Source organism: Kitasatospora nipponensis (assembly GCF_039528135.1).
In the GTDB taxonomy this organism is placed as follows: Bacteria; Actinomycetota; Actinomycetes; order Streptomycetales; family Streptomycetaceae; genus Kitasatospora; species Kitasatospora nipponensis.
Genome location: NZ_BAAALF010000012.1, coordinates 1 through 55668 on the forward strand (window position 1 = coordinate 1; position 55668 = coordinate 55668).

Consider the following 55668-nt stretch of genomic DNA (forward strand, 5'->3'; position numbering starts at 1 on the left):
CGATGCCGCTGCCCCCGACCCCGCCACGCCCGACCCCGCCGTGCCCAATCCGGCCCCGCCCCCCCCCCCGCCCCCGCCCCCCCCCCGGCCGCCCGCCGGGGACCCGGCGGGCGCGATCGCCGCGCTGCGCGGTGACATGGCGCAGGAGCAACTGCCGAAGGACCGGCAGGGCCCGCTGCTCAAGACGATGGACGTGGCCCTGTCGACGCTCGCCGCGGGCCGTCCCCAGGACAGCGTCCAGGCGCTGAAGGCGGCGCAGCGGCAGGTGCGCGACCTGTCCAAGAAGCACGCCGTGGACGCTCCGACCGCCGCCGCCTGGCAGCGTCAACTCGCTTCCATCATCGGCTCGTTGGCCGCTGGTGGTGCGACCGCCGACGGCAGCGGGGACAACGGCGACAACGGGAACTGAGGCCCGCACGCCGCTGCGGTGGTCCCGCGGTGGCGCGCCGGATCCGCCGGCGTTGTCCCCAGGCTGTGGAAACATGGCGCGCGGGAGGCCCGGTGCAGAGCCGCGGCCGGACGGCAGATCGGGACGGTCGGGGTGGCCACAGTCGCGCAGGTCCGGGAGGCGGCGCTCGCGTTGCCGCGCAGTGAGGAACACCTGATCCGTGACCGGGTCAAGTTCCGGGTCGGCCGGATCGTCTACCTCGCCCTGTCGCGGGACGAGACCGTGCTGGGCTTCGCCTTCCCGCGCGAGGAGCGGGCGGCCCTGCTGGCCGCCGAGCCCGCGACCTACCTGCCGCCCCAGGCCGCCGACGAGCGGTTCAACTGGCTTCAGTTGCGGCTCGACGCGGTGGACGAGGCCGAGTTGCGCGAGATCGTGGTCGACGCCTGGCGGATGGTGGTGCCCAAGCGGCTGGCCGCCGAGCAGGCCGCCGCCGAGGCTGCCGAGCGCGCCGCCGGTACGGATGCCGGTGCGGCGGATGCAGCGGCCGACGAGCTGCCGGCCGGGCCGACCTTCGCCCAACTGCGTGCGGCGGCCGAGGTGTTCAACAGCTACGGCACCGTCGACGCCGGGTGGCAGCGCTGGCTCGCCGGTACCGCCTCGGCACCGGACCTGTCCCGCCCCGAGCACCGCCAGGAGCTGCATCGCTGGCTCAACTCCTGGGGCTGCCGGCTGCGTTATCCGCGCGAGGGCGAGCCGGACGTGCTCGGCACCGGCCTCGCCGCCTGGTGGCAGCGGCACGCCGCAGCGTTGCCCTCCTGCTCGCTGTCCGAACTGACGGACGCCCAGATCGCCCTGCTGGCGGCGGCGTACGCGGAGTTGGCCGCACTGCCCTCCTCCGGGGCCCGGACCCTGGGACCGACGGCCGCCGCCAAGGCGCTCTACGCGCTGCGTCCGGCGGCCGTGATGCCCTGGGACGCGGCCATCGCGGCCGCGCTGCACGGCGGTCGGGACGGCGCCGCCTTCGACCGTCACCTGCGCTGCGGGCGGGCCTGGGCGCGCGCGGTGGTCACCGAGTCGGGACTGGACGAGCGGCGGCTGCCCGCCGAGGTGGGACGCCCGACGGTCGCACTGGCCAAGGTGCTGGACGACTACCTCTACGTCACGATCACCGCGGCCGTCCCGCTCTCCTGACGCCCGGCCGGTCCAGGCGCTCCCGGACGTGCCACGGCCCGCCCGGAGTCGCTCTCCGGGCGGGCCGCGGGACGTGGCCCGGCGCGTGACGCGGCTCCCCCCGGCGCGCCGCGGTGTGACCGCGCCGCGCCGCCGCCCCGCTCGCCGGCTGCCGGGTCCGGTCGCTACTGCCGGGTCCCGCACCCCGGGCAGAACGCCGCGCCGGCGGGGACCGCCGTCTGGCAGGAGCGGCAACCGGGCGGGTCGGCCAGCCGGAAGCCGCAGCCGGGGCAGAACGCCGAGCCGTGCGTCTCGGTGCTGCACTGCGGGCAGACCAGCTGGCGCGGCGCGCTGACGTCGTACGCCGCACCGGCCTGCTGCCCGGCGGTGTAGGCCCGGTCGGTGACCTGGTCGTTCAGGCCGCGCTGGCGGGCCGCCTCGGCCTCGGCGGCGGTGTCGGGCGCGCAGCCCAGGCAGAGGCCCTTGCTGCCGTTCCAGCACTTCGCGCAGACGTGCTGGGTGCACCGCGCGCAGCGGTTGAAGTGGCCCTCGGCGTTGCCGATCGCGCGCTGGAAGGCGGTGTCCCGCGCGTTGCCCCAGCTCGCCCCGGCCAGGCCGTCGGCCGCGTTGCTGATGGTGCTGCCGTTGCCGCCCAGCAGGCTCCAGGCCGCGCCGACGCCCTTGCTGACCCAGCCGGCCGCCCGGCCGGTGGTGAAGGCCTCGAACGGGGAGCGCCAGGTGTCGTGGCAGCGCGAGCAGTGGAACTCGAACTGGAAGCCGGCGCCGGTCCCGTACTGCTCACACATGTCTCTGTAGTTGTTGGTGAAGTAGATCTCGCTGCTCAACGGGTAACCCCCACACGTGCTGTTGTCTGCTGCCCAGCCGTACGACGTCGGTGGCGCCCGCGCGGTTCTGGGCAGCTGTCTTCGGGCGAGGGAAGGGTGACACGTGGAGCCGTCCTCTGGGAAGCTGCCGATGGCTTAAACCCTGGGGTGGAGAGGCGGATCCACCCGGTGATCAACCCTGGCGCCGATGTCCGGCCGGGGGTGCGGCGCGATCCTTGGGCCATGGACACCACGACGTACCTCGTCAACGCACCGGTCACCCGGATCGCCGTCACCCGGGTCCGGGGTCACCTCCACCAGCGCGACGCCGTCTGCGGCCGGGCCGTCGCCGCCGCCTCGCGGAGCGCCGGGTGATCCGCCGCCCGGCGGGATCCGTCGCTGGCCACCGCGCCGTCCCGCTCCCTATGCTGCGGGTCATGGGGAGTGCAGCGCGTGGCGGGGACGACCTGGGGGCAGCGGCGGAGTCGACGTCCGGCGCGCCCCTGCGGCCGATCGGACCGCAGCGCCTCGGGGCCTCTGACTCCCCGTCGGACCCGTACCCGGTCGGGACCGGCGGCCTCGACAGCGAGCGGATCGCCCGGGCCCGGCTCCGGGCCCGGGAGCGGTACGAACGCCAGGGCAGCCGACTGCAGCCGATCAGCTGGCTGCTGCTGGTGGTGGTCCTGCTCTGCGCCTGGACCGGCGAGGTCCGCCCCGGGCTCTCCGGTGTCGCCCTGGGGATGTCGCTGGCCCTCGCCTGCTACACCGTGCCGCTCGCCCTGGCCGCCGTGGACCGCTGGCCGGAGCGGACGCTGGGCTGGCGGATCGCGCTGGTCGTGCTGATCTCGGCCAGCGGGCTCACCCTCTCGGCGCTGGAGCCGACCGGTGCGCTGGCCGACATACCGGTCTCCGCCGCGGTCATGATGGGCTTCTTCTGGCTCGACCTGCGGCGGGCCGTGATGATCAGCGGCACGACCACCGTGCTGCTGGGCGTCCTGCTGGCCCTGACGGCCAGTCGGCCGCTGGAGACCGCCATCGCCTCGATGCTGCTCTGCGTGGTGCTGGCCGTCACCGCCGAGCTGATCCGCCGCAGCCGGGAGAGCCAGGACCGCACCGAACTGCTGCTGGCCCAGCTGGAGGACGCCCGGGAGGCCGAGACCAGGGCCGCCGCCGGGGCCGAGCGGGCCCGGATCGCCCGCGAACTGCACGATGTCCTGGCCCAGTCCCTCTCCGCGCTCTCGATCCAGCTGGAGGGAGCCCGCCGGCTCGCCGAACGCGACCAGGTGGCCCCGCTGCTCCAACAGATCATCGAGCGCTCGGTGGAACTCACCCGGGAGGGGCTCAACGAGGCCCGGCAGGCCGTCGGAGCGCTGCGCGGCGACCGGCTGCCGGACCTGGCCGACCTGGCGCCGCTGGTCGAGCGCAGCCGCCGGGACCTCGAACTGACCGTCGCCCTGGCCGTCCACGGCACGCCGCGTCCCTGCGAGCCGCAGGCCGGCTTCGCGCTCTACCGCGGTGTCCAGGAGGCCCTCACCAACGTGGCCCGCTACGCCCGCGGGGCCCGGGCGGACGTGATCCTCGACTACCGCCCGCAGTCGGTGGTGGTCACGGTCGCCAACAGTGCCGGCAGCGTGCCGAGCGGTCCCTCCGCAGGCGGTGGCAACGGCCTGCGCGGGATGCGCGAGCGGATCGAGCGGGTCGGCGGGACTGCCCACGCCGGGCCGCAGGGCGGCGGCTGGCAGGTCGCGATGGAGGTGCCGGCATGAGCGGGCGACAGGGCACGGCGGTCGGAGTGACCACGACCCGGACAGGGAGAACGACATGATTCGCGTGGTGATCGCCGACGATCAGCGGGTGACCCGGGACGGCCTGTCCCTGCTGGTCGGGCTGAACGACGGCATGGAGGTGGTCGCCCTGGCCGCCAACGGCGCGGAGGCGCTGGCCGCGGCCCTCGAGCACCGGCCGGACGTCGTCCTGATGGACCTCTCGATGCCCGTGATGGACGGCATCGCCGCCACCACCGCGCTCGGCGAGCAGCTGCCCGGCACCCCGGTGCTGGTCCTGACCACCTACGCCGACGACGCCTCGATCTTCCCGGCGCTGCGAGCGGGGGCCAAGGGGTACCTGACGAAGGACGCCGGCTCCGAGGCGATCGAGGACGGCATCCGGGCCGTGCACGCGGGTCAGACCTGGATGGACCCGGTGGTCCAGCAGCGCCTGGTCGCCGCGATCGCCGGCGGCCCCGGCAGCCCGCTGCCCGGCGTTCCCGCCCCCGCCCCCGCGAACGCCGCTGCCTCCGCGCCTGTCACGGCCGCCGCCCCCGCCACCGCCGCTGCCGCCGTGGTGCCGATACCGGCGGCCGAGGCCCCGGCCGGTGACGGTCTGACCGAGCGGGAGCGCGAGGTGCTGCTGCTGATCGCCGAGGGACTCTCCAACGCCGAGATCGCCGAGCGCCTCTACCTCGGCCAGGCGACGGTCAAGACCCACATCAACCGCGTCTTCGCCAAGACCGGCGCCCGTGACCGCGCCCAGGCGGTGCGCTACGCCTACCGCAACGGCATCGTGCCGGTCGACGGCGGCTGACCTGCGCCGCCCGGCCCTCCGCGGCTGCCGCCGCTCCCGCCGCCGCTGTCCGCGTGGGGCTGCCACCCCGGGTCGTCCAGCAGTTCCACCGCCGCGAGCACCGCCAGCAGTCCCAGGGCCAGCCAGAGCACCACCAGGGCGGTCGGATAGTTCCAGACCAGGAAGGCCGCGACCGTCACGGCCACCGCGCCCCAGCCGAGCCACGCCTTGAAGCGGTGGGTGAAGCGCCCCACCGCCCCGAGCCGCAGCCCCCACCGGCGACGGACCGAGCCGAGCCCCGCCTGCCAGCGCCCGCGCACGACGCGCGCCCGCCGGCCGTCCCCGGTCACCCAGGCCCCCAGGCCGACCAGCAGGCCCAGCACGATCAGCACCCGGATCCCGCCGCGCAGGAAGCGCACCAGCGTGTCGAAGATCGCGCCCGCGGCGGCCCGGTCCACGTCGCTGGACAGCCGGTGGAGGTAGATCGTCCGGAAGATCAGCAGCGCGATGCTGAGCGCGGCCGCCGCGGCGGCGATCCCCAGCGCGGTGGCGACCAGCGCGCGCCGGCGTCGTACGGCCAGCAGCACGCCGGCCGCCGCCAGGAGCAGCGTCAGGACCGGCAGCCAGATCCCGCCCTGTTGCAGCAGCCGGAAGGCCGTCTGCACCCGGCTCACGTTCGCCGAGCTGATCAGCACGTAGTCGGTGTGCACGGTGGGGATCGACGAGGCGATGGAGAGCCCGTCCGCCAGCAGACGGCTCTTCACCAGCTCGATCAGCGGTGCCAGGTCCAGGGTCACGGTGTCCCCCTGGATCTGCACCGCGCCGCTCTTCTCCCCGTTCAGCGCCTTCTCGAAGGCGTCGTGGGCCGAACGGTTGACCTCCGTCCAGGCGGCCGCGAAGGCGTCGCTCTGCATCACCTGCTCCACCTGCCCGCGCACGAACCCGGCCAGCTCGTCGCTCAGCGCGCCGCCGAGCTGGCCGAGCAGCCCGCCCAGCAGGGACTGTTCGTCGGGTGCCAGGTCGTTCAGCAGCGAACCGGGCAGTTTCTTCGTGATCGCCGTGGTGGCCCGGTCGGCGACGGCGGCCTGCACGGCCGGGTTCCCGGCGAGCGGCGCGACCGTGGCCAGGTAGCGGTCGGTGTCGGAGATCTGGGACCTCGCCCACACCGCGACCACGCTCAGCGGCGCCAGCAGGCAGGCGAGCACGATCAGGACGGCGGCCAGTGCCGAGGCCATCCGGCGCCCGGGACGCGCCGGCGTGGCGCCGGGGGCGTGCGAGCCCGCGAAGTCGCCGGGGTCGCGGGGTCGCTCGGGCCCGCCGGGGGCGGCCGTGCCGTTGCCCATCCGTGCCTCCGCCGTGGTCGGTCCCCCGGGACCAGCAGATAGCAGGTGGTCACGGACGGCCACTCGGAGTGCTCCGCCCGGCCGGGCGCCGGGCACGCGGAAGCCCCTGACACGCCGTCGTGGGACGGCGTGTCAGGGGCTCGCGGGTACCACCGCTCAGGCGGTGGTGTTCGTCTTCGTGGCCTCGTCGGCCTTGGTGACCGTGGCCGGGGTGACCGGAGCGACCGCGGGACGGTCCTGCTCGGCGGCGGTGGAGTTGGCCGTACCGTCCGCGGCCGGCGCGTCGTCCTCGCGCATGGCCTTGGTCTCGGCCTTCAGGATGCGCATGGACTTGCCCAGCCCGCGAGCCATCTCCGGCAGCTTCTTCGAGCCGAACAGCAGGATGATGACAGCCAGCACCACCAGGAGGTGCCAGGGCTCCAGACCGTTGCGGAACATCCCTGACCACCGGTCCCTTCGGTTTACTCGCCGTTGCAGAGCCGGGCGGGACCGCCCGACACCGCCAGTATGCATGGCCGACCGGGCGGACGTATACACCGCTCGGGAAACGATGGTCAAAGACCCGGTGTCGCACGGGGAATCGCCGGGCTTCGCCCTTATGTGGTCTGGACCACTTTGCATGGCCGGTCGTCCCACCAGCCAACCTTGTGGGGTGGCGGCGGCTACGGACCGTGCCGGTGGGCCGGCAGGACCGCCCAGACGCAGGCCGCCGCGACCACGAACACGGTCGCGGCGACCGTGCGGAGCGCTCGGGCGCCGACCGGGCGGGGGTTGCTCGGTGAGCCGTTCGGGTCAGGCGCGGGCTCGAGTTGACGCCGCCTGCGCAGGCCGAACGCGAACAGGCCGCAGGCGGCCAGGGCCAGCATCGCCCCGACCGCCGCCAGCGCCGGCTGGCCATCGCGCAGGGCGGCGCGCAGCACCAGGGTCGCGTTCACGGCCAGCAGCAGGCCGGTGCGGCTCCAGGCGAGCAGCGTGCGCTCGGCCTGCAGCCCGGGGGCGGGTCGCGTCGGCTGCCCGGAGGGCGGCGGGTCGTCGGGCCCGGTCATCGGGAGTACCCCACGATCAGCACGCAGAGCAGCACCGCGGAGGCGGCCACGCAGACGGTCAGGACCACCAGCACGTGGGTGTAGGGGAGCGGCCGGCCGGCCCGCATCGCCCGTTCGACGGTGGCCCAGCGCTGGTAGGCGGCGGCGCCCAGGCCCGCGCTGCCCAGCGCGAGCAGGACGGCCAGCGCGGCCCGGATCGCGGGCGGGGCCAGCCCGGGGGTCAGCTGGTCGATGGCGACGGCCCCGGCGAGCAGGGCCAGCGCGGTCCGGATCCAGGCGAGGAAGGTGCGTTCGTTGGCGAGCGAGAAGCGGTAGTCGGGATCCTCGTCCTCGTCGCGCCAGGCGGGTTGCGGCATCGGACCAGCCTTCCGGGTGCGCGGGTCGCCACTCACGGTCGACCCTAGGCCTGCGGGGGGACCGGCGCGCGCGATGGCCCGCACGGCGGGTCGCCGGGCGGGCCATCGCGTCGGTGGGGCGTCGGGCCGGTGCTGCGGCCCGCGGGGCGGTTCAGGCGGCGAGCCGCTCGGGGTCGGCCTGAGTCCCGGCCTGCGCTTCGGCCTGAGCCCCGGTTTCGCCGGCGGGCGCGGCCGTGGACGGCTCGCCGTGTCCGGTGGCCGGCGCCGCCACCGGGAGGTGGCGCATCAGGCGGTGCGCCAGCAGGGCCGCGCCGAGCAGGCAGACCAGGCCCACCACGGCGGCCACCTGCATGCCGTCGGTGAAGGCGTCGCGGGTGGTGGCGAGCAGCTGGGCCGCGCCCTGGCCGGGCAGCTCGGCGGCGGCGGTGAGCGCGCCGCCCAGCGAGTCGTGCGCCGCCCGGGCCGCGCCGTCCAGCAGACCGGCCGGCAGTCGGCCCTCGAGCCGGGTGCGGTCGACCGCCGCGCCGGCCGCGCCGAGGATCGCGATGCCCAGCGAGCTGCCCAGCTCGTTCGCCGTCTCCGAGGTGGCGGAGGCGGCGCCGGCCCGCTCGACGGGGGCGGCGGAGACGACCATCTCGGCCGTGAGGGTCATGGTGCCCACGGTTCCGGCGGCGAGCACGCCCGCCGCGACGAGGATCAGCGCCAGCGGCGAGTGCGGCCCGACCTGGGTCATCAGCGCGAAGCCGACCGCGCCGACCAGGAAGCCGCCGACCATCTGGTGGGCCGGGCGGACCTTGCCGGCCAGCGCCCCCGAGACCCCCACCGCAGCGCCGACCCCCACGCTCGGCAGCAGCGACCAGAGCGAGGCGGTGAGCGGGCTCATGCCCTTGACCAGCTGCAGGTACTGCGAGGTGAAGAGGGTGAAGCCCATCATCGCGAACATCGCCACGGTGTTGACGGTGATGGCCCCGGAGAAGGTGCGGATGCGGAACAGGCCCAGGTCGATCAGCGGCTGGGCCGCGGTGTGCTGGCGGCGCAGGAAGAGCGCGCCCAGGGCGAGGCCGGCGGCCAGCACCAGGGCCGGGGCCGGGCTCCAGCCGTCGACGGCCAGGGTCTTGACGCCGTAGACGATCGGCAGGACGGAGGCCAGCGACAGCACCGCGCCCGGCAGGTCGAAGCGGCCGTGCTGCTCGCTGCGGTACTCGGGGAGCAGGAACGGTCCGGCCAGCACCAGCAGCGCCATCACCGGGATGGAGACCAGGAACGCCGAGCCCCACCAGAAGTGGTTCAGCAGCAGGCCGCCGACCACCGGGCCCAGGGTGGCCCCGCCCGTGAGCGCACCGGTCCAGGCGGCCATCGCGGCCTGGCGCTGCTTGGGGTCGGTGAACATCGTGCGGATCAGCGCCAGCGTCGAGGGCATCAGGGTGGCCCCGGCCACGCCGAGCAGCGCCCGGGCCGCGATCAGCTCGGCGGCGCCGCCGGACCAGGCGGCCAGCGCGGAGGCCACCGCGAACCCGCCGGCCCCGATCAGCAGCAGCCGGCGCCGGCCGATCCGGTCGCCCAGCGCACCCATCGGGATGAGCAGGCCGGCCAGCAGGAACGAGTAGATGTCCATGATCCACAGCTGCTGGGTGCCGCTGGGCTTCAGGTCGGTGCTGATGAACGGAACGGCGAAGAAGAGCACGCCCATGTCCATGGAGAGGACCAGAGTCGGAAGCAGCAGGACGGCGAGTCCCGCCCAGGTGCGGCGGCCGGCGAGGCCGTGGGTTGCGGTCATGAGGAAGACGGTACGCACGTTTGAGACGCTTGTCTAGGACGTAAGTCTTACTCGACCGTGCGAGACGTACGTACCGATCTCGCGTAGCATCGGGGCCATGGGAAACCGAGAAGCCCTGCTGGCCGGGGCCAAGCGCTGCCTGTACGAGAAGGGCTACGGCCGCACCACGGCGCGCGACATCGCGAGTGCATCGGGCGTGAGCCTGGCCGCGATCGGCTATCACTACGGGTCCAAGGACGCGCTGATGAACACCGCGCTGATCGAGGCGACCGGCGACTGGGGTGACGCGCTGGGCGCGGCCCTGGCGGATCCGGCGTACGCGCAGGTCGGTCCGGAGGAGCGGTTCGTCCTCAGCTGGGACCGGGTGCTGGAGACCTTCGTCGAGCACCGCGGCCTGTGGACCGCGCAGCTCGAGATGGTGGCCCAGATCGAGCACATCCCCGAGTTGAAGGCCTCCCTGGGCGCCGCGCAGCGGATGGCCCGGCTGGGGCTCGCCGCGCTTTTCCAGGGCCGCACCGAGGTCCCGGACGACGAGACCGAGCTCGCCCGCGGGATCTTCTACCAGGCGCTGCTGGCCGGCCTCGCCGTGCAGTGGCTGGCCGCGCCGGACCAGGTGCCCAGCGGGCGTGACCTCTTCCGCGGGCTGCAGGTGGTCGCGGGCAGCGTGCTCGGCCCGCAGGAGTCGGTGGGCTGAGCCGCCCCCGGAGGGCTGGGGGGCCGAGCCGCCCGGGGGTGGCCGCCCGGTCGGACCCGTCCGAGGTGCGCGGCCCGGCCCGCTCGCCGAAGGTGGGCCTATGACGACCAATCAGAGCATCTTCGACGGATTCCAGCCCAACCGGAAGCTGCTTGCGGCCGGCCTGGCCCTCGGCGGTCTGGGCGCGGTGGCGGGGCTGACGGGCACGGTCCTGATCGGGGTGGCGCTGGCCACCGCCGGGCGCGGCTGGGTCCGGCAGCTGGACACCCCGCCCGGCGAGCGCGCCGCTCGTGCGCTGCAGCAGGCCAAGGCGGCCTCCCAGGCGGGTGTCGACGCCTGGCGCAACGCGGCGTCGGTCAACTGAGCCCGGCCCGCCGCGGGTGCGCGCCCCCGCGGCGGGTCAGGTCCGGGCGGGTGCGTCCGCCGCGGCCGCGAGCTGCGCGCGCAGTTCGTGCTTGAGGAGCTTGCCGGTCGCGTTGCGCGGCAGCGGGAGCGGGTGCAGGAGTACGTGGGCGGGCACCTTGAAGGCCGCCAGCCGCGCCGCGACGTGGCGCCGCAGCTCCTCGGCGTCCGCGTGCGCGGCGCCGCGCAGCCGGACCACCGCGGCGACCTCCTCGGCGAGCAGCGGGTGCGGCACGCCGAGCACCGCCGCGTCCGCGACCGCCGGGTGGTCGAGCAGCACGCCCTCCACCTCCCCGCAGTACACGTTCTCGCCGCCGCGGATCACCAGGTCCTTGAGCCGGTCGACCAGGTAGACCTCGCCGTCCCGGACGCGGGCCAGGTCGCCGGTGCGGAACCACGGGCCGGCGAAGGCGGCGGCGGTGGCCGCCGGATCGTTCCAGTAGCCGCGGAAGACGGCCTGGCCGCGCAGCCAGAGCTCGCCCACCTCGCCCTCGGGCCGCGGCGCGCCGTCCGGGCCGGCGATCCGCACCGCGAGCGCGGGGGAGCGGCGGCCGATGCTGTCGGGGTGCTCCAGGTAGCGGGCGCCGACGTTGGCGGTGACGCCGCCGCAGGTCTCGGTGAGGCCGTAGCCGTTGCGGGGCTCGACCCGGCCGCCGAACCGGCGGGCGATGCGCCGGGCCAGGCCGGGCGGGGCGGCGGCCCCGCCGGTGCTGATCACCGTCAGCGAGAGTGGTGCGGCGTCGGTCGCGGCCAAGGCAGTGGCATCGGCGGCCAAGGCGGTGGCATCGGCGGGGTCGCCGGCTTCGGCGGCGTCGAGCAGGGCGAGGGCGGTGGTCGGCACCCCGTTGAAGGTGGTCACCTGGTGCCGGTCGATCAGCTCCAGCGCCTGGGTCGGGTCCCAGCGGTCCATCAGGACCGCGGTGCCGCCGCCCGCCATCAGGGGGAAGAGCGCGGTGAAGGCGGCCACGTGGAAGAACGGGTAGGTCATCAGCACGGTCGGCGCCGAGGGCTGCCCCGGCTCGCGGCCGGCGGCCAGTGCCGCGGTCGCGGCGAAGAAGCGCGGGCCGATCGTCGCGGCGCACCAGGACGACTGGGTGGCGACCACGCCCTTGGGGCGTCCGGTGGTGCCGGAGGTGTACACGATGGTGGCGTCGTCCTCGGGGGAGATCGCCACCTCGGGCGCCGGCCGGCCCGCGACGGGTGGCGGCAGCTCCTCGAACCGCTCGACCCGCTCGCCCCGCTCGGCATCGGCATCGGCCCCGGCGGTCAGCAGCCAGGGCCGCTCGGCCTGCCCGGCCAGCCAGGGCTCGATCCGCGCGGCCCGCTCCTGGTCGGCCACCACCAGCCGGGGCGTGCAGTCGTCCAGCGCCCGGCCGAGTTCCCGGGCCGTCCACCAGGCGTTGAGCGGGACCGCGATCAGCCCGGCCAGCTGTGTGGCCCAGAAGGCGACCTGCCAGGCCGGCAGGTTGCGCATCGCGATCGCCACCCGGTCGCCGGGGCGCAGCCGGTAGTGGTCCACGTAGTGGTGAGCCAGTGCGACGGCCGCCGCGTAGTGCTCGGCGAAGGTGAGCCGGCTCTCGCCGTGCACCAGGAAGGTGAGCTCGCCGTGCGCGCGGGTGGCCGTCAGGAAGTCGCGCAGCACCGCGGGGCCGGCCAGGTAACGCGGCCCGCGCGGGGTCTCGGTGACGGCGAACGGCGCACCGGGCGCCGCGAGCGCGTCCTGCACCCGGGTGACGACGGCGAGCGAGCTGCTGGAGGGGCCGGGCGTGGTCATGGCGTCCTCGGTGACGGCGGCGGGCGGACGGCGACGAGGATACGGCGCGGCACGCCGCGGGGTCCGGGCCCGTCCGGTCGAAGCGGACGGGCCCGGACCCCGCGATGCGGCAGCGACTGACCGGTCGGCTACAGGCCCATCGACTTGGCGATGATGGTCTTCATGACCTCGCTGGTGCCGCCGTAGATCCGGAAGACCCGGTTGTCGGTGTAGAGGCGGGCGATCGGGTACTCCAGGATGTAGCCGTAACCGCCGTGCAGCTGGAGGCACTTGTCGATGACGACCGAGGCCGTCTCGGTGCAGAAGAGCTTGGCCTCGGCCGCGTCGGCCACCGTGAGATCGCCGCTCTGGTAGAGCTCCAGCGCCTGGTCGACCACCGCCTGCATCGCGGTGACCTGCGACTTGCAGTCGGCCAGCGTGAACTTGGTGTTCTGGAACTCGGCGACGGCCTGGCCGAAGACCTTGCGGTCCTTGACGTACTGCAGTGCGAAGGTGACCGCCGCGGCCGCCGCCGCGTAGCCGCCGACCGCGATGGCCAGGCGCTCCTGGACCAGGTTGTGGGTCAGGTAGCCGAACGCCCGGCCCTCCTCGCCGAGCAGGTCCTCGACCGGCACCTTGACGTCGGAGAAGGCGAGTTCGGCGGTGTCGGAGGTGCGCAGGCCGATCTTCTGCAGCTTGCGGCCCACCGAGTAACCCTCGGAGGTGGTGTCCACGCACAGGATCGACAGTCCGGCCCGGCGGTTGGCCGGGTCGTACGGCGCGGTGCGGGCGACCACCAGCACCAGGTCGGCGAGCACGCCGCCGGTGATGAAGGTCTTGGAGCCGTTGAGGACGTAGTGGGTGCCGTCCTCGGAGAGCTTGGCGGTGGTGGTGATGCCCGCGAGGTCGGAGCCGGCGCCCGGCTCGGTCATCGCGATGGCGGTCATGAGGTCGCCGGAGATGAAGCCGGGCAGCCAGCGCTGCTTCTGCTCCTCGTTGGCGTACTCCAGCAGGTAGGGCAGCACCAGGCCGGTGTGCACGCCGGAGGAGCCGAGGCTGACGCCCGCCCGGGCGACCTCCTCGGTGACGATCGCCTGGTACTTGAAGCCGGTCTCGCCCGCGCCGCCGTACTCCTCGGGGACCTCGATCCCGAAGACGCCCAGCTCGCCGAGCTTGTTGTAGAACGCGCGCGGCGGGTGCCCCTGGGCCTCCCAGCTCTCGTAGACCGGGACGACCTCCTTGGCGATGAAGTCCCGGATCGTGCTCCGGAACGCCTCGTGGTCCTCGTTGTACACAGTCCGGCGCACGACGGCGCTCCCTTCGCACGGTGGTCGTCCCGCCCAGCTCCCGCGCTGCTGCGGTGAGGCCCCGGCGGCGTCGGTGTGGGGGACCGGCGGGCCGGGGCCACAACCCAGCGCTCTCAGGTGCCAGGTTGATCGCTGGCTAAGTTAATCCTCGGTAGCTTCGCTGTCCAGAGCCGGCGCGGTCCGGCCGGCCGCCGACCCGGCCCGTCACACGGGCCTGTTACCGGTGGACCTCAAGCCGCTTTAAGTGAATCATGGGTAGCCATGTCGGGCACGGTGGCCGCCAGTGGCGGGAGGGTGTGGATGGAGCGGGAGACGGTGGCCGCGGGGCGGTCGCGCCGGCCGCGCGGGCGCCGCGGTCAGATCCTGGCGGTGGCCGCCGAGCAGTTCCACCGCCGCGGCTACCACCAGGTGGCGATGGCCGAGGTGGCGGCCGCGGTCGGGATCACCGCGCCGGCGCTGTACCGGCACTTCCGGGGCAAGCCCGAACTGCTGCGCCAGGCGGTCCGGTCCGGGGTCCTGGAGCTCTCGGCGGCGGTGCGCGCGGCGACGCTGGCCGCGGAGCGGCCCGGCGCCGGCTCGACCGGGCCGGGTGAGCTGGCCCGGGCGCTCGCCACCGTGGCCGTCGACCAGCGGGCCCTGGGCACCCTCTGGCAGCGCGACGCCCGGCTGCTGCCCGCCGCCCAACGGGCCGAGCTGCGGCGGCTGTTGCGCGCCGACGCCCGCTCGGCGGCCCGGGCGGTGCGCGCCGCCAGGCCGGAACTCGAAGCGCGGCAGGCCGAGTTGATCGCCTGGGCGGCCTTCTCGGTGGGGGCCAGCCTCTCGTACCACACCTTCGCGCCGCCGCGCCGACGCTTCGAGCGGCTGCTGGCCGACCTGCTGTTGGCCCTCTTCTCGGTCGAACTGGACGTTCCCTCAGACGGGTTGGGCCCCGGGCGGGGTGTGCCGGTCGTCCAGCCGGCCGGACGCCGCGAGGAACTGCTGGCGGCAGCCGTCCGGCTCTTCCACGAGCGCGGCTTCGACAACGTGAGTACGGACGAACTCGGCGCCGCCGTCGGGATCGCGGGGCCGAGCCTCTACAAGCACTTCCCCGCCAAGAGCGACCTGCTGGCCGCCGCGCTGGTGCGCTGTCGCGAGCGGCTCTGGCACGAGGTGCAGAGCGCGCTCTGCGGCGCGGACCGGCCCGAACGCGCGCTGGCGGCCGGCCTCGCCGCCTACCTGGACTTCGCCTGCTGCCACCGCCACTACCTGGGGGTGATGGTGAGCGAGACCGAGCGGCTGGCCGAGCCCGACCGCAAGGCCGCGCTGGACTTCCGGCGCGACTTCCTGCGGACCTGGGTGCACCTGCTGCAGCAGGTGCACCCGCAGTGGGACCGGGCCGAGGCCCGGATCCGGGTGCACGCGATGTTCGCGCTGGTCAACGACGGGGTGCGGAGCAGCCCGTGGTCCGCGGTCGGGCAGAGCGCACCGTGGCTGGAGCGGTTGGCGCGCGCGGTGCTGGGCCTTTCGTAGGCCTCACGCACGCCGCCTCGCCGTTGGTCGCCACCGGTGGCGACCAACGGCGAGGCGGCCGGTCGGGTCGGATCAGCCGGCTGCCGGCACGTAGTGGACCGCGTGCAGGAAGTCGAGGTTGCCCTGCAGCGCCGCCACCCCACCGGAGTTGCCGGCCACGCCGGTGGTGTTGTTCTGGTTGCTGCCGCCGGAGCCGGTGGCCGTCTGCTGGGCGGCGTTGCCGTTGCCGGTCACACTGCCGACCACGTTGCCGGAGCCCCAGTTGCTCACGACGCTGCTGTTGGAGCCCTGCGAGGCGCCGGCGCCGTTGTCGGCCTGCGCGCTGCCGATGCCGAGGACGAGGAACGCGCCGAGGGCGGTGAGGGCGGTGAGGGCACGGGTACGGGACACGATGGTCTCCCTAGGAGTACTGGTGGTGCTGCGAGTTGGCGTGCGCGAGGTGGCCGCCCCGGGTCGCCGATGACTGACGTCGCGCCCTCAGCATCACCCGGCGGACCGGTCATCTGCCAGAGATCCCGGGCCAATTCGCTCGATGGGGTCACAATGGGTCGGTATCGCCCGAAGAAGGTTTGAACCCCATCGAAACGCCCCGGATCGGACCCCCTCTTCCCGGGTCGAAACCGGTTGGTCCCACGATTGTCAGACTGGCAGACTGGGGCCTCATGTCTGAAGGTCAGGAGAACCTGCGCACCACCGAGGTCGACCTGGGCGGCCTGGTGAGCGTCCTAGCCACCCACCTCTACTCCACCCCGCTGGTCGCCCTGCGCGAACTGGTCCAGAACGCGCACGACTCGCACACCCGGCGCCGCCTCGAGGACCCGGCCGGCGCGGCCGGCCACGCACCGCGGATCACGGTGCGCGGCGACGTGGCCCGGCGGACCGTCTCGATCGAGGACACCGGAGCCGGCCTGACCGAACCCGAGATCCACGCCTACCTGGCCACCGTCGGCACCGGCTACACCCGGCTGCTGCGCGAGGTCACCGGCAACGAGGAGCTGATCGGCGCGTTCGGCCTCGGCTTCCTCTCCGCCTTCTCGGTGGCCGAGGAGGTCACCGTCACCACCGTCTCGCACCGCGAGCCGCAGCTCTGCCACCGCTACCGCAGCCGCGGCGGCGAGCAGTACAGTGTCGAGCCGGCGCCGCCGCGCCCGAGTCCGGGCACCGTGGTGGAGCTGACCCTCAAGCCCGAGCACGGGCACCTGGCCGACGAGCAGGCGCTGCGCGAAGTACTGGGCCGCTACTGCGTGTTGCTCACCGTCCCGGTCCACGTCGGGGACGACGAGGAGCCGGTCAACCACCTCCTGGTGCCCTGGCGCGAGCCGGTGCCCGAGGCCCGGCAGTACGCCGCCCGCATGGAGTTCGCCGCCGCCTTCGGGCGCCGCTTCGAGCCGCTGACGGCCTTCCCGTTCCAGCCGCTGGACGGTGGCACGGACGCGATCGGCCTGCTCTGGGTCCAGGACGGCGGCAGCTACGGCAGCAGCGACAACCGCGACCTGGCGGTCTACCTGCGCGGCATGCTGCTCGCCGACGACGCCCGCGACCTGCTGCCCAGCTGGGCCGGCTTCATCGGCGGCGTGGTCGAGTCCAACCGCCTCACCCCGACCGCCAGTCGCGAGGACCTGCAGCGCGACGACCACTACCGGGCGCTGCAGCAGGCACTCACCGACGCCGTCGTCAACGGGCTCTACGAGACCGCCCGGCTGCGCCCCGCCGCCTGGCGCCGGATCCTGGCCCGGCACGGCCAGGACCTGCTGGGCGCCGCGCTCTGCGACGACCGGCTCTTCACCCTGCTCGCCGACGACGTCCCGGTGCCCACCTCGCAGGGGGACCTGACGGCGGGCGCGCTGCGGGCGGCGGGGCAGGGCGCGGTGCACGTGGCGCTCGGCTCCGGCGGCGGCTTCGAGGAGATGCTCTACCGGGCCATGCAGGTGCCGATCGCCCGCGGCGACCGGTACGCGGTGCTGCCCTTCCTGCGCCGCTACGCGCAGCTGCGCGACTGCCGGATCGTCGAGCTCGGCAGCGAGAGCGGCAACCGCGAGCTGTTCCGCGACCCGGAGCGCCCGCTGCCGGCCGAGGAGCTCGGCTGGCTGACGGCGGCGCTCGCCGAGGAGGGCGAGCAGCTGGTGCCGGCCCGGTTCGACCCGCCGGCCCTGCCGCTGGTGCTGGTGCCGGACCGCGAGGCGGAGCTGAAGGCCCGGATCGAGGACGACCAGGCGGACGCCCGGATCCCCTCCGCCGCACTGCGGCTGGCCCGCGCCTTCACTGCCCGCACCGACGGCACGGTCCGGGCCCGGCTCTACCTGAACACCGCCTCGCCCGCCGTCCAGGACCTGCTGCGCGCCTACCGCGGCGGGCACACCGGCAGCGCCACGGCGGCGGGGCTGCTGCGCTCGCTCAAGGTGATCATGGCCACCGCCGGGTCGGCCGGTTCGGCCGGTCCCGCGGGCCCGGGCGGCGGGGACCTCGGCGCGGCTCTGGCCGGCATCGGCACGGCGGTGGCGGCGCTGACCGCGCCGGTCGTCCCGGTGCCCGACACCGGGCAGGACGCCCTCCCGGCGGACCTGCGGACACTGTTCGACGACGACGAGCGAGGGGGGAGCACCCGATGAGCACCGACATCTGGGGCTGGGTCCACGAGACGCACAGCCGGCTGTCCGACTCCGGCCAGCACCGGCTGGCCACCGCGCTGGTCGAGATCGCCGGGCACGCCGTGGACGGGCGCAACGAGCAGCTCGACGCGATGTACCCGGAGGCGCTGGCCTCGGCGCGCGCGCTGAACCTGCCGTGGGTCGAGGTCTTCCTGCGGCACTGGCGGCTGCAGAACCTGCTGAACAAGCGCCACCAGGGCGAGCGGGCGATGACCGAGGCGGTCTCGCTGCTGGAGTTCGCGCACCGCGAGGAGACCGCAGGCTGCCCGCAGTCGGTCTGCGCGGTCCAGGACTTCACCATCTGCCACGCCAACATCGACGGCCCCGGCTACGTGCCCGAGCGGCTCGCGGTGCTGGAGGAGACGCTGGCGCGCGTCGAGCCGGCCCGGGCCTGCTTCGACTGCCTCTCGCGCGAGTACGCCGACACGCTGGAGGACGACGGCCGGGCCGAGGCGGCGCTGGCGCACCTGGACCGGGCGCAGGCCCGGATCCAGGCGGCCGGCGAGTCGGTCTCGCTGGCCTTCGGCCACGCCCGGGCCTCCGCCTGCTACCGGCTGGGCCGCTACGAGCAGGCGCTGACCGCGCTGGCCACCGCCGAGCGGGCCTACACCGCCGCCCGGCACACCCTGGACGAGGACGACCTGCGCAAGCTCGGGGTGCACCGGGCCCGCGCGCTGGCGGCGCTCGGCCGCTGGGACGAGGCGCTGGAGCAGCTGCCGGCGGCCGAGGCGGCCGAGGAGTACGCCGACATCCGGCACCGCTGGGCGGACGCCGTCGAGCGGCTCGTCGCCGCCGACCGCTACCCCAACGACGCCCGGCTCGGTGCCCGGCTGGCGGGCTGGGTCTCCTACCTGGACACCGCCGGCTCGCACCGCCCGTGCGTGGACCTGGTGCTGGTCGCCGGCCGGCTGGCGGTGCGCCGCGGCGCCCGGCAGGTCGCGCTGGCGCTGGTGGCCACCGGCGAGCGCAAGCTCGCGCTGCTGCGCCGCACCGACACGGTGGCCGGGCCGCTGGCGGAGCTGACCGAGGCGGCCCGGGCGCTGCCGGTACCGGTGCTGCCGGTGCCGGCCGCCGAGCTGCTCGGCTGGTTCGGCGCCCGCGACGAGCGGGCGGGTGGGCAGGAGGGCGACGGGGCGCCGGCTGATCAGCCCGTCGAGGCGGACCTCGACCTGCTCGCCGCCGCCTGGACGCAGCTCACCGCGGGCCCGGACGGCGCGGCGCCGAGCGGGGCCGTCCCCGCCGGTGCCGACGGTGCGGGCGGTGCCGACGGCGCCGAGGTGGCCGCCACCGACCTGCTGCTGAACCTGGCCGGCCTGCTCGCCTCGCTGGGCCACGAGCACGCCTCCGCCGAGCTGCTCTGGGCCCGGCTGGACCGGGATCCCGGTCACGAGGAGCTGGTCGGCATGCTGACCTCGGTGCTGATCGAGGCCGCCGACGCGGACGGCGTGCGCCGGCTGGCCGGTCGGGTCGCCGCGGACCGGCCCGCCGACGCGCACTGGATCCGGGCCCGCTGGGCGCTGGCCGAGAGCCGCTGGGCGCAGGCCGTGGAGGAGTGCCAGGCGCTGCTCGCGCTGGAGCCCGACCGGATCAACCCGCGCCGGCTGGCCGCCTCCGCGGCCACCGAGCTCGGCGATCACGCCACCGCGCAGCGGCTGTACCGGGAGCTGCTGGAGCACGCGCTGCCCACCGAGGGAACACCGCCGGAGCTGCGGTACCGCACCGTCCAGCCGTCCGACCTGTGGCACCTGATCACCGCCGCCACCGCCAACCGGGACTGGCCGGCCGTCCGCGAGGTCGGCGCCCGGCTCGGCATCGAGTTCGACGAGCCGCACGGCCCGGTCGACGAGGAGTGGCAGCTGATCACCGTCCGGGCCCGGCGGACCAACGGCGCCACCACCGACCTGCCGGCCCTGCGGACCGGCCCGGCCACCGCGCGGATCCTGCCGGTGCTCGGCGAGGACGTCCCGCTGAACCACCGCGACCTGGTGGTCTTCGCCCCCGCGCTGCTGGAGCCGGAGCCGGCCGAGGACGCCGGCGAGGAGGAGCGCGCGCGCTGGCGTCCCACCTTCGAGCTGCTGACGCTGCTCGACCCCGCCGGGTACACCAGCTACTGGATCGACGGCGGCTGGCCCGGCCCGCAGGCCTGGGACGAGTTGCGCACGGCGCTGGACGCGGCCGGCTACGGCGTCTGGGCCTACAGCGGCAGCCAGTACCTGATCACCGATCCGGCGGACGAGGACGGCGCGCTGCGCGGCCTGTACGCGGCCGTCGGGGTGCCGCCGACCGCGTCGGCGGCCGAGGCGGACGCGCTGCTGACCGAGCTGACCGCGTCCTGGCCGCACCCGCTGGCCTGGCTGGACCTGGCGACGGCGGCCGGCGCCGACCCGAAGCGGCACGAGGAGGTCGTGGAGCGCTACGGGCTCTGAGTCCCGGCTGCGCCCGCTCGCAACCGCGGTGGCGGGCGATACCGGCAGGACCGGGGCTCTTCACCGCCGGACGGTGTCGCCCGCGGTCCGACGGCCGTATCGTCTGCTCGCCGGACCTGACGTCCGGTCGACCTCCGCGGCCGGTCCCCGCCGACCCGTACATGTGCGGGTCGGGTGGGCATCAGGCAAGGTGGAGGCGAAGATCACGAGCAGTGGCCGGGCCATCCCCGGGCGGTAGGGAGCGGCAGTGCCAGAGCGGGGCCGGCCGGGCGATCATGGGAGAGCCGGCCGCGGGAGCGGTGACGACGACCGCGGTGACGACGCGCGGGACGACGCGCGCGGCGACGGCCGGGACGACGCGCGTGACGATGACCGGGACGACGACGCGACGGGAGCCGGTGCGCCGGGCCCGGCCGCGGGCTCGCCGCGGGAGGCGGTGGCGCCGGGCGAGGCCCCGCCCACCGAGGGCCTGCTCTCCAACGCCGCGCCGCCGCCGGACCAGGTTCAGCTGATCCCGCTGGCGCCGCTGCCGCTGGAGACCGAGGGACTGCTCGGCCAGCCCCCCGAGCCGCCCCGGCCGCCCGCCCGCGCGGCCGAGCAGGCCGGCGCCGCGGTGGAGGAGCTGGGCCGGGAGGCGGTCGGCGCGGTCCACTCCGCGGACACGGGCCGCCCCGCCGGAGCCGGCCGCCCCGCCGGAGCGGGCGAGCACGTGCAGCGCGCCGACGAGCCGACCGAGGAGTTCGAGGCCTTCGCCGAACTCGGCGGCGGCTCGGAGGACACCCTGACCCCCGAGGTCTGGCGTGCCGTGGGCTACCACCCGCCCAAGGGCATCGCGGTCCCCACCCTGCAGCCCGGCGCACCCGGCGCCGCGCCCTGGCCGGACCGGATGCGCACCCTGCTGCGCACGCCGATGTCCGAGCGCCCGGCCTTCGAGCGCACCCCGCGCGAAGCCAAGTCGGAGGCCACCGCGCGCAACGTGCCGCGCGTGCTCGACCTCACCCTGCGGATCGGCGAACTGCTGCTGGCCAGCGGCGAGAGCGCGGAGGACGTCGAGGCGGCGATGCTCGGCGTGGCGCACGCCTACGCGCTGGACCGCTGCGAGCCGCAGGTGACCTTCACCCTGATCTCGATCTCCTACCAGCCCTCCCTGGTGGAGGCGCCGGTCACCTCCGCCCGAGTGGTGCGCCGCCGGACCTCGGACTACACCCGGCTGGCGGCCGTCTACCGGCTGGTCGCCGACATCACCGCCGAGCAGATCACGGTCAACGACGCCTACCGCCGCCTCGCGGTGATCCGCCGCAACCGCCACCCCTACCCCGCCTGGCTGCTCTCGGTCACCGCGGGCCTGCTGGCCGGCGCGGCCACCTTCCTGGTCGGCGGGCAGGTCGACGCCAAGGCCTGGCTGGTCTTCGCCAACGCCGTGGTCGCCGCGATCATCGGCGACCGGCTGGCCTCGCTGGTGGCCAGCCGCGGCCTGCCGGAGTTCTACCAGTTCGTGCTGGCCGCGATGCCGGCCGCGGTCTGCGGGATCGTCCTGTCACTGAACAGCTCCGGGCTGCGCGGCTCGGTGGTGATCACCGGTGGCCTCTTCGCGCTGCTGCCGGGCCGGGCGCTGGTGGCCGCCGTGCAGGACGGCCTGACCGGCTTCTACATCACGGCCGCCGCCCGGCTGCTGGAGGTGGTCTACCTGGTGGCCGGCATCGTCATCGGCGTGATGCTGGTGCTCTACGCGGGCGTCAGCTACGACGCCCAGCTGCGGCCGGCCGAGACGCTGGTGGGCGTCTACAACCCGCCGGTCCAGCTGGTGGCCGCGATGCTGCTCACGCTGGCGTTCGCGATGCTGCTGCAGACCGGGCGGCGCACCCTGGCCATGGTCACCCTGAACAGCGGGATCGGCTGGTCGGTGTACGGGGTGCTCGCCTACAACGCCACCCTCTCGCCGATCGTGGCGACCGGGATAGCGGCCGGGGTGGTCGGCCTCTTCGGCCAGCTGATGGCCCGCTACCGGTACGCCTCCGCGCTGCCGTTCGTCACCGCCGCGCTGGGCCCGCTGATGCCGGGCTCCGCGCTCTACCTCGGGATGCTCGCCTTCGCGCAGGGGCACCCGTCGGCCGGCCTGGTCTCGATCAGCCGGGCGGCGGCGCTGGCCATGGCGCTGGCGATCGGGGTGAACCTCGGTGGCGAGGTGGCCCGGCTCTTCATGAAGGTCCCCGGTCCCGGCGCCTTCCCGGGCGCGGAGAGCAGACTGGTCCCGTACCTCACGGCGCCGCGCCGCGCGGCGAAACGCACCCGTGGGTTCTGATCCGCCGTTAGCCCTGTGCACCCGCTGATCCGGGACGCCGCGCCCGCCGGCCCCCGCCGCCGTCCGCCGCCCCCGTCCCCCGTCCTGTCCCGTCCCCGCCGTCCGTCGCAGCACCCGCAGCACCCGAGGAAGTAGTTCCGCTCATGCAGATCGCCGGCCTGGTGGAGGGCTACCGCGAGCACATCGTGCTGGCCCACAAGCAGCCGCTCTTCCTGCTGCTGGTCGGGTTCATCACCTCCTTCGTCCTGATCCGCTTCAGCGTGCGGATGATCCGTGCCCAGGTCCGCTGGTGGCCGGGGAACATCACCCCCGGCGGGCTGCACATCCACCACATGGTCTTCGGCGTGGGCTGCCTGCTGGTGTCGGGCATCGGGGTCTTCGCGACCGACGGCGGGCACCCGTGGATCGACTGGTTCGGCCTGCTCTTCGGGATCGGCTGCGGCCTGGTGCTGGACGAGTTCGCGCTGATCCTGCACCTGGAGGACGTGTACTGGAGCGAGCAGGGCCGCAAGTCGGTGGACGCGGTGATCCTGGGGATCCTGGTGACCGCGCTGCTGCTGACCGGGTACGTCCCGCTGGGGCTGGTGCCGGGCCAGAGCTCCTCGGAGAGTTCGGGCGGGCGGTGGGGGCTGGTCGCGGTGATCTCGTTCAACGCGCTGATGTCGGTGGTCGCGCTGCTCAAGGGCAAGCTCTGGACCGGACTGCTCGGCATCATGGTGCCCGGCCTGTCCTGGATCGGGGCGGTCCGGCTGGCCCGGCCGAGCAGTCCCTGGGCCCGCTGGCGCTACGCGGACCGCCCGCGCCGCCGGGCCCGGGCGGTCCGCCGCGAGCGGCTGCTGCACGCCCGGGCGGACCGGGCCCGCACCTGGATCTTCGACCTGATCGCGGGCGCCCCGGACAAGGTCCCGGCGCACCACACCGCCACCCACCGGGTGGCCGAGAAGATGGCGGCCCGGGCCACCGCGCACCTGGACGCGCGGACCGCCCGGCACGCCGAGCGCGGCTCGCACCAGCGCCGGCGCACCGTCCGGGCCGGCCGCGCGCGTTCCTACCGGACCCGTGGACCGCGCCGCCGCAACCCCTGATCGCCACGGACGTGACGCCCGCCGCCCGCCCGGCCGCGCGGTGGCCCTGGTGACGTTCGGTGCGGCCGGCGCCCGTGATCTCACCCGCACGGATGCACGGGGCTGGCGCTGATGCGCCGTCACATTTGAGAATATTAGGTTCAGTGACCGAATTGTCACGTCATGGGATAGTTGGCTGATCGCTGAACGGCGAGGTTCCCCTGGTGGTACGCAGACTTCTGCCCACGCTCCTGCTGACGCTGGCCGGCACGGCCGCCATGGCGCTGACCCCGATCGCCGGTCCGGCCGCGGCGCGGGTGCGGCCGGCCTCGGCGGCCCCCGCCCGGACCGCCCTGGCCGGAGCGGCCGTGGCCGCGGCGGGGCTGGTCCGGCCGGCCGACGATCCGCCGGCGCCCGGCGGCAACGCGCCCTCCCGCTTGGACGACGAGGTCGCCCGGGCGCGTGCCGAGGCCGACCACCGGGCTGTGGCCGCCGCCGGAATCGAGGCTCGACTAGCCGGTGCACGGGTGGAGTTGGACCAGGCCGGCCGAGTCGCCGAGCAGGCCGTCGAGGCCTTCGACGGTGCCCAGGTCCGGCTCGACAGGGCCAGCGCCGAGGCGTCCGCGGCCGCCACCCGTTCGGCGGCCGCGCAGGCGGCCCGGGCCGAGGCGGCCGAGGACGCGGCGAGCCTGGCCGCGGCCACCTACCGGCTGGGCACCACGTCGGAGCTGTCGGCGATCAGCGTGCTGCTGGGGGTCGACGGCCCGCGGGCCGCGAGCGAGCAGGCCGTCGCGGTGGGGGCGGCCGGTGCCACCAGCCGGGAGATCCTGGACGCCGCGACCTCCACCGCCGCGGCCGAGGCCGCCGCCGACCAGGCCGCCGCGGCCGCCACCGACGAGGCCCAGCGCGCCGCGATCGCCGTCGACCGGGCCCGGGTCGAGGCGCAGACCCGGCTGACGGCCCAGCAGGTCTCGGTGATCGACCTCGGCCGGCGCCGCGAGCACCTGCTCAGCGAACTGGCCACCGCCCGCCGGACCACCGTGGAGCTCGAACGGCAGCGGCAGGCCGCACGGGAGGAGGCCGCCGCCCGGCAGGCCGAGGAGGCGGCCAAGGCGGCTGCCGCGGCGGCAGCGGCCGCCGCCGAGGCAGCCGCCGCGAAGCCCCCGGCCCCGGACGCCACCGCCACCGCGGCGCCGAATTCGCCCGGTGCCGCCTGGTCCGAGGAGGGCGCCGGCGCCGCCCTGGCCTTCGCCCGCTCCAAGCTCGGCCTGCCCTACATCTGGGGCGGCGAGGGCCCGGTGGGCTACGACTGCTCGGGCCTGACCATGCTCGCCTGGCAGCAGAGCGGCAAGCGCCTCACCCACTTCGCCGCCGACCAGTACGCCGAGTCCACGCCCGTGACCTACCCCCAACTGCGCCCCGGGGACCTGGTCTTCTGGACCCACACCGGCCGGGCCGCCGACATCTACCACGTGGCCATCTACCTCGGCGACGACCGGATGATCGAGGCCCCGCGCACCGGCGTCCCCATCAAGGAGGCCAGCCTGTGGATCATGGGCCCGCCGGACTTCTACGCCCGCCCGTAACCGGCGCCCCACCCGGCCGTTCGGACCTGCCGCCGGCGTCAGTCGTCGAGCAGGGTCCACTGCTGGGGCAGGTCGGCGGCCAGCATCCCCTGGACGGTGGCGGGCGGGAAGTCCGGCCAGCTGCGGGTGACGTCGTGCCGGCGGTTCAGCCGTTGATCGAGGAAGCGCTGCCAGCGGATCAGCCCGTCGGCGGCGTCGGTCGGGCTCAACCGGCCCGCCGTGATGGCCCTGGCGTAGTCGTCCAGATCGAGGACGCGGTACGGGTGGTCGGGCGGGCCGACGATGGCGTCGATCCACAGGTCGTCGACCCGCAGGAGGTGGCCCTCGTCGTGCACCGCCACCAGGTCGCAGTACCACCAACCTCGTTGTTCCGGCGGGAAGATGACCGGCTGGTCGATCTGCACGCCGTGGTCGAGCAGGACGAAGGTGCGCTGGACGTGGTGACGACCGCCGTGCTCGAAACCCCAGTCGTAGGCGACGACGTCGCCCCGGCGCACGCCCACCGCCCGCAGTCGGCCGTCGCGAAGGACGGTCACGGGCGCGGGAGGGGGCGTCGTCTCGGTCACCGAGCCAGTATGGCGCCGGCTGCGGGAGCCCGTGCGGGGAAGCGGAGAGCGAGGAACTACGGTCCGGTGAGGGCACGGTAGCGCGCGTAGGCCTCTCGGGCGTCGGGTACGAAGGCCTCGCCACGGACGGCTTCGCGCAGTTCGTCCGCGGTCAGCCAGGCGTGCCAGGCGATCTCGCGGGGGTCCGGGGTGATGGCCCGGTCGATGGTGGCTTCGTGGAGGCCGAGCCAGTAGGGGCTGATCGCGCCCTGGCAGCGGAACTTGAGGACGAACCGGGCGGCGGCCCGGATGCCGAGTTCCTCGGCGAGCTCCCGGGTGGCCGCCGCTTCGTAGGACTCGCCGACGTCCACGGCACCGCCGATGAGCCAGTTGTACCGGCCTGGGAAGCGCGAGACGCCCTCGGGGCGCCGGTGCACCAGGATCCGGCCGGCCGGATCGCGGCAGACGGTCGTGGCGATCCGGTGCAGCCACCGGTTGCGGATGGCCTCGCCGCGGTCCACGACCGCCAGGACCCGGTCCTGCTCGTCGACCCGCTCCACCTGTTCTCCCATGGCGCCCACGATGCCAGAGGGCGCTGACGCGGCCGGCGTCGTCGGTGGGGGTCGCTAGCCTGCCGGGATGGTGACTCATCGGCTCAGCCGCAAGGAGGCACGGCGGATCGCCGTCGGTGCCCAACTCCTGGAGGCGGAGCGGGCGACCGACCTGCTCGCCGTCGTGCGGCACCTGACGTTGCTGCAGATCGATCCGACGGCGGCGGTGGCGCCGAGCGTGGACCTGATCGCCTGGAGCCGGCTGGGTTCTCAGTACCGGCCGGAGCAGCTCCGGCGGGGGCTGGAGGAGGACCGCACGCTCTGGGAGTTCAACGCGATGGTCCGGCCGATGGACGATCTGCGGCTGTACCTCGACGACATGCGCAACCGGTCCGGCGGTGAGCGGTCGCGCGCGTGGCTGGCGGCCAACGAGGGCTTCCGGCGTGACGTCCTGGACCGGCTCGGTTCCTGCGGCGCCCTGCTGTCCAGGGACGTTCCGGACACCAGCGCGGTGCCGTGGCCCTCCTCGGGGTGGACCAACGACCGCAACGTCACGCAGCTGCTGGAACTGCTGATGCTGCGCGGCGAGGTGGCCGTCGCCGGGCGCCGGGGCAGGCAGCGGCTGTGGGACCTGGCCGAGCGGGTGTACCCGGCGGACGCGGTCGGGGTGCCGGGACCGGAGGCGCGGCGGCTGCGGGCCGAGCGGCGCCTGCGCTCGCTGGGGATCCAGCGTCCGAACGCGGCCGGGAGCCCCGCCGAGCCGGGCGAGGTCGGCGAGGCCGGGCACCAGGCGGTCGTCGAGGGCGTCGCGGGCACCTGGCGGGTCGACCCCGCCGCGCTCGACCGGCCGTTCACCGGACGGACCGCGCTGCTCTCGCCGTTCGACCGGCTGGTGCACGACCGCGGGCGGCTGCGGGACCTGTTCGGGTTCGCGTACGTGCTGGAGATGTACAAGCCGAAGGAGAAGCGGCGCTGGGGCTACTTCGCGCTGCCGGTCCTGCACGGGGACGGCCTGGTCGGGAAGGTGGACGCGGTGACGGACCGCCGCAGCGGGACGTTCGTGGTGAACGCCGTGCACGAGGACGTCGCCTGGGCGCCGGCCGTGACCGAGGCGGTGCGCCGGGAGATCCAGGAGCTGGCCGCCTGGCGGCAGTTGCGCCTCGTCCCGGGGTGGCCCGGGTAACGAGGGCGACGCGAGGGGCCGGCGGCGCCGGCGGCTTCGGCGGGCCGCGCCGGCGGATCAGTGCGCGGCGAACCAGGCGGCGGAGAGCAGGTGGAGGGCGGCCAGGGCGCCGGCGGTGACGGTCATGCCGGTGATGCGGCGGGTGAAGCCGATCCGGGCGTCGGCGACTTGGGCCAGCCCACCGACCACCAGCAGGGCGACGAGGGCGCCGCGGTCGGCCACCGCCAGGGCGATCAGGGTGAGCAGGGCCAGCGGGACGGCGCGGGCGGCGTAGGCGAGCACGAGGTCGTCGGTGCCGCGGGTCGGGCTCTCGCCGGCGGGCAGCGCCAGCCGGGGGCGGGCCAGCCCGACGGCCGCGCTGACTCCGGAGAGCAGGGCGCCCAGGGCGTTGGCGGCGGTCAGGACCTGGGTGGTGGTGAGGACGGCGCTCATCTGTCTCTCCCTGAATCGTTCTGACTCTGAATGATGCAATGGAACGTATCATCGCGGGGCTGAATCGCGCCAGTGGCCACCTGCGGAGCCCGCCCGGCCCGCCCAGTCCGCGCGATCGGAGCCGTCGGGGTGGTCGGGGGCGGTCGGGGCGGGGAAAATCGGATGCCGGATTTGTCCCCACGGTCATACGGTGGGCGGATGAGCACCGAGACTTCTGCGAGCGTCGCCGGCATCGCGGCGGACGGAATCGAGATCCGCGCCATCACCGAGGCCGAGCTGGGCGCCTGGGGCAGTGCGGTGAGCGTCGGCTTCATGCGGGCGGGGCTGCCGGAGGGGCTGGAGAAGCGCCGGCTGCGGCTGGTCCCCGGGCGCACGCTCGGTGCCTTCGAGGGAGAGCGCTGCGTCGGCACCTTCCGCAGCTTCCCCAACCAACTCACGCTCCCCGGCGGCGCGCTGCTGCCGGTCTCCGCGATCACCGCCGTGACGGTGACCCAGACCCACCGCCGCCGCGGGCTGCTCAGCCGGATGATGCGGCAGGACCTGGCCGCCGCCAGGGAGCGCGGCGAGGCGGCGGCGATCCTGATCGCCGCCGAGTACAACATCTACGGCCGGTTCGGCTTCGGCCCCTCCACCCGGATGCACGGCTGGGAGATCGACCTCAACCGCGCCCGCGGTCTGCGGGCGGACCTGGCTGGCTCGGCGGGCGGCCGGCTCGACCTGATCGGCATGCCCGAGCTGCGCGGCGTCGGCCCGGCGCTGCACGAGCGCTGGCGGCGCGGCCAGCCGGGGGCGATCGCCCGTGACGAGGCCTTCTGGAAGACCTACACCGGTGCGGTGTCGGCGCCCGGCTTCGACTGGAAGGAGCCGTTCGCGGTCGCCCACCGCGATGCCGGCGGCACTCTCACGGGGCTGGCGATCTACGCGATCGAGGACAGGTGGGACGGCAGTTACCCCGACTGCAAGCTCGTGGTGAAGGACTTCCTCGCGCTGGACCGCCCGACCGCGGTCAGCCTCTGGCGCTACCTGTTCTCGGTGGACTGGGTGCGCTCGGTCACCGTCGAGAACATCGGCCCGGACGACCCGCTGCCGCTGCTGCTGGGCGATCCAAGGGCGGCGGTGCCGCACAAGGAGAACAACGACTTCACCTGGCTGCGGCTGCTCGACCTGGCGACCGCGTTCGGGGCGCGCAGCTACGCGGGGGCCGGCCGGGTGGTCCTGGAGGTCGCCGACCCGGACGGCTACGCGGCGGGCCGCTGGGCGCTGGAGGCGGACGCCGACGGGGTCGGGCGCGCGGTCGTCACGACCGACGAGGCGGACCTGGAGCTCGGCGTGGGCGCGCTCGGCTCGCTCTACCTGGGTGCGGAGTCGGCCTCACGGCTGGCGGCCGCCGGCCTGGTCACCGAGCGGCGGCCCGGTGCGGCCTTCGCGCTCGACCGGTTGGTCGGCACGCCGCTGAAGGCGTGGAACCCGGACAGCTTCTGACCCTTCGTCGGGTGGGGGCCCAAGGGGGTGGCCGGTGGCGCCGGCCACCCCGCCGGGGTCAGCGGATGGCTTCGAGGACGGTGGCGTTGGCGAGCCCGCCGGCCTCGCACATGGTCTGCAGGCCGTAGCGGGCGCCGCGCTGTTCCATGGCGTTCACCAGGGTGGTCAGCAGCCGGGTGCCGCTGGCTCCCAGTGGGTGACCCAGGGCGATCGCACCCCCGTGGACGTTGACCTTGGCCAGGTCGGCGCCGGTCTCCCGCTGCCAGGCCAGCACCACGGAGGCGAAGGCCTCGTTCACCTCGAACAGGTCGATGTCGCGCAGCTGGAGGCCGGCCCGCCGCAGCACCTTCTCGGTGGCCGGGATCACGCCGGTGAGCATCAGCAGCGGATCGTCCCCCGTCACCGCGAAGCCGTGCAGCCGGGCCCGCGGGCGCAGGCCGAGACGGGCGGCCGTCTCGCTGCTGGTGATCAGCACGGCCGACGCCCCGTCGTTGACCGGGCTGCTGTTGCCCGCGGTGACCGACCAGTCGATCTGCGGGAAGCGGGCGGTGAACCGCGGGTCCTCGAAGGCGGGGCGCAGGCCGGCCAGGATCTGCGGGGTGGTGCCGGGGCGCACGGACTCGTCGGCATCGACCGGGCCGTCCTCGGTGGGCACCGGCGCCAGCTCGTCGGCGAACCGCCCGGCCGCGTGGGCGGCGGCGGCCCGCTGGTGGGAGGTGGTGGCGAAGGCGTCCATCTCGTCCCGACCGATCGACCACCGGGCCGCGACGAGTTCGGCGCTGACCCCCTGCGGGACCAGCCCGCCGGGGTAGCGTGCGGCCACCCCCGGCCCGAACGGGTCGGCGCCGGGCGGCACGTTGGACCACATCGGCACCCGGCTCATCGACTCCACCCCGCAGGCGATGACGAGGTCGTAGGCGCCGCTGAGGACGCCCTGCGCGGCGAAGTGCACGGCCTGCTGGGAGGAGCCGCACTGCCGGTCGATGGTGGTGGCCGGCACCGACTCGGGGAACCCCGCGGAGAGCACGGCGTACCGGGTGGTGTTCATGGCCTGCTCGCCGACCTGGTCCACGCAGCCGCCGATCACGTCGTCGAGCAGGGCCGGGTCGATGCCGGTGCGCTCGACGAGCGTGCGCAGGGTGTGCGCGAGCAGCTCGACCGGGTGCACGCCGGCCAGCGCGCCGCCGGGCCGGCCCCGGCCGATCGGCGTGCGGACGGCTTCGACGATGACGGCGTCGCGCATGGGGGCTCCCGGGCGTCGAGTTGATTTGAAAATCAAACCTACTGGTCGGTACCGAGCGTAGCGCTAGCAGGTTTGAAAATACAACCTACTGAGGAGTGGGAAGGAGGACTGCCTGGCGGGCTGTCGGAGCCGGGTCGCCGGGGGTGCGATCAGGGCAGCGGGGTCACTTCGCGGTGCGGCCTATGGTCGGCAGGATGAAGTCCTGGATCAGCCCCTTGGCGTCCCGCACGATCGGGCGGAAGACCCGGTAGCGGGAGAGTCGGATGACCCGGGCCGCCATCGGCGTGGAGCGCCGGACGAACTCGCGGGTCCGCTCGGTGTCCGGGGTGCGGTCGAAGACCCAGTAGAGCACCACGATCATGAGGTGCAGCCAGAGCAGGTCGGGCAGCAGCTCGGCCAGCTCGGGATCGAGTTTCGGTGCCAGCTCCGAGCCGGACAGCACGTCGGCGAAGAGTGCGACCGAGGTGGCGCGGGCGGGGTGCGACTCGTTGGAGAACGGGCTCAGCGAGCTCGTCGGGTCGGCGGCGGTGCGGAAGAACTGGGCGGCGAACTCGTGGTAGGCCGCCGCGCAGTCGAGCCACGAGGTGAGCGCGCTCTCCAGTCGGGCGTCGAAGTCGACCTGGCCGCGCATGCGCTCCCGGGCGTCCGCCGCGTGCTCGTGGGTCATCCGGTCGTAGAAGCCCTGGATCAGGAACTCCTTCGACTCGAAGTAGTAGTAGGCGTTCCCGACGGAGATGCCGGCCTCGGCGGCGATGGCGCGCATGGTGGTCTTCTCGTAGCCGCGCTCCTGGAAGAGACGCATGGCGGTCTCCAGGATCAGCGCGCGGGTCTGCTCGCTCTTGCCGGTCTTCGGGCGCGCTCGACCCCCCGGGAGCTCGGCCGCCTCCACGGTCGCCGGGGCGGGCCTGTCCTCGCTGGGGCTGCTGCCCTTCTGAACGTCCACGGCTGGTGAGCCTACCCGGGCCGCTCACGGTGTCCGGCGGATCGCGTCGGCCCGGCCCGGCCACGGCCCGGCCACCGGCGGCCGGGGGAGCTGGGGTTGGGGAGATGGGAGCAGTGCGGCGTGGGTGGACCGGGTGCCCCCTCCGCACCCGGTTCGGCCCTCGCCGTACTGCCTCCACCTCCCGCGCCCCACCTGCCGCGCCCCACCTCCCGCGCTCGGCCGTCGGTGCTCAGACCGACGCGGGCGTGGCCCCCGGCGGCGGCGTGGCGCGGCCGCGGCGGGCGCCGGCGCCGCTCGGCACCGGCGACCAGGCGGTGTCCCGGCGGGCGCCGGGGCACCCCGGGGCCGTGTCCCGGCCGGGCGGCCGGTACTGCGGGCCGTGGGCACGGCCGACCGCGGTGCGGTCCATCGAGAACACTCCATCCATCGAGGAACAGATCGTTTCGAACGCGTTCAAGATCCTTGCGGGAGTGACTGTAGACCCATCGTTGAACGCGTTCAACTGCCTTCCCCGGGCCGGATCGCCATGGCAGGATCGGACCGTGAACGAATCGACAGCCGCTGCTCCGGCCACCGACGTCTCGATCCGGTCCGGCGGCACCGCCGACGCGGCGGCCGTCGCCGCGCTGCACGCCATGAGCTGGCGCAGCGCGTACGCCGGGATCGTGCCGGCCGAGATCCTGGGGGACGGGCTGGCCGAGGAGCGGTCCGAGCTCTGGAGCATCCGGCTCGGTGCCGACTACGGGGAGCCGACCAACACGCCGCAGCTGCTCGTGGCCGAGAACGCCGAGGGCGAGCTGATCGGCTTCGGCTACCTGGTCCCGCAGCCGGACGGCCGGGTGCTGCTGGACAACCTGCACGTCCGTCCCGGGCACACCGGGGCGGGGACCGGTGCGGCGCTGCTGCGCGCCTCCCGGGCCCGGGTGGCCGAGGTGTACGGGGGCGCCGAGCTCTACCTGGAGGTGCTGGCCGCCAACCACCGCGCGATCGCCTTCTACGAGCGGGCGGGCGGGGTCCGGACGCGCCGTGGGTATGCCGGGTTCCGCGGCGGCGTCGAGCTGCCGGAGTTCGAGTACAGCTGGCCGCGCGGGTAGGGCGGGCGGAGCGGCGGCCCGGGCGGGTCCGCTGGGGGTGAAGCGTGCCGGGGCGGGCCGGTCAGTCGTGGTCGTAGACCGTGACGGCCACGCCCCGGTCGGTCAGCCGGGCGGTGATCAGCGGCTCGATCTCCTCCCACCGCCCGTGCGCCAGGCCGCAGCCGATCCGCGGCATGTGCACCGAGGCGCCGAGGGCGAGGACCGGCTCGGCCAGCTTCGCCAGCGCGGCGTCGATGGCCTTGTAGCGGACCGGGACGGCGGTCGAGCGGCCGACCCGGATGCCGTGCTGGCCGACCATGTTGGCCACCCACACCTGTTCCTGGACCTGGACCAGTTGCAGCGCGCCGAGGCCGAAGTCGTTGCTTGCGCGCTCGCGGTGCCAGCGGCGGTAGGCCGCCTCGGGCTCCGGCCAGCGCCGGGAGAGGGCGAGCACGAACCCCCGTCCCCAGCCGCCCCGGTCGTTGCAGACATGGGCGATCACTTTGGGCCCTTTGGCTTGCGGGCAGGTCGCGTCGCCCCGCCGGTAGTCGATCCGGTTCGCCATGGCGGCAGCGTACGGGCGGAGGCCGACAGGGCGGCGGGGATTTTCGGTGCGGTGGCGGTGGCGGTGGCCGTTATGGCGGTGGCGGTGGCGGTGGTGGCGACGGCCGGGCGGCGCAGCAGCCGGCGGCGGGCCGTCGCGATCAGCAGGGCCAGCAGGCCGGCGGCGGCCGCGATCGCGTAGCCGGCGCCGGGGTGACCACCCTGGGCGGCCAGGCCGCCCAGCGCCGAGCCGGCCGAGATGCCCGTGACGATGCCGGAGACGGCCAGTGCCATCCCCTCGTTGAGCGTGCCGGCGGGCAGCACGTTCTGCAGCAGCGTCATGCCGGTGACCATGGTCGGCGCGGTACCCGTACCGGTCACCAGCAGGGCCAGGGCGAGTGGGGCCAGGCCGCCGCCGAGGACGCCCACGAGGAGCGGCAGCGTCAGCAGGCAGGCCATCGCGGCCAGCCCGCACAGGAACCGGGTGGCGGGCGCCCGGCGGGCCGGCAGCAGCCCGAAGACCAGGCCGGACCCGCAGGACCCGGCCGCCAGCAGCGCCAGCAGCAGGCCGGCCGAGGACTGCCGGCCCCGGGCGGCCGCGCAGGCGAGCGTGGTGATCTCCAGCGAGCCGAAGACGGCGCCGACGGTGAGGAAGACGGCCACCAGGAGCACGGTCGCGGGCGCGCGCAGCGGCGAACGGCCGGTGCTGGTGGTGCGCGTCTCGCCGGTGTTGGCGAGGGGACGGGGTACGGGCGGGGCGAGTGGCGGTTCGGTGCGGCGTTGGGCCGCGAAGAGCAGGGCGCCGACCGTGTTCAGCGCGGTGGCGGCGAGCAGGCCGGCCTCCGGGAAGAGCGAACTGCAGAGCAGCACGCCCAGCACCGGACCCGACATGAACGTGAGCTCGTCCAGCGCCTGTTCCAGGGAGTTGGCGGTGTGCCGGGCAGCCGGGTCCGCGCGGTGCAGGTGGGCCCAGCGGGACCGGGCCATGCCGCCGAGGTTGGGGGCCGCCGAGGCGGCGAAGGCGCAGCCGAGGAGCACCCAGGCCGGCGCGCCGCCGGGGATCAGCACGGCCAGGGCCAGCCGCGGCACGGCGCTGATCAGTGCGGCGGGCACCGTCACCCGGGCCTGCCCGTAACGGTCGACCAGGCGGCCCAGCAGGGGCAGACCGAGGGCCACCCCGACCAGCCCGGCCGCGGAGACGGCGCCGGCCAGCGCGTAGGAGCCGCGGCGGTCGACCGTCGCGGTCAGCAGGCTGACGCCGAGCATGCCGAAGGCGAGCCGGCCGAGCAGTCCGTAGCAGGTGAAGGCGACCGCGCCGGGCACGGCGAGGACGCGGCGGTACGCGGAGAACACGGGACTCCAGGAGGGCCGGGAAGGCCGGAGGCGCCGGCCGGGGCCGGCGGAGGGAGGGGAGGGGCCTTCAGCCTGGCCGGTGGGGCACCGGGAGGTCCAACACCTGTTTCCGCGCACTGACGCATCCGTGTTGTCGATCCGCGGCTGCTTGTCTAGCCTGCCGGACATGCCCGTCGACCTGCACCCCCGCCTGCTGCGCGGCTTCGTCGCGACCGCCGAGATGCTGCACTTCGGCCGGGCGGCCGCCTCGCTGCACATCGCGCAGCAGGCGTTGAGCCGGGACATCCGCACGCTGGAACAGTTGCTCGGGCGCCGGCTGCTCACCCGCACCACGCGCCGGGTGGCGCTCACCGCGGCGGGCGAGCAACTGCTGCCGCAGGCCAGGAGGCTGCTCGCGCTGCAGGAGGAGATCCTCGCGCCGCCGCCCGGCCGCCCGGTGCTGGTGGACCTGAACAGCGCGGTCAGCGGGGAGGACCTGACCGGGGAACGGATCCTGGCGGCGGCCCGGGCGGCCGCTCCGGAGCTGGAGCTGCTGGCCCGCTATCACGGTGGACTCGCCGCCGCTGCCAGGGAGTTGATCGCCGGGCGACTGGATGTCTCGTTCGGCTGGTTCGCCGGACTGCCGGCCGCGGTGCGCGAGCGGCTGGACCAACGACCGGTCCGGCTGGAGCGGTTGGCGCTGATGCTGCCGACCGGGCACCCGCTCGCCGGTCGCGGAGCCGTCCGGCTGGCCGAGCTGGCGGACCACCCGGTGGACATCTGCGCCGGGAACCCGGCCACCACGGAGTGGACCGCCTTCGGCGAAAGGCTGGTGGCGGCCCACGGGCTGACGGCCGCGGCGGCACTCGCCCCACCGGTCGGGGTGGAGGAGACGGCCCGCTACCTGACCCGGCACGGCGTTCCGATGCTGACCACACTGGGTGGCCCGGAGCTCCCGGGGGTGGTCACCCGGGCACTGGTGGATCCGGTGCCGCTGACCCTGGTCAGCCTGGTCTGCCGGGCCGGCCCCGGCGGGGTGGCCGGGGTGGGGGACCCCGGCGCCCCGGACCGGTCGGGGATCGCGCTGCTGTACCGGGAGGCCGTCGAACTCGGCAGCCGGGAGGGCTGGTTGACCCCTCCGTCCGGCGCCTGGCTGACGGCGGAGGACCGGCTGCTGCTCGCCCCGCGCAGCGCGGCGGGCGCCGCCTGACCGGCGGACCGGCGGACCGGCGGACCGAGAGGTTCTAACGGTCGGCGGTCAGCCGGCCGGCCGTGCCCCAGCTGTCGGTGGGTACCTCGTGGATCCAGACCTGCACGCTCTCCGCCGGGATCTGGTAGGCGTCCACGAAGGCGTCGGTGATCCGGGCGACCAGTTCGCGCTTGAGCTCGACGGTGCGGGGGCCCTGCTGCACGGTGACGACGGGCATGATCTGCTCCTCAACTCGCGGCCCGCACCGGTTGGTCCGGTGCGTCCTGCCGACCGGACCAGTTGATCGCATCCGGCGCCCGCCACCCAGGCCCGATTCGCTCCGGCAGCGATCACGGATCCTGATCGTGGCCGGTGGGAGCGGGTCGGCAGGCGCCGACCAGGAGGGTGAGCAGCGGCTCGAGCCTGCGCGGGAGCGGGCCGGACCGGACCGCCAGCGCGGTCGGCAGCGCCAGGCCGGGGGAGGCGAACGGGACGAAGGCGACCCGCGGGATCCGCATGATCCGGGCGTTCGCGGCGTACACGACGGTCCACATCGGGGTGCCGGAGCCGATCGTGGCCAGGGTGTCCTGCAGCGAGCTGCTGGGCGGGCCCGGAACCGGTTCGAAGCCCGCCTGCCGGCAGCCGGTCAGTACCAGGTCCACCAGGGCGGGGTGGTTGCGTCGTTCGGTCAGTCGCAACGGGAGTCGGGCGAGGTCGGCGAGCCGGAGTGCGGGCTGCTCCGCCAGTGGGTGCCCGGACGGTACGGCGGCCACCAACTCCTCGTGCCAGAGCGGAAGATATCGGATCTCGGTGGAGTCCGGCGGCATGGCCCCGCGCAGGAAGGCGGCTTCCAGGCGGCCGTCCGCGAGCCGGGCGAGCCGTTCGCGGGTCGGCAGGGCGGTCAACTCCACCTGGACGTCCGGGGCGTGCGCGGCGAAGGCGTCCAGAATGCGGTCCAGCCGCTCGCCGAGACCGTTCATCGTGCCGAGTCGGAAGGCACCGAGCCGGCCGGCCGCCAGGTCGGCGGCCACCGCCCGGGCGGCGTCCTCGGCGCCCAGCACCGCGCGGGCCGCGGGCAGGAACGCCTCACCGGCCGGGGTGAGTTGCACCAGGCGAGGGGTGCGGTCGAACAGCTCGACCTTCAACTCCCGTTCCAGGCGCCGGATCTGCTGGCTGACGGCGGGCTGGCCGATCAGCAGTCGTTCGGCGGCCCGGCCGAAGTGCAGTTCCTCGGCCACCGTCACGAAGTAGCGCAGCTGCCGCAGCTCCACCGCCGTCCCCCCTGCTCCCGCTCCTGTCCCCGATGCCGCCCCGGCTGTGGCCCGGTGCGGCCGGCCGCCCGTCCGCGGGCCCCCGGTCATCCTGCCGTACGGGCAGGTCCGGGGGCCGTGCGCAGGTGCGGGGCGGGACCGGTCGGGCCCGGGATGGTTCGGGCCCGGGCTGGTCGGGCGGTCCCGGGGTGTCGGGCAGGGGGCTCAGGAGCGGACGGCGGAGATGTCGAAGCTGAGCTTGACCTTCTCGCCGATCAGCACGCCACCGGTCTCCAGCGCCGCGTTGTAGGTCAGGCCGAAGTCCGTGCGGTCGACGGTCGCGCTGCCCTCGAAGCCGAGCCGCTGGATGCCGTACGGGTCGGTGGCGGAGCCGGTGAAGTCCAGCGTGAGCACGACCGGGCGAGTGGTGGCCTTGATGGTGAGGTCGCCGGTCAGCCGGTAGGTGTCGGCGTCCACCTGCTCGGCCGCGGTGCTCCGGAAGGTGATCTCCGGGTGGGTCTCGGCCTCGAAGAAGTCGCCGGTGCGCAGGTGGCCGTCGCGCTGCTCGTTCTTGGTGTCGACGCTGGCGACCTGGATCACCAGCTCCGCGCTGGAGGCGGCGGGGTTGCTCCCGTCGAGGTGCAGCCGGCCGGTGTAGTCGGTGAACTCGCCGCGCACGTTGGTGACCATGGCGTGGCGCACCGCGAAGCCGATCCGGCTGTGCGTGCTGTCGATCGTGTAGTCGCCGGTCAGGTGGGCCAGGTCGGCGCCGGCGGCCGGAGTCGGAGCGTCGATGACGGCGGTGGTGGTGGTGCTGTCGGTGCTCTTGCGGCTGAACAGGCCCATGGCTACTCCTCGGGTCGGAAGCCATTTGTTTAGGCTTCAACTTGATGGGTCCACCGTAACGCGCTTTGGTTCAATGTTCAACCATGTCTCCCTGCTCGTGTCGCCATGGAAGGGCACTGGGATGCTCTGGCTGTGGGGAACATCGAGAACACGAAGGCGCCGGTCGTCGAGAGCGCCGAGAGCACGCAGGTCGCCGCCGACGGTGCCGGGGCGACCGCTGGGGCCGACGCGGCCCGCGCCCTCTACTGGGCCACCTGCTTCCTGGACGTGAACGGCTGGGACCTCTACGCCGGCCGGGTCGACCCGACCGCGGACGCCCCGGACCAAGCGGCCCGGGAGGAGCTGGCCCGGGCCGCCGAACGGGGCATCGATCTCGGTGGCGGCTACGCCGTGCGCTTCAGCCGCGACGGCAGCGAACTGTGGCTGCACCACCCGGGGAGCGCCGCGCCGGCCCGGCTCGGCTTCGACGAACTCGAACAGTGGCACCCGCACGCGCTGCGCTGGAGCGAGGCGGACCGGTTGCTGCGGGCCGCGGCGCTGGCCGACCCCGAACAGCCGTACCCGGGACCGACGTTGGCCCGAATGGGTCGCTTCACCCCGGTCTGCGACGAGCAGGACGCCCTGCTCGCGCTGCCGCTGCTGCGCGCCGCCTTCGACGCGCTGCCCGGTCTGGACGCCTACCAGCGCGCCGTGTACCCCAAGCGCTCGGACTGCCGGGTCGGCGGGGTGCGCTGGTTCCGCCAGGAGGGGAGCGGCCACTGGTACCCCGACGAGGGGTGGGACCACGAGGAGGACGGCCCCTGGGTCAGCGCCTTCGACGGGCACCCCGACTACCAGGACTTCGCCGAGATCGGCCTCTGCTCCACGCGCGACCCGTTCGAGGGGGACTTCCCGTTCGAGGCGCTGGCCGAGGCGGTCCGTCGGGCCGAGCAGCGCTGCGCGCAGGTGGCGGACCGGCCGTGGGCTCGGGTGGCCGGGGTCCGCGCGGCGGCCGAGGCGGTGGCGCGGGCAGCAGTCGCGGCGGTGACGGAGACGGAGACGGCGCAGACCGTCGCCGGGCGGCCGGACGGTGGCGCGGCGGTGTCGTCGGGCGTCGACGAGGGCCTGCGGGCGGCGCTGCGAGGGCTCGCGGTGGCGCTGGAGGAGGCCGACGGGGTCGACCGCGCCGTGCTCGCGGCGGTGGCGGACCGGGCGCAGCCGTTGCGCGGGCTGGTGATGGCCGAGCTGGTGCTGGGGGCCGAGCCCGGGACCCTGCTGCGGGCCGTGGCGGCGCGCGGTGCGCTCCCGGAGCCGATGCTGCACTACTGGATCACGGTCACCGTTCCGGTCGCGCCGGGGCGGGGCGCGGGCGATGGCGATGCGGTCGGGGCCGGACCCGGGGACGCAGTCGCGGTCGATGCCGGTGCGGCTCCCGGGCCCGGCTGGGCGGACGACCTGGCCTGGCGGCTGAACGCCGAGCTGCGGGCCGCGGGGCTCGGCAGCGGCGGCCAGCACCACCGTCTGCTGCACCAGGACGGCTCGGTCGTCGAGAGCATCACGCTCGACATCAGCGGTGACTTCACGGCGGCCTTCGCGCTCGCCCGCGCCGTCCTGCGCGAGGCCGGGGCACCGGCGGGCAGCGTGCTGAGCGGGATCCTGCACGGTGTGGCCCACCGCGTCGAGCTGAGCTGAGGCGGGAGCCGCGCCGCCCGCCGCCCTGCGCGCGGGCGGCGGGCGGCGGGCGGCGGGCCGGCCGGGCTCAGCTCGCGGTGTCGGCTACCAGCTCGAAGGCGGTGCGCCCGTCCAGCGTCTCGCGGACGATGTCGGCGTGTCCCGCGTGGCGGGCGGCCTCCTCGATCAGGTGGGTCAGGATCCAGCGGGCCGTGCGGCGGCTGTTCGGCGGGAACCAGGGGGCGGTGGGCAGCGCGGCGTCCACCTCGAGGTCCGGCAGGCCGTTGATGATCTCCTCGGTCTCGGCCGCGACCTCCTGGTACGTCTTCAGCCAGCCCTCCAGGGTCTCGCCGTCCACCAGCCGGAACTGGTCGGCCCACGCCTCCGGACGGTTGGCCTCGGCCACCTCGCCGCCCATCAGGATGGTGACGATCCAGTGGCGTTCGCAGAGTGCCGCGTGCTTGATCAGGCCGGCCAGCGAGAGGACGCCCGCGGTGGGGGTGGCGTTGGCCTGTTCCTCCGTCAGGCCGTGCACCGAGCGGTGCAGCGCGCCGCGCTGGGCGTCGAGGAAGGCCAGCAGTCCGTCACGCTCGTCGGTCTCGGCGCGAACCAGGGTGGGCATAACGGCCGCCTTTCGTCAGGGACGGGGAACCGGTTCCCGGTTGCCCGCTTCGTTGGATCGACCGTATCGAGCATTGAGGACAGCTTCGGTCCGCAAAGCGTCGCGGCTTCTGTTGTCGCAGGTCGTGGCTAGGCTGCAAGGGAATCCGCACGGGCCGATGCCGGAGCACGTGCTCGCAGCCCAGGAGGTCGGGGACCGATGTTCGCCGTGCACGGCCACTGGCAGCCGGCCGGTCGGCTCGCGCTCTGGGCCGAGGACGCCCGCGGGCTCGGCCTGGCCCGCACGCCGGTGCCGTACGGTGAGCCGGCGCAGGAGGCCGGCGCTCTGCGGGAGGCCCCCGGGCGGGCGGCCCGCCCGCACCCGTACGCCTGCCCGGCCGGGCTGCTGGCCGCGCTGCTGGGCGGGATCGGCCCCGGACTGGAGTGGCTGGCCGGGCAGGCCCCGGAGCGCTGGATCACGCTGGCCCTGCCCTCGGCGGGCGGCTCGCCGTCGCCCTCACCGGAACTGCTCGGCAGCCGGGCCCCCAGTGGCGTCTCGCTGCGCGACTGGCGGCTGCCGGCGCTCTTCTTCGAGCCGGCGCAGGCGGCCCAACTGCTCGGCGAGCTCTTCGACCCGCGCTGGTCGATGACCAGTTCCGAGCTGCCCGGCACCGGCCGGGTGGACGTCGCCTACGGTGCCTCGCTGCGCTGGCTGACCGGGGTGCACGACCTGGCCTGGCGGCTGGTCGGGCGCGGCCGGGTGCTGCCCGCGCTGGTGCGCGACGGCGCGGTGGCCCGCGCCCGCTGGGAGCCGGTGCTCGGTGCGGCCGACCGGCGCGAGGCGGCCGCCCTGGCCGGGGGCTGCCCGCCGGTGGCGCGGGCCGGACGCCCGGCCGACGAACTGCTCGCGCAGGTGCTGGACGTGCTGACCGACCCGGCGGTGCGGGCCGCGCTGGCCGAGCCGCTGGGGCCGGTGCGGCTGCCGCCGCCACTCGAGCCGCGCCCCGGTGCGGCGGCCGGTGCGGAGGGGGACGCGGCGGCCGAGGTCGGTGCGTGCGAGGCGTCCTCGGCGGCGGTGGAGCAGGCCCTCGCGCGGCTGACCGAGAGCTGGTTCACCGCGCTCGCCTCGGCGGACGGCCGGATCGCCACCGCGACGGCCGGCGCCGAGGCGGCCCTCGATGCCGCGGCGCTGGACCGGCTGGGCGCCGGGCTGGCCGCCTGGTACGCCTCCGAGCCAGCGGTGGCCTCCGCCGTCCGGCTCTGCTTCCGGCTGGTCGAGCCGCTGGGGCCGGACCCGGCGGATCCCGAGGGGGGCTCGTCCGACGACCACTGGCGGGTCGACTTCCTGCTCCAGGCCGTGGACGAGCCGTCGCTCCTGGTCCCCGCCGCCGATCTCTGGGACGGGGGCGCGGCGCTCGCCGCCTTCGAGCGCAAGGTCGACGACCCGCAGGCCGCCTTCCTCGCCGAACTGGACCGGGCCGCCCGCTGCCGGGCCGAACTGCGGCCGGCGCTGCGCCGCTCCCGCCCGCAGTCCCTGCTGCTGGACCGGGCCGGCGCACTCGACTTCCTGCGCGCGGCGGCGCCCGTGCTGGCCGCCGCCGGGTACGGCGTGCTGCTGCCCACCTGGTGGCAGCGCCGGCCGTCGCTGACGATGGCGCTCGCCGTCCGGGCGGCCGCGCCCGGGGTGGTGGAGAGCCCGGCCCGGATCGACCGGGACGACGTGGTGGCCTTCCACTGGCAGGTCGCGCTGGACGGACAGCCGCTCACCGCCGAGCAGTTGGCCGATCTGGCCGCGGCCAAGCAGGGCCTGGTCCGGGTGCGGGGGCAGTGGATCGAGGTGGACTCACGACAGATCGGGGCCGCCGTCGACTTCCTGGACCGGGCCGGTAGCGGCCGGACCGCGCCGGCCCGGCTGCTGCGGGTGGCCCTGGACCCGGGGGCCCTGGTGGGCGGGCTGCCGGTCGGCGCCATCACCGCCGGTGGTGTCCTCGCGGACCTGCTCGCCGCCCCCGCCGGAGTCGAGGCCACTGGAGCCGAGCCCGCGTCCGAATCCGTGCTGCTGCCGCCCGGGTTCGGCACGGTGCTGCGCCCCTACCAGGAGCGCGGGGTGGCCTGGCTGCGGGCGCTCAGCCGGCTGGGCCTCGGTGCCGTCCTCGCCGACGACATGGGGTTGGGCAAGACCGTGCAGACCCTGGCGCTGCTGGCCGTCGAGCAGGCGGCCGGCCCGCCCGGGCGACACCGGCCGACCCTGCTGGTCTGCCCGATGTCGCTGATCGGCAACTGGCGCCGGGAGGCGGCCAGGTTCGCGCCGATGCTGCGGGTGCACGTCCAGCACGGCGCCGAGCGGCCGACCGGCCGGGAGTGGCAGGACGCCGTCGCCGCCGCCGACCTGGTGATCACCACCTACGGCCTGGTCCAGCGCGAGTCCGAGCAACTGCGCACCGTCGCCTGGCACCGGGTCATCGCCGACGAGGCGCAGACGGTCAAGAACAGCGCCACCGCCCAGTCCCGGGCGCTGCGTTCGATCCGCGCCGAGCACCGGATCGCGTTGACCGGCACGCCCGTGGAGAACCGCCTCACCGAGCTGCACGCCATCCTCGACTTCGCCAACCCCGGACTGCTCGGCTCGGCGGCCGCCTTCAAGGAGCGCTACTCGATCCCCGTGGAGCAGCACGCCAACGCCGAGCGGACGGCCGAACTGCGCCGCCGCACCAGCCCGTTCATCCTGCGGCGGCGCAAGGGGGAGCCCGCGGTGGCGGTCGGGCTGCCCGCCAAGCAGGAGATGACGCTCTGGTGCACTCTGACCCCCGAACAGGCCGGGCTCTACCAGGCGGTGGTGGCCGACCTGCTGCACCGGCTGCGTGGTCTGCGCGGGGTGGAGCGCAAGGGTGCGGTGCTGGCGGCGATCGGTAAGCTCAAGCAGGTGTGCAACCACCCGGCCCAACTGCTGCACGACCGGACGGCGGTGGCCGGGCGCTCGGGGAAGGTGGCCCGGCTGGAGGAGACGCTGGCACAGGCCCTCGCCCAGGGCGACCGCGCGCTCGTCTTCACCCAGTACGCCGAGTTCGGCTCGTTGCTGCACGGCCACCTCGCCCAGCGGCTGGACACCGAGGTGCTCTACCTGCACGGCCGGCTCGGCGCCCGGCGTCGGGACGAGCTGGTCGAGCGGTTCCAACAGTGCGACGGCCCGGGGGTGTTCCTGCTCTCGCTCAAGGCGGGTGGCACCGGGCTCAACCTTGCCGAGGCCAACCAGGTGATCCACCTGGACCGTTGGTGGAACCCGGCCGTCGAGCAGCAGGCCACCGACCGGGCCCACCGGATCGGTCAGCGCCGCGAGGTGCAGGTCCGCCGGTTCGTCTGCGCCGGGACCGTGGAGGAGCGGATCGCGGAGATGATCGAGTCGAAGCGCGCGCTGGCGGAGGCGGTGGTGGGCGGCGGCGAGCGCTGGCTGACCGAGCTCTCGGCCGGTGAGCTGCGCGAACTGCTCACGCTCACCGAGGAGGCGATCGAGGAGTGACGGACCAGCTGGACGACTACTGGGACGGCGACTTCACGCTCCGGCAGGACACCGGGCCGCCCGCCGCCGACGTCGACCCTGCGCCGGGCGTCGACCCCGTCCCCGTACTGCCGATCGAGCGGCTGGCCGCGCCGGAGATCACCGTTCGCGGGCGGAACCTCGCGGTGCTGCTGGCCCCGGTCTACCGTGCGCTGACTTCCTGAGTTGACCCTCGACCAGGTCGAGGCCGCAGAGTCCCCACCGTGGAGAGCGTGATGCGAAGTATCGGCCAGCTGGCCCAGGAGAGCGGCCTGACCGTCAGTGCCCTGCGGTTCTACGACGGTGCGGGTGTCTTCGGCCCGGCCTGGGTGGACCCGCAGACCGGCTACCGCTGGTACGCGCCGGAGCAGCTGGCCGACGCCCGACTGGTCTGCCGGCTGCGCAGGGTGGGCCTGCCGTTGGCGGAGATCCGGCTCGTCCTGACGGCGGCCGGCGATGCCGCAGTCGCCGGCCGGGTGCTGGACGCCCACCTGCGACGCCTGGAGGACGGGCTGGCCGACGCGCGTCGCGAACTCTCCGCCGTCCGAGTCCTGCTCGACCAGAGGGAGCACCTGATGACCAGTAGTACCGATTCCGCCCGGAACGCCGCCCCGACCGCCGTCCGGCTCCGCGTGCACCGCGCCGGACTGGCCGCGGCGCTCGCGGCCGTGCGCTTCGCCGTGAGCGCCGACCCCGCGTTCCCGATGCTCGGCGGCGTGCTGTTCGACCTGCCCGGGGAACTGCTGCGGCTGGTCGCCACCGACCGCCACCGGCTGGCGGTGGCCCAGACCCCGCTGCTGGCCCGGACGGCGGAGGGGACCGCAGTGGTGGCGGGGGACGACCGGCCCGAGCTCGGGTTCCTGGTGCCGACCGCGCTCGCCGACGCGATCGGGGCGCTGGCGGCCGGCGGCGGCGGTGACGCCGACGGTGGCGGTGATGAGCTGCTGACCCTCACGGTCGAGGGCGGCCGCCTGAGCGCCGAGGTCGGTGGCCGGCGGGCCGAAGGCCACTGCCTGGAGCTGGACTTCCCCGACTACCGCCGACTGGTGGAACTGGCGCCCACCCACCGGGTCGAGACCACGGCCGACGCGCTGCGCCGGGCGGTGACCGACGGCGCGACCCGCAGTACCGCGCCGACCACCACCGAGGCCGGGGACGGCTCCGGGCCGGCCGCCGAGGTGACGGTCCTGGCGGTGAGCGACGACGGCGCGCTGCGCGTCCTGGAGCGGGCGGACGAGGTGCTGCCCGACGGCGAGCCCTACCTGCGGGTGGCCGTCAACCGCGAGTTCCTGCTGGAGGCCCTGGACGCGGGGGCCCCGGGCCAGCTCGTCCTCGAACTCGGAGGACCGATCAGCCCGCTGGCGATCCGTCCGGCCGCCCACGAGCAGGGCGCGTTCTCCCTGCTGATGCCCGTCCGGCTGTCCTGACACCCATCGAAGTAGCCCGGGCGGGGTCGGTCACCGGCCGAGCAGCAGGCGACCGACCCGCTGCCTGGCCGGGGCCAGCTCCGCCTCGATCGCGAGCCACTGCGCCGCGTCCACCCGCACCGCCGCGGACCGCTCCGGGCGCTCGGCCCGCATCCGCACCCGCAGATGGCTGGGCGGGTGCTCGGTGTCCACCGCGCTCATCTCCCGCGCGCTGAGCCGGGACCGGCGCTCCCGCTCGGCCGGCGGCACCGATTCCAGGTACTCCCGCAGGCCGGTCCAGAAGGCCTCCACCTGCTCCGGACCGGTCTCCTGGCGGCCGGCCCGGCCACCGCGCTGGGCCGTGGTGCGCTGCTGCTGGATCCGGGCCCGGGCGCTGTCGCCCAGCATCAGCTTGGTGAGCATGCCGCCGGCCGCGGCCGAGGAGGCCACCACGGCGGCCCGCTCGTCCGCCAGGTACTCGGCCTGCTGGCTGCTGCGTTCGGTCAGCCGGGCCAGCACGAACACGAGCAGCCGGACCGGCTGCGCCAGCAGGCCGAGGAGCAGGGCGGCGATCCGGTCGGACGCGGCCGTCCGCGAGCTGCGGACCAGGAAGGCGTCACCCCGCCCCGGCGTCAGCAGGAGGTACCAGGCGACCAGGGTGCGCGAAGCCAGGTCGAGCCAGAGTCCGCGCCGGGCGTCGCCGTTGCGGCCGTGACCCAGCTCGTGACCGAGCAGGGCGAGCCGCTCGTCGGTGGTGAGCGCGGTCCACAGCGGCAGGCCCAGGGTGAGCCGGACCCGTCGGTGCGGGCCGACCGGGCCGTAGCTCGCGTTGTACAGGCCGTTCACCCTGATGCGGTCCGGGCCCCGGGTACCCAGTGCCCGGGCGACCTGGTCCACCACGCCGTGCAGGACCGGTGCCTGTTCCCGGGTCAGCTCCGCCGGGTCGTGCGCGCTCCAGCGGCCGAACCGGGGGCGCAGCAGCCAGGTGACGCCGAGGCCGAGGACCCCGAGCACCCGCAGGCCGGTGGAGCCGGTGAGGACGAGCCGGAGCGAGCCGGCCAGCACCGCCAGGGTGCTCAGGTGGACGAGGGTGGCGAGCAGCATGGCCGCCGCCCAGGCGGCGCTGCGGTGCCGGTCGGACGCGGCCGGTCGGGCGGCGAGGACGGCGTAGAGGCGCTCCACCCGGGCGCGGTCGCGGGATCGGGCGCGTTCACCGCGCCGCGGGGCGCCCGGGGTAGGGGCCGGCGCCAGGTTCCACTCGCAGGCCGGGCACCAGTCGGTGAACCGGGGATCGACGGCGATCGGGGCGGTGCACTGCGGGCAGGCGCGGGTGAGGGCGCTGACGGTCTCCGACATGCGGCCTGATCATGCCGGATCGGTCCCGGGCTGCGGCGGGCGGCCCCGCACCCGGTCCCACCCCCGGCCCGCCCCCGGGGCCTCAGTCCACGGGGACGAGGGTCAGGTAGGCCACGCCCAGGTAGCCGCGGTAGCCGCGGAGCCAGCTGGCGCGGTGGCGGTCGACGCGGTCGCGGGTCTCCTTGGCCAGGGGGTGGTCGGGGTGGGCGGCGAGCCACTCCTCGACGTCGCACTGGTAGCCGGACTCGAAGTCGTCCCACTCCTCGGGGCTCGCGGTCTCGACCCAGGCGGGGCGGAAGCCCGCGGCGATCGCGAGGTCCACGAGGTCGGGCAGGTCGTGGAGCTCGGAGCGGGAGGCGTCCGGCCACATCGCCGACAAGGCGGTGGGCGGGGGCGAGTGTTGCCAGAAGCCCTCGCCGAGGACGACCCGCCCGCCCGGGGTGACCAGGCGCCGCAGTGCCCGCAGGGCGGCGACGGTGTGCTCGGGTGGCCGGGCGTCGCTGAGCGCGTGGCTGGCGCCGAAGCAGAGGACGAGGTCGGCGGGGCCGTGCGTGACCTCCAGGGCGGACCCCTGGACGAAGCGGACGCGCCCGGCCAGCCCGCGGGCCTCAGCGTTGGCGCGGCCGCGGGCGAGGTTGTCCGGTTGGAGGTCGACGCCGACGCCGGTCGCGCCGGGCACCGCCTGCAGGAGTCGGAGCATGAACTCGCCCCAGCCGCAGCCGATGTCGAGCACGGTGGTCGGGGCCGTCATCGTGGCGTCGCCACCGAGTCGGGCGATCATCCTGGCGGCCCGCTCCTCGGAGAGCGGACCGTGGAAGGTGAGCCGGGTCAGCCGCGGCGGGGCAGTGGTGTCATCCATGGGGCAGAACGGTAGGCAGGGCCGCCCCGTCGGCGACACCGGTTTTCCGCGCGGCGGCGGCAGGGTGACGGTGGCCGGGCGCCGGCTGCGGAACTCGCGGGGCCCGCGGTCGGCATTCGTCCGCTCGATCCGCACCACGCCCCCAGGAGGACCTGGCGGTCCAGCCCGCCCTCGGGGGCTTGTGGGCGAGGAAGTAGGCCTGCCGGCCCTGTCGGGGTTCCTCGCTCTCGTCGGGCTCGCGGATCAGCCGGGCGTCCAGGACGAGGCCGGCCTCGCCCAGCAGGTCGGCGACGTGGTCGGGGGACATCCAGTAGATGTCGAGCGACACCGCGTGGCCGTAGGCCCGGTCCCGGTGCCGGCAGCGGTCCCCGGCCTTGAACGCCAGGATCAGGTGGCCGCCGGGGGCCAGCACCCGGTGGCACTGCGCGAAGACGGTCGGCAGCGACTCCGGCGGGGTGTGGACGGTCGAGTACCAGGCCACGGCGCCGCCGAGACTGTCGTCGGCCAGGTCCAGTTCGGTCATCGACCCCACCTCGAACCGAAGGCCCGGGTGCCGTCGACGGGCGAGGGCGACCATCTCGGGCGACAGGTCGATGCCGAACACGTCCACGCCGAGCGCGTGCAGGTGAGCCGTGATGCGGCCGGGACCGCAGCCGAGGTCGGCGACCGGCCCGGCGCCTGGGGTCTGCGTGAGTTCGCTGAAGGCGGCGAGCATCGCGCGGTCCAGCGGTCGGGCGTCCAGTTCGTGGCGCAGGAGCCGCTCGTAGTCGACGGCGACGGTGTCGTAGGCCAACCGGGTGGCATGCAGGGAGGTCGCTTCGGTCATGGCCGATGACCGTAGCCGCGATTCGCCCGCTTCCGCCGACCGGACCGGCGGCGCGGCGCTAGCTGGGCTGCTTGCATTTGCAAGCACGGGTGGGCAGCATGGGGGCATGGCTTCACTGAACGTGGGCTCGCTGGGTGAGTACATCCGTGAGCAGCGGCGCAGCGCGCAGTACTCGTTGCGCCAGTTGGCGGAGGCCGCGGGTGTGTCGAACCCGTATCTCAGCCAGATTGAGCGAGGGCTCCGCAAGCCCAGTGCGGAGATCCTGCAGCAGATCGCCAAGGCACTGCGGATCTCCGCGGAGACGCTGTACGTGCAAGCGGGGATCTTGGAGGAGCGGCCGGCGGGCGGGGTGGACCTGCGGGCCGCGATCCTGGCGGACACCGCGATCAGCGAGCAGCAGAAGCACGCGCTGCTCGCCGTCTACGCGGCCTTCGTCAAGGAGAACGAGGCCGGCCAGGGCTGACGGCCACCGGCCGGACGGTGCGCCGCCGGGGTGACCCGGTGGTGCGCGGTACCAACGCAACGATCGAGAGGACGAGTCGATGCCCAGCACCGATGAGATCAAGAACGAGCTCAAGAACGAGATCATGAAGACGCTGAGCGACCCCACGCCGCTCTACGCGCTCGCGGGCGCCGGGGACCTGGCGTACGAGAAGCTGCGCGAGATGCCCGGGCGGGTCGAGGCGCTGGCCGTGGACCGCAAGGGCGCGCAGGACATGGCGGTGGCGGGGCTGCAGGAGGCGCAGACCAAGCTGCTCAAGGCGCAGGCGCAGGCCCAGGCCGCCGTCGCCGGGACCGTGACCGCGCTGCCGACCGACTTCAAGGCCCTGCAGGAGAAGGCGCAGACCTTCGCCCTGCAGCAGGTCGGCCGGGCCGCGGAGCTCGCCGTGAAGGCCAAGGAGGTCTACGACGAGCTGGCCGAGCGCGGCAAGGTCGTCGTGGAGAAGGGGCGCACCGCCCAGTCCGAGGGCGCGAGCGCCGGTGTCGAGCAGCAGGCGGACGCCGAGGTGGTCGAGGTCGAGGTGCTGGACGTCGAGGTGGTCGAGATCGACGACGCGTCGGCTGGCGAGGCGGACCAGGGGAAGCCGGCGTCCGCGAAGAAGGCGGCCAGGGCCCGGAAGACGCCGACGCAGAAGTGAGGCCGAACGGACCGCGGGGCGCGGCCACGGGCCGGTCACGGCACCTTGGCGGCGCCCGGTTCGTTCACCGGCTGTGGGCACCCGGGGCGTGCCAGGATTGATGGACACGGCCGTGGGAAGTCAAGGTGTGGTGACGGCGGCGACGTTCGAGTGAGGAGACCCGCGTGACCGACAGCTCGTACTTCGACGTCCAGCAGCCGCTCTGGTGGCTGTCCGTAGCGGTCATCGTCTTCAAGGCGGTGGCCTTCGTGGACGCCGCCCTGCGCCGGGAGGACGCGTACCGCGCGGCGGACAAGAAGACCAAGCCGTTCTGGCTGGTGATCCTGGGGCTGGCGCTGGGGCTCGACCTGCTCCTCGGGGCCAACATCATCTACAGCTTCCTGACGCTGGCCGGTCTGGTCGCCGCGATCGTCTACATGGTCGACGTCCGGCCGGCGATCAAGTCGCTGACCGACGGCCAGGGCCGCGGTGGCCGCCGGGACGCCGGTCCGCGCCGGCCCTGGTGATCCGCGGCCGGTGGCAGCTCCACCACTGACCGGTCGCTGACCGGCGGCTGGATGCCCGCCCCTCGTGTCAGGCCCGCTCAGCCCATCAGCTGGGGGGCCTGGTTGCGTTCCAGGAGCAGGACGGCGACATCGTCGGCCAGCGCACCGCCGTTGAGGTCCTCGACCTCCGCGATGGCGCTGTCGACCAGGCGGCCCCGGGTCAGCCCGTTCGCCTGGTGGTCACCGATCAGGCCGACCAGCCCGTCCTGGCCGAGCCGGCGCGAACCGGCGCCGATCCGCCCCTCGATCAGCCCGTCGGTGTAGAGCAGCAGGCTCCACCCGGGCTCCAGCTCCAGGTGGAGGGGCGGCCAGCTGGCGTCGGTGTCGTCGCAGGGCAGCAGGCCCAGCGCCGGGCCGGCGTGCTCGGTCGGCAGGACCAGCGGACGCTCGCCCGACGACAGCAGCAGCGGGGCCGGGTGGCCCGCGAGGTAGAGCTGGGCGTGCTCGACCTCGGGCTGGTCGGACGGCAGCGGCCGCTGCCCGATCCCGGGAGCCGGACGATCGCTCGGCGCCCTGGTGCCCGTGGTGGCCCGCCGGTGCCCGCGCGTTGCGTCGTCCGGGGGCGCGTCGGGGGTGATGACCAGCATGCAGAGCGTCGCGAAGATCTCGTCGCTGCGCCGCTCGTGCTCCAGGACGTGCTGCAGGGTGGTGAGGAGCGTCTGGCCGGTCAGACCGGCGAAGACGAGGGTCCGCCACGCTATCCGCAGGGCGACCCCGAGGGCGGCCTCGTCGGGGCCGTGGCCGCAGACGTCGCCGATAACCACGTGGACCGTGCCGTCGTCGGTACGGACCGCGTCGTAGAAGTCGCCGCCCAGCAGGGCCCTGCGCCGACCGGGACGGTAGCGGCGGGTGAAGGAGAGGTCGGCGCCCTCCAGCAGCGGGGTCGGCAGGAGGTGCCGCTGGAGCCGGGCGTTCTCCTGGCCGCGGAGTTCGGCCTCGACCAGCCGGCGCTGGGACTCGTCGGCCCGCTTGCGCTCGACGGCGTAGCGCAGGGCCCGGGCGAGCAGCGGCCCGTCCGTCTCGTCCTTGGTCAGGAAGTCCTGGGCGCCCGCGGCGACGGCGGCAGCGCCCAACTGGGTGTCCGCGGCGTCGGTGAGGACGACGACCGCCGCGTTCGGCGCGCGGCGCAGCAGGTCGCGCAGCCCGTCGAGCGGGTCGGTGTCGGGGCGCCCGCCGCTGTCGGCACGGCGGCTGGTCGTCGGTGCGGCCAGGTCGAGCAGCACGCAGCTGAAGTCGACCGGGCGGGTGCGTCCGCGGCGGCCCGGGGCCGACGAGGTCCGGGCGAGCTGGGCCGCGGCCTGCTCCAGGCCGGGGGCCCAGTGGAGCTCGATCGGCATGCCGCTCGCGGCCACCAGCTCCTCGATCAGCCGCGCGCCGGAGGCGTCGTTCTCCACCACCAGGAGCTTGAGCGCCGCCGCGGCCCGGTCCGAGGTGTGCTCGGGCGCGCGGTCGGCCGGCGCGGACCGACCGGTCGAGCGCGGCCCGGGCAGCGAGAGCGGCCCCGACGCCGCTGCCGAGCCGCCACCGCGGCGCTGGCCGGCCGGGGCGGCGGTGGAGCCGTGCGCGGGGCTGTGCGCCGGGCTGTGTCCCGTGCCGTGCGCCGTGCGGGCGGTCGGCGGCTTGGCCGGCCGGGTGGGCGCGGGGTCGGCCGGCGCCGTGGTGGCGTGCGGCGCGGCCCGGTCGCCGGAGCGGTGGCGCAGGTCGGGCTCGCCGAGCCCGTCGAGTCCGTCCGGTGTGGCCATGGCATCGAGCGCGAGGCCGTCGAGGCTGTGGAAGGAGTCGAGTTCGTGCAGCTCGTTCATGCCGGTGGTTCCGTGGCTGTCGCCGCCGACGCCTGCCTGAACGGCGGCCGGATCAGGGCAGGGGGTGCCGACTCGCTGGCAGAGGCCAGTCGATGTCGGGGCGCCGGACCGGCCTGCGGTGCCGGTTCCTTGCCCGTCTCCCGTAGCGGGCACGGATGGATCCTCCCTTTCCCTGACGGGGTAACGGCTGCGGTCCGTGCGCAGTGCCCGTATGGCACCGCGCGTCAGGGAACTTCTCGCGACCATAACGTGATCTCCGGGGATTTCCTTGGCTGGTCGGCGTGGATGTGGCTATTGCCACGCTGGTGGCGGGCTCGGTGGCTAGCGTGGGTGGCTCTGGGGCGGGCAAATCGCGCGGCTGACGCGGAGGGTGAAGCGGTGACACAGATCACTTTGGTGCAGGGTGACATCACGCGGCAGCAGGTGGACGTCGTGGTCAATGCGGCCAACTCGTCGCTGCTGGGCGGGGGTGGCGTCGACGGGGCGATCCACCGGGTGGGCGGCCCGGAGATCCTCGATGCGTGTCGTCGGCTGAGGGCCTCGCACTACGGCGGCGGTCTCGCGATCGGCCGGGCGGTGGCCACCACGGCCGGTCGACTGCCCGCCCGGTACGTGGTGCACACGGTGGGGCCGGTGTTCGGGGCGTACCCCTATGAGCGCGGGGCTGAGCTGCTGGCCTCCTGCTATCGGGAGTCGCTCCGGCTGGCGGTCGAGCTGGAGGCCCGGAGCGTCGCGTTTCCGGCGGTGTCGGCCGGAGTGTACGGGTGGCCGATGGCCGACGCGGCGCGGATCGCGCTGTCGACCGTGGCGGCGGAGCTGCGGCAGGGCGGAGGAGGGGCTGGAGAAGAGGGAGCAGGAGAAGGGGAGCGCGGCGTAGGAGAGGAAGGGGAGGGATCGCAGGAGGAGCGGGTGCGGGAGGTGCGGTTCGTTCTGTTCGGCGCGGAGGCGTACGAGACCTTCGCGACGGTGCTGGGCGAGCTGGGACTCGGCCCCGCGGATTCGGCTGTCTGATCGAGTCAAGGAGCGTCATCGTGCACGCCCCCATAGTGGACTGACGGCACGTCAACATGCCAGGGGAATTCGATAACTCGTTCGAGTGAATCGATGCCGGCCGCCCGCCCGGCTCAGGGCGCCAGCACCGCCCAGGGCAGCGTCGCCTCGCCCTGGCGCCAGCGGCCCCGGGCGTCCAGCAGCGGCCAACTGGTGGCGAGCGCGGTGCAGGCGGCCACCCAGCGCTGTCGGGCGCCGAACGCCCCGTACGGCGCGGCGGCGGCCCAGGCCCGGTCGAAGTCGGTGAGGAAGCGGTGCACCGCACGCCCCGGCACGTTGTGGTGGATGAGCGCCTTCGGCAGCCGCTCGGCCAGGTCGGAGGGGCGTTCGAGGCCGGCCAGCCGGGCCGCGAAGGTCACCGTGCGCGGCCCCTCCGGGCCGAGCGCCACCCAGACGTGCCGGCGGCCGACCTCGTCGCAGGTGCCCTCGACCAGCAGGCCGCCGGGGGCCAGCCGGCCGCAGAGCCGTTCCCAGACCGCCTCGACGGCCTCCTCCTCGTACTGCCGCAGCACGTTGGCGGCCCGGATCAGCTGGGCGCGCCCGCCGTCCAGCGGCACCTCGAAGCCGCCGCGTCGGAAGGTCAGCGCGGGCGGCGCGGCGAACGGCAGGGCGGCGGCCACCCGCGCGGGCTCGATCTCGATGCCGACCATCCGCACGTCCGGCCGGACCGCGCGCAGCCGGCCGTACAGCTCCACCGCGGTCCAGGGCGCCGCCCCGTAACCCAGGTCCACGGCCACCGGCGGCCGGTGGCCGGCCCGCAGGGCGTGGCCGAGGGTGTGGACGATCCAGCGGTCCATCCGGCGCAGGCGGTTGGTGTTGGTGGTGCCGCGGGTGACGGTTCCGACTGGCCGCCCTGCGGGAGAAGTCGGCGGCTTCGACGTCCGGCGCGTGGCGGAGGACCCGGCGGGACCGGGGACGGAGGAGACAGCCATCCCCGCAGGGTACGCGGACCGCGGCGCGGGCGGGGCGGTCCCTGGTCGGTGGAGTGCGGGCCGGGTGCGGCGCCGGGGGCGGGGGCAGGGGGGCGGTGCCGGGCGAAAGATCCCCGGCGGTTCGGGAATGCGGGGGACCCCGTCGGGGGTTGTCAGCCTGTTGAACGCATCAGAGCGGTCGGTCGGGCGGACCAGGAAGCAGACCAGGAAGGCATCAGCCGAGTGATCCAGCACCCCGTCTCCACGGTATGGCGCGACCGGCAGTCCCCGCCGGTGCGTGGGCGGCTGCACGCCTTCGCCACCGGCCGCGGCAGGCGGCCGCGGCGGATCGCGATGCTCAGCGTGCACACCTCGCCGCTGCACCAGCCCGGCACCGGCGACGCGGGCGGCATGAACGTCTACATCGTGGAGCTGGCCAAGCGGCTGGCGGGGCTCGGCGTGGAGGTCGAGGTTTTCACCCGGACCACCGCCTCCGACCTGCCGCCGATCGTCGAGCTGGCGCCCGGCGTCCTGGTGCGGCACGTCACGGCCGGCCCGTACGAGGGGCTGGTCAAGGAGGACCTGCCGGCCCAGCTCTGCGCCTTCACGCACGGCGTGCTGCGCACCGAGGCGGGCCACCGGCCCGGCCACTACGACCTGGTGCACTCGCACTACTGGCTCTCCGGCCAGGTCGGCTGGCTGGCCGCCGAGCGCTGGGGCGTGCCGCTGGTGCACACCATGCACACCATGGCGAAGGTGAAGAACGCGGCGCTCGCCCAGGGCGACACCCCCGAGCCCGCGGCGCGGGTGATCGGTGAGACCCAGGTGGTCGAGGCCGCCGACCGGCTGATAGCCAACACCTCGGACGAGGCCGGCGAGCTCTCCTCGCACTACGGCGCCCGGACCGACCAGCTCGCGGTGGTGCACCCGGGCGTCAACCTGGAGGTCTTCCGGCCCGGCGACCAGCGGGCCGCGCGGGCCCGGCTGGGCCTGCCGGAGGGCGCCGCGGTGCTGCTCTTCGCCGGCCGGATACAGCCGCTCAAGGCGCCGGACGTGCTGCTCAAGGCGGTGGCGGTGCTGCTGGAACGGCGGCCCGAGCTGCGCGAGAAGCTGGTCGTGCCGGTCGTCGGCGGCCCCTCCGGGACGGGTCTGGCGGAGCCGAAGAGCCTGCAGAAGCTCGCCGCCCAGCTCGGCATCGGGGACGTGGTGCGGTTCCACCCGCCGGTCGGTCAGAGCGAGCTGGCCCAGTGGTACCGGGCGGCGACGGCGCTGGTGATGCCCTCGTACAGCGAGTCCTTCGGGCTGGTGGCGCTGGAGGCGCAGGCCTGCGGGACGCCGGTGGTCGCGGCGGCGGTCGGCGGGCTGCCGGTGGCCGTCCGGGACGGCGAGACGGGTGCGCTGGTGCGCGGCCACGACCCGGGCGACTGGGCGCGGGCGCTGGAGCCGTACGTGACGCGGCCCGAGCTGGTGGCGCGGCAGGGTGCGGCGGCCGCCCGTCACGCGGCGGGCTTCGGCTGGGGCGCGGCGGCGGCGAGCACCGCCGAGGTGTACGCGGGTGCGCTCGCCCGCCCGGCCGGCCGGCTCGGCGGGGCCCGCCGACGGCTGGTCTGAACGGGCGAGCGGTCCGGGTGGCGGGCCCATCCGGGTACCAGCCGGTAACGTCAGCCCCATGGCAACCCGTACCAAGGACGAGGCCCTCACCCTGCTCGCCGCCGCGCTCGACGAGGCCGGCGTGCCCTGGGAGCCGGCGGCCTCCGACCGGTTCACCCTGGTCGCCACCCTCCCCGGCACGCGCAAGCTCAGCACCACCTGCGCGTTGCGGATCGGCGACCACACCCTGTCCCTGAACGCCTTCGTGATCCGTCGTCCGGACGAGAACCACGAGGCGGTGTTCCGCTGGCTGCTGGAGCGCAACACCCGGCTGTACGGCATGGCCTACGCGCTGGACGCGCTGGGCGACGTCTACCTGACCGGGCGCCTGCCGCTCGACGCGCTCACCGCCGACGCCGTGGACCGGCTGCTCGGCTCGGTGCTGGAGAACGCGGACGAGCCGTTCAACACCCTGCTGGAGCTGGGCTTCGCCTCGGCGATCCGGCGTGAGTGGGAGTGGCGGACCAAGCGCGGCGAGTCGACTCGGAACCTGGAGGCCTTCAGCCACCTGGCCGTTCCACCGGCCCCGTAACCGACCGCCGGGCCGACGGGTGATCCGTCGGCCCGGCG

52 protein-coding genes and 1 pseudogene are annotated in these 55668 nt (G+C 74.9%); 27 read left to right on the forward strand and 26 right to left on the reverse strand.

The window, feature by feature from the left end:
• Together ABD323_RS05970 and ABD323_RS05975 are read left to right on the forward strand one after the other, a co-directional pair.
• Window positions 1–409 (forward strand): annotated as a pseudogene (locus tag ABD323_RS05970) (hypothetical protein); the annotation flags it as partial.
• 132 nt (window positions 410–541) lie between these two features.
• Window positions 542–1579 carry an MmcQ/YjbR family DNA-binding protein gene (locus ABD323_RS05975; protein ID WP_344440027.1) on the forward strand — a complete coding sequence of 346 codons (1038 nt, stop codon included), beginning with the start codon at window positions 542–544 and terminating at the stop codon, window positions 1577–1579.
• 164 nt (window positions 1580–1743) lie between these two features.
• Here ABD323_RS05975 and ABD323_RS05980 read toward each other — a convergent pair whose 3' ends face one another.
• On the reverse strand, window positions 1744–2403 hold the full coding sequence (locus tag ABD323_RS05980) for a double zinc ribbon domain-containing protein (RefSeq protein WP_344440029.1): 660 nt from the start codon (window positions 2401–2403) through the stop codon (window positions 1744–1746).
• Between the two features lie 222 nt (window positions 2404–2625).
• Between ABD323_RS05980 and ABD323_RS05985 the strand changes: the two genes are divergently transcribed.
• The 3 genes from ABD323_RS05985 (at window position 2626) to ABD323_RS05995 (ending at window position 4965) form a co-directional block, all read left to right on the forward strand.
• Window positions 2626–2757 carry a hypothetical protein gene (locus ABD323_RS05985; RefSeq protein ID WP_344440031.1) on the forward strand — a complete coding sequence of 44 codons (132 nt, stop codon included), beginning with the start codon at window positions 2626–2628 and terminating at the stop codon, window positions 2755–2757.
• Between the two features lie 62 nt (window positions 2758–2819).
• Entirely contained in the window at window positions 2820–4148 is a 1329-nt protein-coding gene (locus tag ABD323_RS05990) for a sensor histidine kinase (protein ID WP_344440033.1), read from the forward strand.
• 55 nt (window positions 4149–4203) lie between these two features.
• Entirely contained in the window at window positions 4204–4965 is a 762-nt protein-coding gene (locus tag ABD323_RS05995; protein ID WP_344440035.1) for a response regulator transcription factor, read from the forward strand.
• Here the strand turns inward: ABD323_RS05995 and ABD323_RS06000 are convergent.
• From ABD323_RS06000 to ABD323_RS06020, 5 genes are all read right to left on the reverse strand, one after another.
• Window positions 4929–6287 carry a hypothetical protein gene (locus ABD323_RS06000; protein WP_344440037.1) on the reverse strand — a complete coding sequence of 453 codons (1359 nt, stop codon included), beginning with the start codon at window positions 6285–6287 and terminating at the stop codon, window positions 4929–4931. The genes ABD323_RS05995 and ABD323_RS06000 overlap by 37 nt on opposite strands.
• A gap of 156 nt (window positions 6288–6443) precedes the next feature.
• Window positions 6444–6725 (reverse strand): Sec-independent protein translocase subunit TatA, encoded by a 282-nt coding sequence (tatA, locus tag ABD323_RS06005; RefSeq protein ID WP_344440039.1) that lies wholly within the window; start codon window positions 6723–6725, stop codon window positions 6444–6446.
• A gap of 224 nt (window positions 6726–6949) precedes the next feature.
• A complete protein-coding gene (locus tag ABD323_RS06010; RefSeq protein WP_344440041.1) occupies window positions 6950–7333 on the reverse strand; it encodes a DUF202 domain-containing protein in 384 nt (127 codons plus the stop codon).
• Window positions 7330–7689, reverse strand: a complete 360-nt coding sequence (locus tag ABD323_RS06015; protein WP_344440043.1) for a YidH family protein — start codon at window positions 7687–7689, stop codon at window positions 7330–7332. Before ABD323_RS06015 ends, ABD323_RS06010 begins: the two co-directional genes overlap by 4 nt.
• Before the next feature lie 151 nt (window positions 7690–7840).
• A complete protein-coding gene (locus tag ABD323_RS06020) occupies window positions 7841–9466 on the reverse strand; it encodes an MFS transporter (RefSeq protein WP_344440045.1) in 1626 nt (541 codons plus the stop codon).
• Window positions 9467–9563: 97 nt separating this feature from the next.
• On the opposite strand from ABD323_RS06020, the gene ABD323_RS06025 reads away from it, so the two are divergent.
• Window positions 9564–10160, forward strand: a complete 597-nt coding sequence (locus ABD323_RS06025; RefSeq protein WP_344440047.1) for a TetR/AcrR family transcriptional regulator — start codon at window positions 9564–9566, stop codon at window positions 10158–10160.
• A 100-nt stretch (window positions 10161–10260) separates the two neighbouring features.
• Window positions 10261–10524, forward strand: a complete 264-nt coding sequence (locus ABD323_RS06030) for a hypothetical protein (protein WP_344440049.1) — start codon at window positions 10261–10263, stop codon at window positions 10522–10524.
• 36 nt (window positions 10525–10560) lie between these two features.
• Here ABD323_RS06030 and ABD323_RS06035 read toward each other — a convergent pair whose 3' ends face one another.
• Together ABD323_RS06035 and ABD323_RS06040 are read right to left on the reverse strand one after the other, a co-directional pair.
• Entirely contained in the window at window positions 10561–12336 is a 1776-nt protein-coding gene (locus ABD323_RS06035) for a class I adenylate-forming enzyme family protein (protein ID WP_344440051.1), read from the reverse strand.
• A gap of 128 nt (window positions 12337–12464) precedes the next feature.
• Window positions 12465–13622: an acyl-CoA dehydrogenase family protein gene (locus tag ABD323_RS06040; RefSeq protein ID WP_344440053.1), complete on the reverse strand. Its 1158-nt coding sequence runs from the start codon at window positions 13620–13622 to the stop codon at window positions 12465–12467.
• A 300-nt stretch (window positions 13623–13922) separates the two neighbouring features.
• Between ABD323_RS06040 and ABD323_RS06045 the strand changes: the two genes are divergently transcribed.
• Window positions 13923–15131 carry a TetR/AcrR family transcriptional regulator gene (locus ABD323_RS06045; RefSeq protein WP_344440056.1) on the forward strand — a complete coding sequence of 403 codons (1209 nt, stop codon included), beginning with the start codon at window positions 13923–13925 and terminating at the stop codon, window positions 15129–15131.
• Window positions 15132–15203: 72 nt separating this feature from the next.
• Here ABD323_RS06045 and ABD323_RS06050 read toward each other — a convergent pair whose 3' ends face one another.
• Window positions 15204–15521, reverse strand: coding sequence for a hypothetical protein (locus tag ABD323_RS06050; protein WP_344440058.1), 318 nt, complete (start codon window positions 15519–15521; stop codon window positions 15204–15206).
• Between the two features lie 272 nt (window positions 15522–15793).
• Here ABD323_RS06050 and ABD323_RS06055 point away from each other — a divergent pair, with 272 nt between their 5' ends.
• From ABD323_RS06055 to ABD323_RS06075, 5 genes are all read left to right on the forward strand, one after another.
• A complete protein-coding gene (locus ABD323_RS06055) occupies window positions 15794–17740 on the forward strand; it encodes an ATP-binding protein (RefSeq protein ID WP_344440060.1) in 1947 nt (648 codons plus the stop codon).
• Window positions 17737–20205 (forward strand): hypothetical protein, encoded by a 2469-nt coding sequence (locus ABD323_RS06060; RefSeq protein ID WP_344440061.1) that lies wholly within the window; start codon window positions 17737–17739, stop codon window positions 20203–20205. Before ABD323_RS06055 ends, ABD323_RS06060 begins: the two co-directional genes overlap by 4 nt.
• 709 nt (window positions 20206–20914) lie before the next feature.
• Window positions 20915–22507 (forward strand): threonine/serine exporter family protein, encoded by a 1593-nt coding sequence (locus ABD323_RS06065; RefSeq protein ID WP_425555873.1) that lies wholly within the window; start codon window positions 20915–20917, stop codon window positions 22505–22507.
• Window positions 22508–22650: 143 nt separating this feature from the next.
• Window positions 22651–23592 carry a hypothetical protein gene (locus ABD323_RS06070; protein ID WP_344440065.1) on the forward strand — a complete coding sequence of 314 codons (942 nt, stop codon included), beginning with the start codon at window positions 22651–22653 and terminating at the stop codon, window positions 23590–23592.
• Between the two features lie 203 nt (window positions 23593–23795).
• The gene (locus ABD323_RS06075) at window positions 23796–25157 is read left to right on the forward strand and encodes a C40 family peptidase (protein WP_344440067.1); all 1362 of its coding nucleotides are present in this window, start codon (window positions 23796–23798) and stop codon (window positions 25155–25157) included.
• Between the two features lie 38 nt (window positions 25158–25195).
• Here ABD323_RS06075 and ABD323_RS06080 read toward each other — a convergent pair whose 3' ends face one another.
• A complete protein-coding gene (locus tag ABD323_RS06080) occupies window positions 25196–25723 on the reverse strand; it encodes a DUF402 domain-containing protein (protein WP_344440069.1) in 528 nt (175 codons plus the stop codon).
• A gap of 56 nt (window positions 25724–25779) precedes the next feature.
• Complete coding sequence (locus tag ABD323_RS06085) at window positions 25780–26274, reverse strand: NUDIX hydrolase (protein ID WP_344440072.1); 495 nt, start codon at window positions 26272–26274, stop codon at window positions 25780–25782.
• A 67-nt stretch (window positions 26275–26341) separates the two neighbouring features.
• Between ABD323_RS06085 and ABD323_RS06090 the strand changes: the two genes are divergently transcribed.
• Window positions 26342–27436 (forward strand): DNA glycosylase AlkZ-like family protein, encoded by a 1095-nt coding sequence (locus ABD323_RS06090; RefSeq protein WP_344440074.1) that lies wholly within the window; start codon window positions 26342–26344, stop codon window positions 27434–27436.
• 57 nt (window positions 27437–27493) lie between these two features.
• Here ABD323_RS06090 and ABD323_RS06095 read toward each other — a convergent pair whose 3' ends face one another.
• Window positions 27494–27868 carry a hypothetical protein gene (locus tag ABD323_RS06095; RefSeq protein ID WP_344440077.1) on the reverse strand — a complete coding sequence of 125 codons (375 nt, stop codon included), beginning with the start codon at window positions 27866–27868 and terminating at the stop codon, window positions 27494–27496.
• A 198-nt stretch (window positions 27869–28066) separates the two neighbouring features.
• Between ABD323_RS06095 and ABD323_RS06100 the strand changes: the two genes are divergently transcribed.
• Complete coding sequence (locus tag ABD323_RS06100; RefSeq protein WP_344440079.1) at window positions 28067–29350, forward strand: GNAT family N-acetyltransferase; 1284 nt, start codon at window positions 28067–28069, stop codon at window positions 29348–29350.
• Between the two features lie 58 nt (window positions 29351–29408).
• Here ABD323_RS06100 and ABD323_RS06105 read toward each other — a convergent pair whose 3' ends face one another.
• From ABD323_RS06105 to ABD323_RS06115, 3 genes are all read right to left on the reverse strand, one after another.
• The gene (locus tag ABD323_RS06105) at window positions 29409–30593 is read right to left on the reverse strand and encodes a thiolase family protein (protein WP_344440081.1); all 1185 of its coding nucleotides are present in this window, start codon (window positions 30591–30593) and stop codon (window positions 29409–29411) included.
• 163 nt (window positions 30594–30756) lie between these two features.
• Window positions 30757–31482, reverse strand: coding sequence for a TetR/AcrR family transcriptional regulator (locus ABD323_RS06110; RefSeq protein WP_425555874.1), 726 nt, complete (start codon window positions 31480–31482; stop codon window positions 30757–30759).
• Window positions 31483–31765: 283 nt separating this feature from the next.
• Window positions 31766–31945 carry a hypothetical protein gene (locus ABD323_RS06115; protein ID WP_344440086.1) on the reverse strand — a complete coding sequence of 60 codons (180 nt, stop codon included), beginning with the start codon at window positions 31943–31945 and terminating at the stop codon, window positions 31766–31768.
• A 133-nt stretch (window positions 31946–32078) separates the two neighbouring features.
• Between ABD323_RS06115 and ABD323_RS06120 the strand changes: the two genes are divergently transcribed.
• Window positions 32079–32630, forward strand: a complete 552-nt coding sequence (locus tag ABD323_RS06120; protein WP_344440089.1) for a GNAT family N-acetyltransferase — start codon at window positions 32079–32081, stop codon at window positions 32628–32630.
• Between the two features lie 61 nt (window positions 32631–32691).
• On the opposite strand, the gene ABD323_RS06125 is transcribed toward ABD323_RS06120, so the two are convergent.
• Both ABD323_RS06125 and ABD323_RS06130 read right to left on the reverse strand, forming a co-directional pair.
• The gene (locus tag ABD323_RS06125) at window positions 32692–33174 is read right to left on the reverse strand and encodes a macro domain-containing protein (RefSeq protein ID WP_344440091.1); all 483 of its coding nucleotides are present in this window, start codon (window positions 33172–33174) and stop codon (window positions 32692–32694) included.
• Window positions 33108–34505 carry an MFS transporter gene (locus ABD323_RS06130; protein ID WP_344440094.1) on the reverse strand — a complete coding sequence of 466 codons (1398 nt, stop codon included), beginning with the start codon at window positions 34503–34505 and terminating at the stop codon, window positions 33108–33110. Before ABD323_RS06130 ends, ABD323_RS06125 begins: the two co-directional genes overlap by 67 nt.
• Window positions 34506–34671: 166 nt before the next feature.
• Between ABD323_RS06130 and ABD323_RS06135 the strand changes: the two genes are divergently transcribed.
• The gene (locus ABD323_RS06135) at window positions 34672–35694 is read left to right on the forward strand and encodes a LysR family transcriptional regulator (protein WP_344440096.1); all 1023 of its coding nucleotides are present in this window, start codon (window positions 34672–34674) and stop codon (window positions 35692–35694) included.
• 34 nt (window positions 35695–35728) lie between these two features.
• On the opposite strand, the gene dmpI is transcribed toward ABD323_RS06135, so the two are convergent.
• The 3 genes from dmpI to ABD323_RS06150 all read right to left on the reverse strand — a co-directional run bounded on the left by dmpI (window position 35729) and on the right by ABD323_RS06150 (window position 37769).
• Complete coding sequence (gene dmpI / locus ABD323_RS06140) at window positions 35729–35911, reverse strand: 4-oxalocrotonate tautomerase DmpI (RefSeq protein WP_344440098.1); 183 nt, start codon at window positions 35909–35911, stop codon at window positions 35729–35731.
• Window positions 35912–36023: 112 nt separating this feature from the next.
• Entirely contained in the window at window positions 36024–36944 is a 921-nt protein-coding gene (locus ABD323_RS06145; RefSeq protein WP_344440100.1) for a LysR family transcriptional regulator, read from the reverse strand.
• A gap of 204 nt (window positions 36945–37148) precedes the next feature.
• On the reverse strand, window positions 37149–37769 hold the full coding sequence (locus tag ABD323_RS06150) for a YceI family protein (RefSeq protein WP_344440102.1): 621 nt from the start codon (window positions 37767–37769) through the stop codon (window positions 37149–37151).
• 132 nt (window positions 37770–37901) lie between these two features.
• Here ABD323_RS06150 and ABD323_RS06155 point away from each other — a divergent pair, with 132 nt between their 5' ends.
• The gene (locus ABD323_RS06155) at window positions 37902–39440 is read left to right on the forward strand and encodes a hypothetical protein (RefSeq protein ID WP_344440104.1); all 1539 of its coding nucleotides are present in this window, start codon (window positions 37902–37904) and stop codon (window positions 39438–39440) included.
• Window positions 39441–39507: 67 nt separating this feature from the next.
• Here ABD323_RS06155 and ABD323_RS06160 read toward each other — a convergent pair whose 3' ends face one another.
• Entirely contained in the window at window positions 39508–40041 is a 534-nt protein-coding gene (locus tag ABD323_RS06160) for a DinB family protein (RefSeq protein WP_344440106.1), read from the reverse strand.
• Between the two features lie 198 nt (window positions 40042–40239).
• Here ABD323_RS06160 and ABD323_RS06165 point away from each other — a divergent pair, with 198 nt between their 5' ends.
• From ABD323_RS06165 to ABD323_RS06175, 3 genes are read left to right on the forward strand one after another with little or no spacing between them, the layout of a single operon-like run.
• Window positions 40240–43536, forward strand: a complete 3297-nt coding sequence (locus tag ABD323_RS06165; protein WP_344440108.1) for an SNF2-related protein — start codon at window positions 40240–40242, stop codon at window positions 43534–43536.
• A complete protein-coding gene (locus tag ABD323_RS06170) occupies window positions 43533–43739 on the forward strand; it encodes a hypothetical protein (protein ID WP_344440110.1) in 207 nt (68 codons plus the stop codon). Before ABD323_RS06165 ends, ABD323_RS06170 begins: the two co-directional genes overlap by 4 nt.
• A gap of 51 nt (window positions 43740–43790) precedes the next feature.
• Window positions 43791–44981, forward strand: a complete 1191-nt coding sequence (locus ABD323_RS06175; RefSeq protein ID WP_344440112.1) for a DNA polymerase III subunit beta family protein — start codon at window positions 43791–43793, stop codon at window positions 44979–44981.
• 30 nt (window positions 44982–45011) lie between these two features.
• Here the strand turns inward: ABD323_RS06175 and ABD323_RS06180 are convergent, their stop codons facing one another.
• The 3 genes from ABD323_RS06180 to ABD323_RS06190 all read right to left on the reverse strand — a co-directional run bounded on the left by ABD323_RS06180 (window position 45012) and on the right by ABD323_RS06190 (window position 48001).
• On the reverse strand, window positions 45012–46316 hold the full coding sequence (locus tag ABD323_RS06180) for a M48 family metallopeptidase (RefSeq protein ID WP_344440114.1): 1305 nt from the start codon (window positions 46314–46316) through the stop codon (window positions 45012–45014).
• Between the two features lie 82 nt (window positions 46317–46398).
• The gene (locus ABD323_RS06185) at window positions 46399–47175 is read right to left on the reverse strand and encodes an SAM-dependent methyltransferase (RefSeq protein WP_344440116.1); all 777 of its coding nucleotides are present in this window, start codon (window positions 47173–47175) and stop codon (window positions 46399–46401) included.
• Window positions 47168–48001: a class I SAM-dependent DNA methyltransferase gene (locus ABD323_RS06190; protein WP_425555869.1), complete on the reverse strand. Its 834-nt coding sequence runs from the start codon at window positions 47999–48001 to the stop codon at window positions 47168–47170. Before ABD323_RS06190 ends, ABD323_RS06185 begins: the two co-directional genes overlap by 8 nt.
• A gap of 106 nt (window positions 48002–48107) precedes the next feature.
• Between ABD323_RS06190 and ABD323_RS06195 the strand changes: the two genes are divergently transcribed.
• The 3 genes from ABD323_RS06195 to ABD323_RS06205 all read left to right on the forward strand — a co-directional run bounded on the left by ABD323_RS06195 (window position 48108) and on the right by ABD323_RS06205 (window position 49646).
• A complete protein-coding gene (locus tag ABD323_RS06195; RefSeq protein WP_344440118.1) occupies window positions 48108–48464 on the forward strand; it encodes a helix-turn-helix domain-containing protein in 357 nt (118 codons plus the stop codon).
• 79 nt (window positions 48465–48543) lie between these two features.
• The gene (locus tag ABD323_RS06200) at window positions 48544–49140 is read left to right on the forward strand and encodes a hypothetical protein (RefSeq protein WP_344440120.1); all 597 of its coding nucleotides are present in this window, start codon (window positions 48544–48546) and stop codon (window positions 49138–49140) included.
• Window positions 49141–49304: 164 nt separating this feature from the next.
• Complete coding sequence (locus ABD323_RS06205) at window positions 49305–49646, forward strand: DUF2516 family protein (RefSeq protein WP_344440122.1); 342 nt, start codon at window positions 49305–49307, stop codon at window positions 49644–49646.
• A gap of 77 nt (window positions 49647–49723) precedes the next feature.
• Here ABD323_RS06205 and ABD323_RS06210 read toward each other — a convergent pair whose 3' ends face one another.
• Window positions 49724–51487, reverse strand: coding sequence for a SpoIIE family protein phosphatase (locus ABD323_RS06210; RefSeq protein ID WP_344440124.1), 1764 nt, complete (start codon window positions 51485–51487; stop codon window positions 49724–49726).
• A 378-nt stretch (window positions 51488–51865) separates the two neighbouring features.
• On the opposite strand from ABD323_RS06210, the gene ABD323_RS06215 reads away from it, so the two are divergent.
• Window positions 51866–52498, forward strand: coding sequence for an O-acetyl-ADP-ribose deacetylase (locus tag ABD323_RS06215; RefSeq protein ID WP_425555870.1), 633 nt, complete (start codon window positions 51866–51868; stop codon window positions 52496–52498).
• 113 nt (window positions 52499–52611) lie between these two features.
• On the opposite strand, the gene ABD323_RS06220 is transcribed toward ABD323_RS06215, so the two are convergent.
• Window positions 52612–53469 (reverse strand): class I SAM-dependent methyltransferase, encoded by an 858-nt coding sequence (locus tag ABD323_RS06220; RefSeq protein ID WP_344440126.1) that lies wholly within the window; start codon window positions 53467–53469, stop codon window positions 52612–52614.
• Between the two features lie 225 nt (window positions 53470–53694).
• Here ABD323_RS06220 and mshA point away from each other — a divergent pair, with 225 nt between their 5' ends.
• Window positions 53695–55059, forward strand: coding sequence for a D-inositol-3-phosphate glycosyltransferase (mshA, locus tag ABD323_RS06225; protein ID WP_425555875.1), 1365 nt, complete (start codon window positions 53695–53697; stop codon window positions 55057–55059).
• Window positions 55060–55117: 58 nt separating this feature from the next.
• Window positions 55118–55630 (forward strand): type III secretion system chaperone family protein, encoded by a 513-nt coding sequence (locus ABD323_RS06230; protein ID WP_344440128.1) that lies wholly within the window; start codon window positions 55118–55120, stop codon window positions 55628–55630.
• The last annotated feature ends 38 nt before the right edge of the window (window positions 55631–55668 follow it).

Coding starts and splice junctions, on each gene's coding strand:
- ABD323_RS06045 (WP_344440056.1), top strand. CDS start 13,923: ATGGAGCGGGAGACGGTGGCCGCGGGGCGGTCGCGCCGGCCGCGCGGG.
- ABD323_RS06100 (WP_344440079.1), top strand. CDS start 28,067: ATGAGCACCGAGACTTCTGCGAGCGTCGCCGGCATCGCGGCGGACGGA.
- ABD323_RS06195 (WP_344440118.1), top strand. CDS start 48,108: ATGGCTTCACTGAACGTGGGCTCGCTGGGTGAGTACATCCGTGAGCAG.
- ABD323_RS06055 (WP_344440060.1), top strand. CDS start 15,794: ATGTCTGAAGGTCAGGAGAACCTGCGCACCACCGAGGTCGACCTGGGC.
- ABD323_RS06175 (WP_344440112.1), top strand. CDS start 43,791: ATGCGAAGTATCGGCCAGCTGGCCCAGGAGAGCGGCCTGACCGTCAGT.
- ABD323_RS06185 (WP_344440116.1), bottom strand. CDS start 47,175: ATGGATGACACCACTGCCCCGCCGCGGCTGACCCGGCTCACCTTCCAC.
- ABD323_RS06015 (WP_344440043.1), bottom strand. CDS start 7,689: ATGCCGCAACCCGCCTGGCGCGACGAGGACGAGGATCCCGACTACCGC.
- ABD323_RS06210 (WP_344440124.1), bottom strand. CDS start 51,487: ATGAACGAGCTGCACGAACTCGACTCCTTCCACAGCCTCGACGGCCTC.
- ABD323_RS06035 (WP_344440051.1), bottom strand. CDS start 12,336: ATGACCACGCCCGGCCCCTCCAGCAGCTCGCTCGCCGTCGTCACCCGG.
- ABD323_RS06190 (WP_425555869.1), bottom strand. CDS start 48,001: ATGACCGAAGCGACCTCCCTGCATGCCACCCGGTTGGCCTACGACACC.
- ABD323_RS05995 (WP_344440035.1), top strand. CDS start 4,204: ATGATTCGCGTGGTGATCGCCGACGATCAGCGGGTGACCCGGGACGGC.
- ABD323_RS06000 (WP_344440037.1), bottom strand. CDS start 6,287: ATGGGCAACGGCACGGCCGCCCCCGGCGGGCCCGAGCGACCCCGCGAC.
- ABD323_RS06150 (WP_344440102.1), bottom strand. CDS start 37,769: ATGGGCCTGTTCAGCCGCAAGAGCACCGACAGCACCACCACCACCGCC.
- ABD323_RS05990 (WP_344440033.1), top strand. CDS start 2,820: ATGGGGAGTGCAGCGCGTGGCGGGGACGACCTGGGGGCAGCGGCGGAG.
- ABD323_RS05985 (WP_344440031.1), top strand. CDS start 2,626: ATGGACACCACGACGTACCTCGTCAACGCACCGGTCACCCGGATCGCC.
- ABD323_RS06220 (WP_344440126.1), bottom strand. CDS start 53,469: ATGGCTGTCTCCTCCGTCCCCGGTCCCGCCGGGTCCTCCGCCACGCGC.
- ABD323_RS06115 (WP_344440086.1), bottom strand. CDS start 31,945: ATGGACCGCACCGCGGTCGGCCGTGCCCACGGCCCGCAGTACCGGCCG.
- dmpI (WP_344440098.1), bottom strand. CDS start 35,911: ATGCCCGTCGTCACCGTGCAGCAGGGCCCCCGCACCGTCGAGCTCAAG.
- ABD323_RS06160 (WP_344440106.1), bottom strand. CDS start 40,041: ATGCCCACCCTGGTTCGCGCCGAGACCGACGAGCGTGACGGACTGCTG.
- ABD323_RS06165 (WP_344440108.1), top strand. CDS start 40,240: ATGTTCGCCGTGCACGGCCACTGGCAGCCGGCCGGTCGGCTCGCGCTC.
- ABD323_RS06010 (WP_344440041.1), bottom strand. CDS start 7,333: ATGACCGGGCCCGACGACCCGCCGCCCTCCGGGCAGCCGACGCGACCC.
- ABD323_RS06090 (WP_344440074.1), top strand. CDS start 26,342: ATGGTGACTCATCGGCTCAGCCGCAAGGAGGCACGGCGGATCGCCGTC.
- ABD323_RS06095 (WP_344440077.1), bottom strand. CDS start 27,868: ATGAGCGCCGTCCTCACCACCACCCAGGTCCTGACCGCCGCCAACGCC.
- ABD323_RS06020 (WP_344440045.1), bottom strand. CDS start 9,466: ATGACCGCAACCCACGGCCTCGCCGGCCGCCGCACCTGGGCGGGACTC.
- ABD323_RS06135 (WP_344440096.1), top strand. CDS start 34,672: ATGCCCGTCGACCTGCACCCCCGCCTGCTGCGCGGCTTCGTCGCGACC.
- ABD323_RS06105 (WP_344440081.1), bottom strand. CDS start 30,593: ATGCGCGACGCCGTCATCGTCGAAGCCGTCCGCACGCCGATCGGCCGG.
- ABD323_RS06125 (WP_344440091.1), bottom strand. CDS start 33,174: ATGGCGAACCGGATCGACTACCGGCGGGGCGACGCGACCTGCCCGCAA.
- ABD323_RS06070 (WP_344440065.1), top strand. CDS start 22,651: ATGCAGATCGCCGGCCTGGTGGAGGGCTACCGCGAGCACATCGTGCTG.
- tatA (WP_344440039.1), bottom strand. CDS start 6,725: ATGTTCCGCAACGGTCTGGAGCCCTGGCACCTCCTGGTGGTGCTGGCT.
- ABD323_RS06025 (WP_344440047.1), top strand. CDS start 9,564: ATGGGAAACCGAGAAGCCCTGCTGGCCGGGGCCAAGCGCTGCCTGTAC.
- ABD323_RS06085 (WP_344440072.1), bottom strand. CDS start 26,274: ATGGGAGAACAGGTGGAGCGGGTCGACGAGCAGGACCGGGTCCTGGCG.
- ABD323_RS06060 (WP_344440061.1), top strand. CDS start 17,737: ATGAGCACCGACATCTGGGGCTGGGTCCACGAGACGCACAGCCGGCTG.
- ABD323_RS06200 (WP_344440120.1), top strand. CDS start 48,544: ATGCCCAGCACCGATGAGATCAAGAACGAGCTCAAGAACGAGATCATG.
- ABD323_RS06230 (WP_344440128.1), top strand. CDS start 55,118: ATGGCAACCCGTACCAAGGACGAGGCCCTCACCCTGCTCGCCGCCGCG.
- ABD323_RS06180 (WP_344440114.1), bottom strand. CDS start 46,316: ATGTCGGAGACCGTCAGCGCCCTCACCCGCGCCTGCCCGCAGTGCACC.
- ABD323_RS06030 (WP_344440049.1), top strand. CDS start 10,261: ATGACGACCAATCAGAGCATCTTCGACGGATTCCAGCCCAACCGGAAG.